Here is a 57671-nt window from a genome sequence, read left to right as displayed (position 1 = left end):
CGGGCGACGCCCTGCTGCGCTCGGTCGCGGCCCGGCTGGACGCCCTCGTCCCCCCGTCCGGGCTGCTGGCGCGGCTCGGCGGTGACGAGTTCGCCGTGCTCGTGCTGTCCGACGAGGACGACGCCGCCGCGCTCGCGGCGCGTCTGGCCGAGGCGGTCCGCGACGTCGTCGAGATCGCCGGCCACCCGGTGCACTGCAGCGCGAGCATCGGCGTCGCCGCCGGCAGCCCCGGCGTCGACGGCGGCGAGCTGCTGCGCCGCGCGGACACCGCGATGTACGGCGCCAAGTCGACCGGGGGCGGCGTCGCCCGGTACGACCAGGGGATCGACCGGGCGGCCCGCGAGAGCGCCCGGCGCCTGGAGGAGCTTCGCTCCGAGCTCGAGCCCGGTCCCCGCCGGGGCCGGCGCATCGTCGTGCACTACCAGCCGCAGGTGGACCTGGCGACCGGGGACGTCGCGGGCGTCGAGGCGCTGGTCCGCTGGCGGCACCCCCGCCACGGGCTGCTCGCTCCCGGGGAGTTCCTGGACCTCGTCGAGGAGCACGGGCTCATGCCGCACCTGACCTCGTTGGTGCTGTGGACCGCCGCGCGCCTGGCCGCCGGGTGGCAGGCGGCGGGGCGCCGGTGGCGGGTCTCGGTCAACCTGTCCACGAGCGTGCTGACGCACCCGGACCTGCTGCCGCTGCTGGACGAGGTGCTGCAGGTCACCGGCGTCGACCCGGCGCTGCTGGTGCTGGAGGTCACCGAGACCACGCTCATGGCCGACGCCGCCGGCGGGCTGCGGGCCGCGCACGCGGTCGCGGCCCGGGGGGTGGGGCTGAGCATCGACGACTACGGCACCGGGCACTCGTCGCTCGCGTACCTCAACGACCTGCCGGCGAGCGAGCTCAAGCTCGACCGGGCGTTCGTGTCCCGGCTGCTGCGCGACGAGCGCACCGCCGCGATCGTCGCCGGCACGGTCGACCTCGCGCACCGCCTCGGGCTGCGGCTGGTCGCCGAGGGCGTGGAGGACGAGGGGACGCTCGACGCGCTGCGCCGGCTGGGCTGCGACGAGAGCCAGGGCTACGTGCACGCCCGCCCGGCGCCGGTCGAGGCGCTCGACCGGTGGCACCGGTCGCGCGGCCCCGAGCGCCTCGACCGCGTCCCGACGCCGAGCACCCCCGGGGGGTGACCGGCGGCGGGTCGCGCGTCAGGCTGACGGCACCCGGGCATCCTGCTCGGCGCGCAGCCGGTCCACCAGACGCCCCTCGGGCAGCACGACGTCGTCGTAGGTGAGGACCGCGTCCTGCGGCACGTCGCGCACCAGGGTGCAGCCCTCGGCGACACCGATCGGCAGCAGGCGCTGGGTCGCGGTGACGTCGGCCCGCTCGGCCTGGCCGTAGGTGTGGTACCCGCCGAGCCCGTCCAGCACGGTCCCCGCCGCGAGCGGCGTCTTGGCGGTCGTCAGCACCTCCACGCTCGGTCGGCCGGACAGCGGCCGGATCGTCGCGTCGCCCAGCAGCGCGGCGCGCGCGATGGTGGTGGGCACCTCGAAGTGGCACAGGTGGTAGGGCGTGTAGAAGCTGTACAGCGGCCCGGTGCCGAGCTTGTAGAGCTCGAGGTAGTGCCGCTGCCTGGGGTCGTCGTGAGTGCCGAGCACGTAGACGCCGGGTCCCGGCTGGGCGCCGACCACGTAGTCCACCGCTCCACCGAGGCTGCGCAGCTCGTCGACGTCGTAGTGGTCCACGAGCGTGTCGACGTGCTCGTGGTGGTCACGGCCGAGCATGCCCCGCCGGTGCACGCTCATCCCGGTCGCGTTCGCGACGACCGCCTGCTCCATGCTGATCTTGGTGCCGTCGGCGAAGCTCGTCACCATGTGCGGGTCCTGGCCCCACCGCCGGGCGAAGCCCTCCTGCGTGGTCGGGTTGCGGTACGGGTCCTGCAGGCCCTTGATGTTGCCGGCGACCAGGGGCTCCAGGCCGAGGCCGCGCACGAACCGCACGAGGTTCATCTGCACGCCCGGCTGGTCGCCGTCGCAGCCGGTGTACACGACGCCGGCCGCGTCGGCCCGTCGGGCGAGCTCGGGCCCGACCGTCGCGTCCACCTCGGCGTTCATCAGCACCAGGTGCTTGCCGTGCTCGAAGCAGGCCAGGGCGACGTGCGCGCCGAGCTCGACGGCGCCGGTCACGTCCACGACGACGTCCACGCCGTCGGCGGCCACGACCGCTCGCCAGTCCGGGGTCACCACGGGCGTGCCCGCCCGGACGGCGCGGTCCACGGCGGTGACGTCGTCCGCCGTCGCGACGTGCGCGGCGCCGGCCTCGGTGAAGGCGCGCACCCCCTGCTCGGGGCGGCGGGCGGCGATGGCGACCACGTCCATGCCGGGCGTCGCGTTGACGATCTGGTTGACCAGTCCGCGACCCATGAACCCGGCGCCGACGAGGGCGACTCGCACCGGCCGCCCGTTCCGCTGCCGCTCGGCGAGCAGGCTGTCGACGACGATCACCGGTCCACCCGCTCGGCGAGCAGCGGCCAGCCGGCGTCCTTGGCGGAGATGGTCGAGACGGGCAGCGGCCAGGCGATGGCGAGGTCCGGGTCGTCGTGCCGGTAGCCCTCCTCGCCGCCCGGCGCGTACGGCCCGCTGACCTGGTACATCACCTCGGTGTCGGCCACGAGCGTCTGGTAGCCGTGGGCCACGTACGGCGGGACGAACAGCGCGCGCCGGTTGGCGGCGGTGAGCTCGACCATGACGTGCCGGCCGTAGGTCGCCGACCCGGGCCGCACGTCGGCGGCGACGTCCACGATCCCGCCGGCGATGCACCGCACGAGCTTGCCCTCCGCGTGCGGCGGGACCTGCCGGTGCAGCCCACGCACGGTGCCGGCGTGGTGGTTGAACGACAGGTTGGCCTGCACCACCGCGGCGTCCAGGCCGTGCGCGGCGAACTCCTCGGCGTCGAAGGACCGGGCGAACATCCCCCGGTCGTCGCTGTGCGGCTCGAGGTCGACGATCCAGGCGCCGTCGACGGCGGTCGGGGTGAACCTCATGCGGGCACCGTCCAGAAGAGCTGGTCATCCACCTGGCGGGTCCGCATCAGGTGCTCGATCTGCTTCAGGCGCGTGTGACCGCGTCCGGTGAACGTCGCGGCGTCGAGGTCGATGCGCTCGAACACCTCGCGCAGCTGGGCCGCACCGGTGCGGGCGTCCCAGGCGCACTCGTAGCCGGGCAGCACGGAGCGGATCTTGTCGAACGCGACCCGGTAGCTGCGGTTGTCGGCGCTGGGGGCCCCGAAGGAGACCTCGCAGCCGGGGAACTCCGCGGCCACGATCTCGGCGATCTGGCGCACGGTGTAGTTCTGCTCGGCGCTGCCGACGTTGAGCACCTGCCCGTGCACGTCCTCGCGCGGGGCGGCGAGCACCGCCCGGATGGCGGCGGCGATGTCCAGGCCGTGCACGAGCGGACGCCACGGCGTGCCGTCGCTGGTCATCGCGATGCGACCCTCGGTCCAGGCGAGCCCGGCGAGGTTGTTCAGCACGATGTCGAACCGCATCCGCGGCGAGGCGCCGAACGCGGTGGCGTTGCGCAGGAAGGTGGGCGAGAAGTCGTCGTCGGCCATCGGCAGGACGTCGCGCTCGACCAGCGCCTTGCACCGGGCGTACGCGGTCTGCGGGTTGACCGGGCTCGTCTCGTCCACGGTGCCGTCGGCGACGCCGTAGACGCTGCACGAGGACATGTACACGAACCGGCTCACGCCGGCGGCCTTGGCCAGCCCGGCCAGCCGCACGGACCCGTGGTGGTTGATGTCGTACGTGACGTCCCCGATGAGGTCGCCGATCGGGTCGTTGCTGAGCTCGGCCATGTGCACGACGGCGTCGACGCCCTCGAGGTCGCCGACCTCCAGGTGCCGGATGTCCGTGACGAGCGTCTGAGGGGTGCGGGGCGAGCCGTTGTACAGCCAGCCCTCCTTGTACAGGCCGGTGTCGACCCCGAGCACGTCGTGGCCCTCGGCGAGCAGGGTCGGGGCGAGCAGGGACCCGAGGTAGCCCTCGGTCCCGGTGACGAGCACGCGCACGGTGTCAGTCCTCCCACTTCTTCCACGGCGCGGTGCCGCGGTCCCACAGGGTGTTGAGCTCGGTCCAGTCCCGGAAGGTGTCCATGCCCATCCAGAACCCCTCGTGCTCGAAGACCGACAGCTGGCGGTCCCGGGCCAGGGCCTGCAGGGGCGCCGTCTCGAGCATCACGTCGGCGTCCTCGGGCACGTACTTCTCGACGAACTCGCGTTCGAAGAGGAAGAACCCGCCGTTGACCCAGCCCTCGGCGAGGGTCGGCTTCTCGTTGAACTCCACGACGGTGTCGCCCTCGACCCGCATCTCGCCGTAGCGGCTGCCCGGGTGCACGCCGGTGAGCGTCCCGACCACGCCGGCCCGCTCGTGGTGCTCGAGCAGCCGGGTCACGTCCACGTCGCCGATGCCGTCGCCGTAGGTGAGCGCGAACCGTGGCGCGTCCAGGTGCTCGGCCACGCGCCGGATCCGCGCGGCGGTGCCGGTGGTCAGGCCGGTCTCGACGAAGGTGATCTCCCAGTCGACGTCGCCGGCGGAGTTGTGGAACACCGGCTCGTGGTCCCCGCCCAGGCGCAGCGTGAAGTCCGACGTCAGGTGCCGGTAGTCGAGGAAGTACTGCTTGATCAGGTCGGACTTGTAGCCCAGGGCCAGCACGAAGCGCCGGAACCCGTGCGCCTCGTAGGTCTTCATGATGTGCCACAGGATCGGGCGGCCGCCGATGTCGACCAGCGGCTTGGGCAGCTTCTCGCTGGCCTCGCGCAGGCGGGTCCCCATCCCGCCGCAGAGGATCACGACGGGGATGTCACGGGGGTGGGGTGCGGGCATGGGCGGTCTCCGGGGCAGGACGGCGGGTCGGCCGCGACGGGCGGCCGTCGGTCAGGACGGGCAGGGGCGATGGGGGCGGGTCAGCGCGACCCGGGCGGCGGGACGACGAGCGACCGGTCCAGGTCCGCGGGCGTGCTCGCGCCGGCGAGCGCCATGACGTGGGCGAGGTCGTCACGCACCGCGGCGAGCGCCGCGGCGACACCGTCGGCGCCGTCCGCGGCGAGCCCCCACACCACCGGCCGGCCCACCAGCACGCCCTGCGCGCCGAGCGCGAGCGCGACCAGGGCGTCCAGACCCGACCGCACGCCGCCGTCGACCAGCACCGGTCCGCGGCCGGCGGCCGCGTCGACCACGCCGGCCAGCGCCAGGGCTGCGGGCAGCGACCGGTCCAGCTGGCGCCCCCCGTGGTTGGAGACCACGACGCCGGCCGCGCCGGCGTCGAGGCAGGCCGCCGCGTCGTCGGGACGCAGGACGCCCTTGACCAGCACCGGCAGAACGCTCAGCTCGCGCAGCCAGCCGATGGCGTCGAGCGTCGCGGTCGGGTCCTGCTCGGCGGCGGCGCGCGGGGCGAGGGCGTCGCCCGGGGACAGGTGCCGGGCCAGGTTCACCAGGAAGCTGTCGTCCGGGATGTCGATGCGGGCCGCGCCGACCCGGCGCTTGATGCCGACGACGGGGGTGTCGCCGGTGAGCACCAGGGCGCGCGCCCCCGCGGCGACCGCCCGCTCCACCAGCCCCCGGGTCAGGCCACGGTCGCGCATCATGTACACCTGGAACCACCACGGACCGCCGACGGCGGCCGCGACCTCCTCCAGCGGCCGCGAGGCCCGGGTCGAGACGACGTAGAGGCTCCCCGACCGTCGGGCGCCGTCGGCGACGGCGACCTCGGCCTCGTCGCGGACCAGGCCCGCGTAGCCGGCCGGGGCGATCCCGACCGGGGAGGCGAAGGCGTCGCCGAGCAGCTCGGTGGTCAGGTCCACCACACCGACGTCGCGCAGCACGCGCGGCAGCAGCCGGAAGGACGACCACGCCGCGGCGGACTCCGCCAGCGTCACCTCGTCGCCGGCGCCGGACGCCATGAACTCGTGGACGGCGGCGGGCAGCGCCGCCCGCGCACGCTCGGCGTGCGCGGTCAGGACGGGCAGCGTCACCGGACCCGCACGTCCCCGAGCGTGCGGGCGGCGGCGCCCGACGGGCCGGCCGGGCGCGCGCCACGACCGGGCCGGACCTCACCGCGGGCGAGGTCCACCCCGGTGCGGGCGACGTTGCGCGCCAGGTGCGGCGCGTGCTGCCCGCCCCACCGGACCATCTGCGCCAGGCACCGGGACCGGTCGGCCGGGCTCAGCGGCGCCGACAGGACCGCCTCGACGTAGCCACGGCCCAGGCGCCACTCGGGGAACACCGGGCGGCCGACGAGGTCGGGGTTGAACCAGGCGGTGCGCGACCGCGCGGACGGGTACTCCCGCACCGAGCGCCCGGCGTGCTGGCGGCGGTGGAACAGGACCTGCGGCACGTCGACGAGGCGGCCGCGCAGGGACAGCTCGGCCAGCAGCACCCGGTCGGACTCGGGGTAGCGGCCCAGCCCGTGGGTCGCGGCCAGCAGGTCGGCCCGGACCAGGCCGAAGATGCTGAAGCACTCGTGGTTGCGCTGGGACAGGCTCGCGAACCGGACCGCCACGTCCGGATCGTCCGCGCGCAGTCCCTGGTCGTCCCATCCGCGCAGGTGCAGGCCGTGCTCGTCGATGTCGTCGGTCGCGGTGTGCGCGACCGCCACCGAGGGGTCGCTGCGCAGCACGTCCAGCACGGCGGCCAGGTAGCCCGGCTCGTGGACGTCGTCGGCCGCCGCCCACTTGAAGTAGAGGGCGTCCGGGTGGCGCAGGTCGAACACCGCGGCGAAGTTCGCGGCGCCGCCGCGGTTGACCGGCTGGCGGACGTAGCGCAGGCGGGGGTCGCGTGCGGCGATCTCCCGGCAGAGCCGCTCGGTGGCGTCGGTGGAGCCGTTGTCGGAGACGACGACCTCCAGATCGGTCACGGTCTGCGCGAGCAGGCTCTCGATCGCGGGGACGATGAATGCCTCGGCGTTGTACGCCGGCATCCCGATCGAGACCAGGGGTGCGCCGGGGGCGCGGTTCGCGTGCACGGCCCCATCCTGGGGGTCGGCGGACGTGAAGATGCCCTCGGCAACCGTTTTTCACCCGGCGGCTCCTCCGTCCTGGTGAGCCGGGGTACCGGCGGGGGCGGGACGGTCAGCCGGTGCGCCGTCGTCCACCGGTCCGCCCGGCCCTACATCCTTCGCTACAGCCCGGAGATCTCCCGCTCGAGGTCGTCCAGGCCGAGTGACCCGAGCGAGAGCGCCGCGGTGTGCCAGGCGCGCAGGTCGAAGGTGCGTCCGTCCGCCTCGGCGCGTGCGCGGGCCGCCGCACGCCCCGCGAGCCACGCCCGCTCGCCGAGCTTGTAGCTGATCGCCTGCCCGGGCCAGCCGAGGTAGCGCACCACCTCGCTCGCGACGAAGTCGGCGGGCGAGCCGCTCCGGTCGGCCAGGAACCGCCGCCCGAGCTCGGCCGTCCAGGTCTCACCGGGCTGGAAGGACGACCCGGCCGGGATGCGCAGCGACAGGTGCATGCCGATGTCGATCACCACCCGCACGGCGCGCATCCGCTGGCCGTCGAGGTACCCGAGGCGGGTGCCGGGATCGGTGAGGTGGCCCAGCTCGTCCATGAGCCGCTCGGCGTACAGCGCCCAGCCCTCGGTGGTCGCGGAGACAGAACCCACGCTCACCTGGAACCGGGACAGCTCCCGCGCGCGGTGCGCCCACTGGCCGAGCTGCAGGTGGTGACCCGGCACGCCCTCGTGGTACCAGGTGCTGATCAGGTCCCAGGTGGGGAAGCGGGTGCGGCCCAGCGTGGGCAGCCAGGTGCGTCCCGGCCGACGGAAGTCCAGCGACGGGCGGGTGTAGTACGGCGCCGCCGCGGCACCGGGCGGCGCGATCATCGCCTCCACCCGGCGGACCGGCTCGGCGATGTCGACCACCGTGCCGTCCAGCTCGCCGATCGCCCGGTCCATCAACGTCTGCAGGTACCGGCGCACCTCCTCCACGCCCTCGACCGCCTCACCGGCGACGTCCAGGTGGCGGAAGGCCTCGGCGACGCCAGCGCCGGGAAGCACCCGCTCGGCCTCGACCGCCATCTCCGCCTCGATCCGGCCCAGCTCGTCCCAGCCCCAGGCGTACGCCTCCTCGGGGTCGACGTCCGCCCCCAGGCTCGTGCGGGCACCGAGCCGGTAGCGGTCGCGCCCGACGCCGTCCGGCACGTCGGCGACGGCGGGCAGGTAGGTGCCCTCGATCCAGTCCCGCAGGGCCGCGACGCCTTCCGCCGCCACCGCCGCCGAGCGGGCGAGGTCGCCGCTCAGCGCGTCCGGGCCACCCGCGACGAAGCCGGCGAACCAGCCGGGGTCCCGCGGCCCCGGCAGCCACGCGGTGAGCTGGTCGACGACGGCCTGCGCCTGCCGCGCCGCGCTGACCTGCCCGGTGGCCAGGCCCTGGGCGAGGGACTGCCGCAGCGACTCGGCGGCCCCCGGCACCTGCGCCATCCGCCGGGCGACGACGTCCCAGTCGCCGTCGTCGGCGGTGGGCATCATGAGGAAGATCGACTGCAGCGACTGCACCGGCGAGCCGATCGGTCGCAGCGACGCCAGGTGCTCGCCGGCGTCGTGCACGGCGAGCTGGGTGCCCAGGCGCTCGCGCAGCAGGGCGGCGCACCGGCGGTCGTCGTCGTCGAGGACCCGGGCGCCGGCCAGCTCGTCGAGGGCGGCTCGGGCGGCTGCCGCCCGTTCGGCGTGCGCCTCGGGTGAGCCGTCCGGCATGCGGGTGTCGCCGGGTCGGATGCCCAGCGCGGTACCCACGCCCGGGTCGAGGTCGGCGAGGGTCTCGACCCAGCGGTCGGCGACGGCGCGGGCGGTGGGTGCGTCGGTGGTCACGACGGCACGCTACGCGTGCACGTTCAGCGGTGCCGGTGGTCCTCGACCGACAGCCGCGGTCCCCGACGTGGCGCGCGCGCCATGCCGGTGAGCAGCAGGTGGCGCACGGCGCGGTACCGGTGCGGCCGGTAGGGCGCCAGCAGCCGCAGCATCCCCGCGTCGTCGACCCGCTCGCCGGCGAGCGCCCAGCCGATCTGGCCGGGCAGGTGGAAGTCCCCCACGGAGACGGCGTCGGCGTCCCCGAGCGCCCGCTGGGTGGTCTCCGCGGCCGTCCACGGGCCCACGCCGGGGACCAGGAGCAGGCGCCGGGTGGTCTCCGCCGGACCCTCGGTGGCCGCGTCCTCGAGCCGGTGCGCGAGCCGTGCCGCCGCGACCACGGCGCGGGCCCGGCGCGGGTCGACGCCGGCGCGGTGGAAGTCCCACACCGGCACCGACGCCCAGGCCTGCGCCGACGGCGGGACGCGCATGCCGGCCGGTGCCGGCCCGGGGGCCGGGGCGCCGTGCCGCTCGAGCAGCCAGCGCCAGGCGTCGTACGCGGTCCGGGTGATCACCCGCTGCTCGAGGATCGCCGGCACGAGCGCCTCGAGCACGCGACCGCTGCGCGGCAGCCGGACCGTCGACGACCGGCGGTAGGCGTCCCGCACCGGGCCGGGCGGCGGGTCGAAGCCCGTCACGTCGTCGAGCTCGCCGACCAGGGCGGGCGCGGCGGCGAGCGCCTCGGCCGCGCCGGCGCCCCACGCCGTGACCTCGACGTCGGTGGGTCCGGTCTGCAGCAGCCGCACGGTGGCCGCGCCGGACACCATCGCCGTGGCCCGCCAGACCGCGCCGTCGGTGGTCACCTGGTACGCCGGGTCGCGGTGCCCGCGCCGCAGGCTGGCGAGCGTCCGGCGCACGTCCACCGGGACCGCCGTCCGGACCACGGTCTGCTCGGCACCCACCCCACCATCATCGCGCCCCGGCGCGACCCCCCGGTGCGACCCCCGGTGCGGCGCCGAGGTGCGGGCCGGCTGCGGTCGGCAGCAGGATCGTGCGCATGAGCACCGTCGAGCAGGTCACGGACCCGATCGCCTTCCACGCCGAGGGCCCGGTGTGGTCACCGCAGTGGGGTGGTCTGCGCTGGGTGGACATGCTGGCGGGAGACCTGCTGACCCTGCGCGCCGACGGGTCGGTGGACCGGCTGCACGTCGGCGACGTGGCGGCGTTCGTGCGCCCGCGCACGCGGGGCGGCTACGTCGTCGCGGTCGAGCGGGGGCTGGCGCTCGCCGACGGTCCCGACGACGTCCCGGTGCCGCTCGACCCGCTGTGGTCCGACGCCGGCATCCGGATGAACGAGGGCGGGTGCGACCCGGCCGGCCGGCTGTACGCCGGGTCGATGGCCTACGACCAGTCCCCCGGCGCCGCGACCCTCTACCGGGTCGACGCCGACGGAGCGGTCACCCGGGTGCTCGAGGGCGTGACGATCTCCAACGGCCTGGACTTCAGTCCCGACGGCAGCCACGCCTACTACGACGACTCGCGCGCCGGCGGCACCGACGTGTTCGACGTCGTCGACGGCGAGCTGACCGGCCGCCGTCGCTTCCACAGCGTGGACGACGGCGTCCCGGACGGCCTGACCGTGGACTCGGCCGGCAACGTCTGGGTGGCGCTCAACGGCGCGGGGCGGGTGCGGTGCCTCTCCCCCGACGGGTCGGTCCTGACCGAGCTGACCGTGCCGGCGCAGGGGGTCACCGCGTGCACGCTGGGCGGGCACGACCTGCGTGACCTCTACATCACGACCTCGCGGGAGGGGCTGGACGACCCCGAGCCGGGGGCCGGTGCCGTGTTCCGCGCCCGGGTCGACACCCCGGGACGCCCGGTGCTGCCCTACGCGGGCTGACGACGCCGGCCCCGGACCCCTCGCGCCTCACGCCACGGGTGCTCGCAACCGGCGCAGCGGGACGTCGCCCAGGGGCTCGGTGCACCAGTTCCCGGCCAGGGCCCCGTCGCGCGTGCAGGCGATCTCGAGCCGGTGGGGCGTCTCGCGGAACAGCACGTCGACGCGCAGGTGGTCCGGTCCGGTCCAGCCCCCGCTGACCGCCACCGGGACCGTCCCGCCGTCCGGCAGCAGGGCGGAGCCCACGGCCCAGCCGCGGTCGTCGGCGCCGGTCCCGCCATCGGGTCCAGCCAGGGTCACGCTCAGCGGCGCGTCGGTGTCCGCGGGGTGCGACCCGGTGACCGTCACCTCCCACCGCCCGCCGGCGTCGGTGACGGCCAGCCGCCGCACGGGGCCGTCGGAGCTCGTCGCGACCAGGCCGTCCCATCCCTCGGCGCCCGCGTCGGGCGGCGCGGGGCTCCCCCCGACCGGCGGCACGACGGCGGCCGCGAGCCGGGCCGCGAGCGCCTCGTCGGCGCGCACGGCGCCGTCGTCGTGCGTGCCGTCGTCGTGCGTGTCGTCGTCGGAATCGGTGTGCGCGTCCTGCCCGGGCACGGGCCCGAAGGCAGGCAGCAGGTGCGTCCACGCGGCGTCGAGCACGCCCTGCAGGTCCGGCGTCGCGGCGGTCATCGCGAGCACCACCTCGTGCTCGGGCAGCACGAGGCAGAACTGGCCGTACGCCCCGTCGCCGCGGTAGCCGTGCTGGGACCGCCAGAACTGGAAGCCGTACCCCTGCGCCCAGTCGGGGCTGTCGTTCGCGTCGGCGTTGGCGACCTGGAACGACGACGCCTCCCGGACCCAGGCCTCGTCGAGCACCGGCTCGCCGTCCCACACCCCGCGCTGCAGGTGCAGCAGGCCGAGCCGGGCGATGGCGTCGGTCGTCGCGTGCAGGCCCGAGTAGCCGAGCTGGGTGCCGGTGCGGTCGCGCTGCCACGCGACGTCCCCGATCCCGACCGGGTCGAGCAGCCGCGGCCGCAGGAAGTCGGTCAGCGACTGCCCCGACCGGCGCGACACGATCGCCCCGACCGTGTACGTGCAGGGCTGGTTGTACGCGAACACGCTGCCGGGCTCGCGGTCGGGCGGGGTGAGCAGGAACCCCCGGACGAGGTTCTCGGGGTCCGCGGCGTGCGCGCGGTCCAGCGTCTCGGTCAGGTGGCCGCTGGCCATGGACGCGACGTGCCGCACGAGCATGCGGCGGGTGCGGGGATCGGTGACCTCGTCGTCGAGCTCGGGGAAGTGGCTGAGCACCGTGTCGTCCAGGCCGACCAGGCCCTCGGCGACCGCCAGCCCGAGGGCGGTGGCGGTGAAGCTCTTGCTCAGCGAGTACAGCAGCTGCAGACCGTCCGGCCGGTACGGGCGCCACCAGCCCTGCGCCACCACGTGCCCGTGCCGTAGCAGCATGAGGCTGTGCGGCTCGATGCCCGGCGCGGCCTCGAGCGCGTCGACGAACGCGAGCACGCCGCGGGCGTCGACCCCTTGCTCGCGCGGGGTGCTGTGCGGCAACGGCCGCGGCGACGGCTCCGGCGCCGATGGGGCCGCGGGCTGGGACTGCTGCTGGTGATCGGCGTCGGTGGCGGCGGTCATCAACGGCCGCCGGTCAGCTTGCGGTGCCGCTGCTGGACGCCGGCCGCCCCGTACGGGTAGTCGTCGACCCGCGGCGCGCTGGCTGCGCCCAGCCGGGCCAGCTCGTCGTCGGTCAGCACCAGGTCGGCGGCGCCGAGGTTGTCGATGAGCTGCTCCACGGTGCGGGCGCCGAGGATGACCGAGGTGACCGCGGGCTGCGCCGCGAGCCAGGCCAGGGCGACCTGCGACGACGACACGCCGTGCGCGTCGGCCACCGTGCGCACCGCGGCCAGGACCTGCCAGGTCCGCTCGTCGTCGTTGCGGGCCTGCCACGCCTCCATGCCGCGGGTCGGGTCCTCCCCCAGTCGGGTGGCACCGGACGGGTCGACGTCGCGCTCGTACTTGCCGGTCAGCCAGCCGCCGGCCAGCGGCGACCACGGCAGCAGGCCGATCCCCGCGTCGAGCGCGGCCGGCACCACCTCGTGCTCGATGGCCCGGACCAGCAGGTTGTACTGCGGCTGGAGGGTCACCGGGGCCGCCCAGCCGTGCGCCGCCGCGACGTGCACCGCCTTGGTCAGCTGCCAGCCGAGGTAGTTGGAGAACCCGTAGCCGAGGATCTTGCCGGCGCCGACGGCGTCGTCCAGGAACCGAAGGGTCTCGTCCAGCGGCGTCAGGGCGTCCCAGGCGTGCACCTGGTACAGGTCGACGTGGTCGACACCGAGCCGGCGCAGCGAGGCGTCGAGCGCGTCGCGCAGGTGGCGGCGGGAGAGCCCGTGGTCGTTGGGGCCGGACCCCATCGGGAACCGGCCCTTGGTCGCGAGCACGACCTGGGCCGCGTCGGTCGGATGCTGTGCGAGCCACCGCCCCACGATGCTCTCCGACGTGCCGGCACCGTAGACGTCGGCGGTGTCGACGAAGGTCCCGCCGGACTCGACGAACGTCGTCATGAGCCGGCCCGAGGTCTCCTCGTCGGCCTCCGCGCCGAACGTCATGGTGCCCAGGCACTGGGTCGACACGACGGTGCCGCTGCGGCCGAGGGTGCGGTACTGCATGGGTCCTCCGGTGGGACGAGTGGGTGTGATGACGGCGTTCAGCGGGGCCGGGACGGCGTCAGTGCCAGTGTCAGTGCCGCAGCGCGTCGGCGCCCAAGGGCGTCGGCGCCGCGGCGAGCCCCGAGGTGTACGTGTGCTCCTCGCCGCTCGCCCACTGTGCCACCACGAGCGTGGCGTCGTCCTGCAGGACGCCCTTCTGGTGGTCCAGCACGTCGTGGCTGAGCCGGCGCAACATCTCGGGGGCGGGCAGATCGGCCGCGGCGGACCGTTCGAGGTGACCGATGAGCCGGTCGATGCCGAAGAACGTCCCCGTGTCGTCGCGCGCCTCGGTGATGCCGTCGGTGTAGAGCACCACGCAGTCCCCCGGCTCGAGCTGCTCCTCGGCGACGGCGACCTCCTCGTGGCCCAGACCCATCAGCACGCGGCGCCCGCCGGTGAGCTGCTTGACGACCTTGCCGCGCCGCATCAGCAGCGGCGCCAGGTGCCCGGCGTTCGCATACCGCAGCCGTCCGGTCGGCAGGTCCAGGGTCGCCACGACGGCCGTCACGAAGATCTGCCCCCGGCCCTGCTCCGTCGCGTAGCGGTCCATCACCCGCACGGTCGTCTCCAGGTCGCGGCCCTCGCGTCGGCTGTTGCGCAGCGCGGCGAGCGTGACCGCCGCCGAGACGGTGCCCCGCAGGTCGTGACCGGTCGCGTCCAGCACGGCGAGGTGGGCGACGTCGTCGACCACGCTGTAGTCGAAGGCGTCGGCGGCCACGTCGTAGCACGGCTCCAGGATCGCCGAGACGACCAGCCCCTCGCAGCCGAAGGTGAGCGGCGGCAGCAGGTCCCACAGCAGCTCGGACGCGACGGACCGCTCCCGGGTGCGCGACGCCCGCGACACCGCGTCGCCGTACGGCCGCTTGGCGGCCACCAGGTGACCGGCCAGGTGCGCGAGCATCCGGTAGGCGTCCTCGACCGTCGGGTCGGCCAGGTCGGTCCCGACCGGCACCGCGATCCGCAGCACGCCGAGCCGGTGGGTGCCGTCGACCAGCGGGACCCAGACGGCGGGCTCGCCACCGTGGACGACGACCGGCTGCACCAGCTTGAACGCCCGGCCGGCCAGCGTGCCCTCGACGGACTGCGGGTCGGCGTGCGGGGCGCGCGTCGCGGAGAACTGCAGGAGCTGACGCTGCTCGTCGTCCACGAGGTAGATCGCCGTGGTCCACCCCAGCTCCGCGGCCGCCGCCGCGACGACGTCGGGCACCTGCCCGGGCGTCGCGAGGTGGACCCGGTCGAGCATGGTGCGCAGCACGGCGAGCAGACGGTCGTCGCGCACGGGGGCCATGCCTCGAACCTTAGGGTTGCGGGCACCCGCGGGCGACGGCCGCGAGGTCGGCACACGACGGAAACGCCGCCGTCACAGACCGCTGCCAGGCTCGGGCGCGTGAGCACCCACCTGCGGCCGCGGTCCGCTCTGCTGACTCTCGAGCTCGACGCCGACGCGCAGCCGGCGACGTCGGACCTCGTCCTGGCGACCCGCGACGGCGAGCTGGTCTGGCGTGGCCAGGCGTGCGCCGACGCCTGGCGCGCAGGGCTGCGGCTGCGCGCCCGGTGGCAGGGCGGCTGGGGTGACGCCCTGTGGGCGATGACGCTCGCGGTGCTGGACGTCGAGCTGGCGACCCACGGTCTGCGCCGGGAGGGGCTCCGGCCGGTCGACGTCGTTCCGCAGGCCGCGGGCGCGCTGACCAGGCTGCAGGTCCGGGCACCGGTCGTCCCGGCACCGGTGGGGCGAGCGGTCCGCGTGCCCGCGGCTACAGTGGCAGGCTCGACGGCGCGACCGGGCGCACCGGTCACGGGGGGCTGACGGACCCGATCCGACCTGATCCGACCCGATCCGATCCGATCCGGCCTGTCCTGACCGGACCTGACCTGCGGAGGTGGCATGCCCGGCTGGGTGCAGCACGCGATGTGGTGGCACGTGTACCCGCTGGGGTTCGTGGGCGCCGAACCCGAGGCGCTCGACGCCGGGGCGCCACCCGGGCACCGGTTCGAGCACCTGACCGCCTGGCTGGACTACGTGGTGGACCTCGGCCTGTCCGGGATCGCGCTCGGCCCGGTCTTCGCCTCGCACACGCACGGGTACGACACCGTCGACCACCTGCGGATCGACCCGCGGCTGGGCACCGAGCAGGACTTCGACGACTTCCTCGCCGCCGCCCACGCGCGCGGGCTGCGGGTCACCGTGGACGGTGTGTTCAACCACGTCGGGCGCGGGTTCGAGGCGTTCGCCGAGACCCTGCGGCACGGTCCCGGAGCCCCGCGGGAGAGCTGGTTCCGCCTCACCTGGCCCGAGGGCGCGGGACCCGGGACGGAGCCCGGCTACGCCGACTTCGAGGGCCACCACGCGCTGGTCGCGCTGAACCACGACGAGCCCGCGGTCGCGGCGCACGTCGCCGAGGTGATGAACCACTGGCTGGACCGCGGCGTGGACGGCTGGCGGCTGGACGCCGCGTACGCCGTCCCGACGTCGTTCTGGCGCCGCGTCCTGCCGGCCGTCCGCGCCAGGCACCCCGAGGCGTACGTGTTCGGCGAGGTGCTGCACGGGGACCTCGGCGCCGTGGTCACCGAGGCGGGCTTCGACGCGGTGACCCAGTACGAGCTGTGGAAGGCCATCTGGAGCTCGCTCAACGACGGCAACTTCTTCGAGCTGGCGTGGGCGCTGACCCGCCACGACACCTTCCTGGACACGTTCGTCCCCCTCACCTTCGTCGGCAACCACGACGTCACCCGGTTGGCCAGCAGGATCACCGACCGCCGCCACCTTCTGCACGCCGTCGCGCTGCTGTTCGGCCTCGGCGGCACGCCGACGGTCTACGCGGGAGACGAGCAGGGCATGACCGGGGTGAAGGAGGACCGGGCCGGCGGGGACGACGCCGTGCGGCCGACCTTCCCGCCGACGCCGGGCGAGCTCGCGCCGGGCGGCGCGTCCGTGCTCGACGCGCACCGGGCGCTGATCGCGCTGCGCCGCCGGCACCCGTGGCTGCACACCGCGCGCTCGGAGTCCGTGCTGTGCACCAACCGCACCCTCGTGCTGCGCCAGCACGCCGGCGACGACGCCCTGCTCCTCGCCCTGAGCCTCGAGGACTCCGCGACCACGCTCACCGCACCCGGCGCGACATCCGTCCTGGCCGGTGACGGCCGGGTGGACGGCGCCGGACCCGCCACGCAGGTCGTGCTGCCGGCGCACGGGTGGGCGGTCCTGGGCACGGGCTGACCTCGGCCGCAGGCTCGCAGGCGACGGGTCGCCACGCGGCCCGTCGCCACGCGGCGCGTCGCCAGGCGGCGCGTCAGTCGGCGGGCCAGGGCCGGCGCACCGGCGTCGGCCACGCGTGGTCCTCCCACCGCTGCCACCACCCGTGCGCACCGGCGGGCAGCTGTGCCGGGTCCTTCGCGGCGACGGCGTCGCGCAGCTGCCGCTTGAGCAGGGCGAGTGCGGCGTCGTCCGCGGCGGTGGGGCGGCGGTGCGCCGTGGGCGCGTCCGACACGGCAGCGGCACCCGTGCCGCCGCCCGTGCCGCCGCCCGGGCCGCCGCCCGCGCCGCGGACGATCGGCACGCCGGCGTGGGCGTGCTCCGCCTGCCAGATGTCGCGGCGCAGCGTGACGATCCGCGCGGTGAGGCGGCACTCGTCCGCATCGGCCCCGCGCACGACGTCGCCCGCCCGCAGCCAGCCGTGGTCGATGTCGATCGCGGTCAGGCCCGGGTCGACGCCGAGGCTGTCGTGGACGTCGACCTCCGGCTGGATCAGCGTGACGCGGGCCGAGGTCCGCGCGAGCTCGACCTCGTCGCGCAGCACCTCGTCCCACATGATGTCGGTGTACGCCCGGGACGCGATGGCCAGGATGTTCTTGCCCGCGAAGTCGGTGTCCGGTGGGCTGCCGGTCGCCGACGCGACCACCGCCCAGCACCGGGTGCCGCCCAGGTGGCGCGCAGCCATCTCGATCGGGACCACCTCGCGCACCCCGCCGTCCACGTAGTGCTCCCCGTCGAGCCGCACGGGCGGGAAGACGACCGGGATGGCCGACGACGCCCGGACGGCGTCGGTGATCGCGATCGTGGCCCCGCCGGGGACCGGACGGTTGCTGCGATCGACGAGCCGGCCGGCCTCCGTGACGTACCGCAGCTCCCCGGACTCCAGGCCCACGACGGCGATCCGCAGCTGCACCCCCGAGCCGGGCACCCGGCCGGGGTCGAAGACCGCCGGGTCCTGCACCTGGCGGGTCAGGCGGCCGGGGGCGAAGAGTCCCTGCGCGGTCTCCGCCGCCGACAGCACGTGCTCCAGGTCCCGGCCGGTACGGCCCAGCGCCCGCATCGCGAGCAGCGCGTCCACCGTCCGGAAGGGGCTCCACATCGGCGCCTCGGCCGGGTCGCCGAGCACGTGCCCGACGCGGCGTCGTCGCTGGAAGACCTCGAGCCACTCGGGGGCGATGGTGCGCAGCGACGTGAACCAGGGCGTCTCCTCGAACAGGTCCGACGACGTCCTCATGCCTCGCCACAGCGTCTCCAGCCCGGCCAGGGCGGCGCGCTGCTCGTGCGGGTCCCGGCTCTGGGCGAGCACGGCCGCCACCAGCGAGCCGGCGGAGGTGCCGGTGATGATGCTCGGCGAGACACCGACGACGTCGTACAGGTAGCGCAGGGCACCGATCTCGAAGCCTGCGCGCGAGCCGCCACCACTGAGCGCCAGGGCCTCCCGCACGCGTGTCGGGCCGGTGCGCCGACCGGCCGCACGCAGCTGGCGGCGCAGTACACCGACCGCTCTCATGGGTCTCCTCTCTCGCGCCGTCCGCGCGGCGCCGCACGACCACTCGTGCGCACCCGCGACTGCGACTGCGACTGGACCGGGACTGCGACTGCGACTGCGACTGCGACTGTCGCACGTCGGCGCCCGGAGCATCCGGGGCGCCGTCGACGCACTCGGGTTAGATTCGTCATCCATCGGGCTCGACGCCGGGTGCTCCCCGTGCTGGCTGAGCAGCCCCGCCCCGTCTCCCGTTCCGCCGATCGACCGCCCGCCGATCGCACCGCCCGGCCCTGAGGACCTCCGCGTGACCGCTGCTGCACCCCTGTCCCTGAACCATGTCGTCGACTGCGCCGATGAGCCGATCCGCATCCCGGGGTCCGTCCAGGCCCACGGCGCGCTGCTCGTCGCGGACGAGGGCGACCACACCATCCTGATGGCCTCGGCGAACGCCGCCGAGCACCTGGGCCGGCCGGCCGAGGAGCTGCTCGGGCTACGGCTGGCCGACGTCCTGGGTGCCGAGCATCTGTCCGCGCTCGCGCCCGGCGACGAGGGTGGCGAGCCCCGGCGGGTGCAGCTGAACGGCCCGGACGGCGTTCGGCGCACGGTCGACCTGCTGGCGCACCGCACCGACGGGCTGCTCGTCGTGGAGCTCGAACCGCGGGGGGACGCGCTGCCGGAGTCCGCGCCGCGCACGCGGCTCGCGCTGCGCGCACTGCAGGGCGCCGGCACCCAGACGGAGCTGACCCGGATGCTCGCCCACGAGGTGCGCCGGGTGACCGGGTTCGACCGTGTCATGGTCTACCGGTTCGACGAGGAGTGGAACGGCGAGGTCGTCGCCGAGGCGGCACGCGAGGACCTCGAGCCGTTCCTCGGTCTGCACTACCCCGCCTCGGACATCCCCGAGCAGGCGCGCGCGCTCTACACGACGCAGTGGCTGCGCTCCATCCCGGACGCCCGCTACACCGCCAGCCCGCTCGTGCCGCCGCTGAACCCTCGCAGCGGGCTCCCGCTGGACCTCTCCGGCGCCGCCCTGCGCAGTGTCTCCCCCGTGCACCTGCAGTACCTGGCAAACATGGGTGTGCGCGCCTCGATGTCGGTGTCCCTGCTGTCGCACGGCCGACTCTGGGGCCTGATCGCGTGCCACCACTACGACGGCCCGCACTACCCGAGCGCTGCGACCCGCAACCTCGCCGAGTTCCTGGGCCGGACGGCCTCGCTGCTGCTGCAGGGCAAGGAGGACGAGGCCCGGTACGTCGACGCCCTGTCGATCACCGCGACGGCGGCGGACCTGACCCGGGCGCTCGCCGCCAACATCCGGGAGCCGTTGACCACCCTCACGGAGCACGGCGGAGTCCTGGACCTGATCGACGGCGCCGCGGGCGCGGCCGTCCGGGTGCACGGCGAGGTCCGGCTGCTCGGTCAGACGCCATCGGCCGAGGAGGTGGACGAGCTCGCCCGGCTGTGGTGGTCGAGCAGCCGGGAGCCGGTGGTGTCCGACAGCCTGACCCGCGACTTCCCGACAACCGACCTGCCGCAGCGGATCGCCGCGACGGCGAGCGGTGTGCTGGCCGTGCCGCTGATGTCGGGTGGCCGCAACGACTTCCTGATGTGGTTCCGCCCCGAGGTGCTCGCGGAGGTGCACTGGGCGGGGAACCCGCACGCGCAGCACGTCGAAGTGACTGACGCCGGGCTCCGGCTCACCCCTCGGGCGTCGTTCGCCGCATGGGTCGAGCAGGTCCGGGGGCGGTCCGAGCCGTGGAGCGCATCGGAGGCCGCCGCCGCGAAGCGACTGGGCCAGGACGTCGACGAGCTGCTCGCACGGCGAACGGCCGAGGACGGTCGGATCGCGGCGGCCCTCCAGCGCATCGTCGTCACCGAGCGCCCCGCCATCCCGGCCGGGTTCTCCCTCGCCACGCGGTACCTGCCGAGCGGCCGGGACATCATCGGCGGGGACTGGTACGACGTGACCGTGCTGCCCGACGGGCGCGTCGTGGTCATGGTCGGCGACGTCGCCGGGCACGGCATGGGTGTGGCCGCGATCACCGCCCAGATGCGGCACGCGCTGCGCGCGTACCTCGTCAACGAGGGCAGCGCGTCGGTCGCGTTGCGCCAGCTCAGCACGCTGATCGGCGCACTCCTGCCGGGCAAGCTGGCGACCGTCGTCGCTGCCGAGCTCGATCCGGCGACCGGCACCGTGCGGGTGACCAGTGCCGGACACCTGCCGATCCTGCACGTGTCCGGCGACGACGCCCGGCTGGTCCGCGAGGCGACCGGTCCAGCGCTCGGCGTGGACGTCGCCACGCCGTCGGACGAGGCGACGATCCAGCTCGCCCCGGGTGACGCGCTGGTGCTGTACTCCGACGGTCTCGTCGAGGAGCGCGGCGTGCACCTCCTGGAGAGCCTCGAGGACCTGCGGGTGCGGGCCGCCGCCGCGAGCCGAGACCCCGACGAGCTGTGCGAGCAGCTCGTCTCGGGTGCGCCCGCCACCAACGACGACGTGACGGTGCTGGCCATCCGGCGGTACTGACGAACCTTCGTGGCCGGCGGTCGCCAGCTCTCCTGGTCCTCTCTCAGGGCCGTCTCGATCCCGCACCCCGGTGCCGAATCGCGCTGCGTTCGAACGGACCACAGATGCGCCCGGAATCGCCGCTCACCGCCGTCGTCGGACAGGCCCGAATAACGACCTCGTCCCGTTTCGGTCCCGGTCGGGGTCGAGCTGACTTCCGTGGACGTCGTGGAATGTCCAGTGTTTCCCGTGCCGGTGGATCTGTATTCCGCGGCGGTGGATGAGGCCGTGGTGGTAGGTGCACAGGAGTATTCCGTTGTCGACCTTGGTGGCGCCGTGGTCGCGGGCCCAGTGCTGGACGTGGTGGGCTTCGCACACCGGTGGTGGTGCGGTGCAGGTGGGGTATTGGCAGTGCTTGTCGCGGGCGGTGATCGCGGCGCGTAGATGTCGGGTGAAGGTGCGTTCGGCGCGTCCGACATCGAGGACTTCGGCGTGGGGTCCGAAGATGATGCGGTTGATCTGGCTGTCGCACGCGATCCGGTCCAGCAACGCGCGGGGGACGGGGGTGCGGTCCTCGTACTGCGGCCCACCGGCCACCGCCTGACCGGTGAGCATCGCCGCCGTCAGCGCTGGCGGAGCGCTGGGAGCGGTGTCGTGGCCGTCGGTGGGGGCAGCCAACGTGCCCTGCTTCTGCGCGGGCGGCGTGCCGTGCGGGGGTCGGGCCAGGGCGGCTTGGGCGCGGGCGCGGAAGGTCGGCTCGTCGACCAGGACCGTGACCCGCGGGCGCACCGCCCGGCCGGTCCCGACCAGGCCGTGGTCGAGGGTGATCGCGGCCAGGTCCGCCAGCGCGTGGGCGCGGCGTTGGGTGGGGGTGCGGTCGTCGTCGACCGCCGGCACCGGCGTGACGGCGGCCAGGGCGGCTTTCAGGGTCTGCCCGTGCTCGATGGTGAGCTGCCCTTCCAGGTGGTATCCGTCGCCCATGCGTGAGAGCTCGAGGTGTTCGCGGTCGCCGGACTCGACGTAGCCGCGGTCGTCGGCGTCGGGGTCGGCGTAGGCGGCCCACTGCCGGGCCAGCACCCGCGTCTCGTCCACCGACAACCGCGCCGCCTGGTCGAGCAGGAACGCCTCGTTGCACTCATGCGCCGGGTCCGCCAGCACCTGGCGCCGCTGCGCCGTGGTGGGCGTCAACGTGGCCAGCAGCTGGGCCTGCTCGACGGTGATCGCCCCGGTCGCGGCGGCGTCAGAGGTGGCGGGCAGGTGGTCGCGCAGGGCCCGGCCCAGGCGCACCTGGGCCCGGGCGGTCTGCACCGACACCTGGTGCTCGTGGGACACCCACACCGGGAACGACCGGGCACCACTGAGCGCCCACAGCCCGTCGGTGTCGATCACCGGCAGCAGCCGCACCCGGGCCACCACCGCCCGACTGACCACCACCGCCAACCGGCGCGCCACCACCGCCGCCGCCGGCCCGTCCACCACCGCCACGTCCAGACCGGCCAGCACGTCGACCGCGGCCTCCATCGCCGACAACGCCGCACCCACCTGGGAAGAAACGCACGACGGGCCACCCGAAGCGGCGTCCCCCGACGGCGCCGGAACGGGATTGTCGACACTCATCGCCCGCCCCTTTCCGCCCCGTCCGGCCATGCCTCGATCAAAGCGATACCCACACTCTACGGTCAGCCACTGACATCCCCGCCGTGGCCATCAGCGTTTGTGGACGGCGTTTCACCCGAGCGGGCTGTGGACCGGTTTGCTCGAGTTCACGGCGCCTTCAGCGGTCGACTGCCTCGGCCGTCAAGAGCGCTGTTGTCGCGTCGCGATGAAAGAAGTGCAGCGGGACCGCGAATCGGCGCAGCCGTCCGCGCGGCTCGCTTGCGCCGGGGCGCCCATCGCGCCTCCCGGATCCCGGCGCGGCGCGTGAAGTGCGCCGTTCGACGCCTGCGGCGGCGCTCCACCCCAGCCGTTCGCTGCCCGCCCCACACCGCCCCCCTACCGCCGTCCGCGGGTCCACCAACATCACCGCCGTCCTGCGTCCACCACTGTCCGGCGCCCGATGGCGACGCCTCCCCGCCCGCACCACCGCGGCGGCGCACCGCGCGGGGCTCCGCACGGCCGCCACCCCGACCGACCGACGAACACCGACCACCGACCACCGACACAGGCCGTACCCAGCCGGCCCCGCGACCGCACCCGCGGCGCCTGCGGCACCCGCGGCACCTGACACCGCACACCGAGCCGACGCCGTCGTCGGCGCGTCGCCACGACGACCCCCGCCTCCAGCCGCCGCCGCGACGGCGCCCCGCGTCAGGACAGGTACACCGCCCCCAGGTCCGCGAACACCTCGGCGTTCAGCCGGAACGCCACCCCCGCCTCCTCCGCGACGCGGGCCCGCTCGCCGTCGTCGAACGGAAGGGCGTCCAGCCGCGCCCGGTAGAGGTCCTTGAAGAGCTTGGGCTTGGCGATGCCGGGGAACGTGTAGAAGTGGAGCGCGTCGTCACCGAGCCCGTACTCGCGGCGCAGCACCGACCGGATGGCCAGTCCCCCGGACAGGTCGCCGAGGTAGCGCGTGTAGGCGTGCGCCACGTACCCGCCCACCCACGTCCCCGCGACGGCGAGCAGCCGGTCGACGTAGCGGTCCGTGGCCGGCAGGGTGCGCCCGTGCTGCCGCCAGGACGGCCCGCGCAGCACCGCCAGGTCGTGCTCGATCGCGGCGCTCCGAGACAGCACGTCGAACAGCATCGTCGCCCCCGCCGTGTCAACGCGGACGAACGGCTCGGCCGCCTCGAGGGCGCCGTAGATCGCGTGGTGCTGCGTGAGCAGGTCGACGTAGGCCTCGACCGGCACCCGGCCGGCCATCAGCTCTCCCACGAACGGCATCGCCTCCGCCTGCTCGTGCTGGGTCCGGGTCGCGGTGCGCAGGTCCGCGACGAGTTGCGTGTCCACGGCACCAGGATCCCAGGCCGTGGCGTGCCCGACGACGCCCGTCCATCACCGGGCAGCCCCGTCCCCGACCACTTCCACCCTCCGACGACGTCGGCCCGACCCCCGCTCCGCCCCCCGGCGGAGGTCCCTCGGCGAAGGTCCCTCGGCGCAGGTCCCCCGCTCCGCCCCCCCGGCGCAGGTCCCCCGCTCCGTCCCCCGGCGTCCGTCCCCCGGCGCAGGTCCGCCGGCGGTGCGGGGCCCTCAGCCGCGCGGCTTGAGCCGCTGGTGCGGCATGGGCGGCGCCGGCAGGGGTGGGTGCGGGTGGCCGGTCACCGTCCCGAAACGACCGCCCGACGGCGCCCCGGCGGCCGGGTCGAGGACGGCGTCGGGGGGCACGCCGTCCGGTCCGCCGAGATCGGCCCGGGTGGTGTCACCGCCGGACGGGTCCCCTTCGGCGGCGATCTCGGCGTCGTCGGCGCCGATCTGCGCCTGCCACTGCCGGCGCGCCCGGGTCACCTCGTCGTGGTCGCGGCCGATGAAGTTCCACCACATGACGATGCGCTCCCCCAGCGGCTCACCGCCGATGAGGACGAGCCGGACGTCGCCGTCGGAGGCCCGCACGGTGAGCGACGTCGTCCCCGCCGGCACGTACAGCAGCTCCCCGGCCCGCCCCTGCACACCGTGCGCCCCGCCCGAGCCGTCCTCGCCCCGAAGGACGTCCCCCGCACCGACCTCCACCGTGCCGGTGTCCACCAGGACGCCGTGCTCGAACGTCGGGTCGACCGCGAACGTGTGCGCGTACCCGCCGCCGAGAACGACCTCGGCGCCGAGCAGCGGCGAGAAGGTCGGCACCGGCGACGTCGAGCCCGCGAGCGAGCCGAGGAAGACCCGCACGGCGCCGTCGTCGAGCCCGGTCACCGGCGGGACGTGGTGGTCGAAGGCCGGCGCCGTCCCCCGGTGTCGCTCGGGCAGGACCGTCCACAGCTGGACGCCGTGCAGCACCGTGGTCGCCGGCGTGGAGTCCTCGGAGTGGCTGATGCCGTAACCGGCGGTCATGAGGTTGAGCTCCCCCGGGCGCACGACGGCGTGCGTACCGAGGCTGTCGCGGTGCTCCACCTCCCCGGAGAACAGCCAGCTGACCGTCTGCAGCCCGGTGTGCGGGTGCGGGGGCACCCGCATCCCGCCGGTGACCGCGACGTCGTCCGGCCCGTAGTGGTCGAGGAAGCACCACGCACCGATGAAGGATCGGGCACGCTGCGGCAGGGTCCGGCGGACCGTCATGGCCCGGACCCCGCCGAGCGGGACGTCGCGCGGCGTGAGCACCTCCACGCTCGTGGAGCCGGCACCCCGAGGGGCGTCGTCGCAGGTCACCGCGTCAGGCCGCGTGTCGAGGTTCGTCATCGGTGCTCCCGTGGTCACGCGGCCGCCCGGCTCGACGCGCCGGCCGCCGGCTGTCCTGTCGGCACCATTGTCCGCCGCGCGCGCACCCGGGGGGGTATCGGCGCCGCCCGCGCGGCGGCGCCCACGCCCGCGGTACCGCTCGAGGGGCGCCGCCTCAGGCCCGCTCGGTCGACGACGCCACCCCGGCCGGTACGGCGGACGCCGGCGCCTCGACGTCGCCGCTCACGACCGGGGCCGCAGCCGCGGCGACCGCACCCGCGCCGCCGGGGACGGAGGCGGGTGCCGGGGCGGGCACGACCGGCGCCGCCGCGAACGCGTCGCCGTCGGCGATGGCCCAGGCCTCCTCGGTGACCGCGCGCGGCCAGACCGCCGCCGCGACGAGGTAGGCCAGCAGCGAGGCGAGTGCCCCGTACATCGTCGGCCAGCCGTCGAACGACGCCGGCACCAGGTCGTTGGGGAGGTAGGCGACGTCGTTGGGCACCCCGTACATCGTGGGCGTGAGCACGAACAGCGTGATGCGGACGACGAGCCCGGTCACCATCGCCGCGACCGCGGCGCGGGTCCCGCCGCGCTTCCAGAACAGGCCGAGCAGGAACGGCACGACCAGGCAGGCCAGCATGAGGTCGAAGGCCAGCGTGAGCAGGATGCCGGTCTGCGCGACCTGCAGCGCCACGGTGACGCCGAGCAGCACCACGGGCACCATCGCCAGCCGCGTCCAGCGCAGCAGCGGGTCGGCGGTGCCGGGCTCGGTGGCGACCCGACGCACCCCGAAGATGTTGCGCACCGCGACGGCGGAGGTCGCCAGGATGGCCCCGGACGCCGTCGAGAACGACGCGGCGACGATTCCCGACAGCACCAGGATGGTCAGGGCCGGTGGCGCGTAGCTGTCCAGCAGCGTGAACAGCACCGGCCCGTCGGCCATGTCCAGCCCCAGCGCCGAGACCGCCGCGAGCGACACGAGCGCGTAGGCGACGCCGATCACGGCGGTCCCGGCGGCGCCGGTGAAGCACGAGCGTCGCGCGACCTCGGGGCTGCGGGCGGAGAAGATCCGCTGCATGAAGTCGATGGCGACGATGTCGCCGATCCCGAGCGACAGCAGCGTCGCCCAGTTGATCGGGGCGCCGGCATCGGTGGACGTCAGCTGGGCGAGGTCGAACGGTCCCATGCCCTCGGGGATCGCGAAGCCGATGGTCGACCCGACCCACCACAGCAGGGCGACGGTCGCCACCAGCGTGATGACGATCTGGATCGCGGCGGTGTACGCGTCGGAGAACATCCCGCCGCCGATCGTGTACACCAGCACGAGCGCGACCGCGATGAGCACGCCGACCGTGTAGTCGAGCCCGAGGAAGCGCTCGAGCAGGAAGCCGCACGCCACCAGGTTGCCCGCCATGAGGATCGCGAAGGCGAAGATCATCAGCACGGACGACCCCACCTCGACCCCGCGCCCGTACCGCAGCCGGTAGAAGTCGGCCAGGGTGAACAAGCCCATCCGGTTCATCGGCCGGGCCAGGAACAGCCCCGTGAGCAGCAGGCACAGCGCCAGGCCGAGCGCGAGCGAGGCCCCGGACCAGAAGCCGAACGCGGACGTGAGGTCGGTGTTGCCGACCGTCGCGTTGGAGTCCACGGCGGCGGCCATGAGGGACGCCGCGACCAGCGGGACACCCAGGCGCCGTCCGGCGACGAGGAAGTTGGCGCTGTCACCGTCCACCTTGCGGGCGACGAGGATGCCGACCAGGACGACGGCGAGAACGCTCAGACCGACACCAGCGATGATCACGGCAGCTCCAGGGGGCTTGGGCTCCGCGCGGTGCGGAGGCGGTCGGGGACCGCGGACCGATGCCGCCGACTTCCTGTCGAGCGACAGGTTCATTGACCACCGGGGCCGTGTCCGGCTCGCTGCCGCCGTGAAACGGACGTGTTAAATCTGCCGGCCCGAGCTCGCGGGCCGCCCGCGACACCCGCGTCCCGGGTCCGGACGCGGTCGGGTCAGCCCGACGCGGGGAGGCCCGCGCCCAGCGCCAGGCCCTGCGCGCGCACCTCGGCGATCCGCTCGTGCGGCAGGCCGAGGATGCGCTGGACGGCGTCGGCCACCCGCGGTGCGACGTCCTGCGCGCGCAGCGCCGGCTCCCCGCGGCGGAGCAGGATGACGCTCTCGACCAGCCCGAGCACGAGGGCGGCGAGGTCCGGGGCCTCCTCCGGCGCCACCCCGGGGAACCCGGCGACGAGGCGCTCGTACCCGGTGCGCAGGTCCGCGTGCAGCCGGCGGAACTCCGCGAAGCGGTCGTCGGCGACCTCGGGCAGGAGGTACAGGGCCCCCAGGTTGTCCCGGCCCGCGCACAGGAGGGTCACGTCGGCGTGGCACAGCGCCCACAGCCGCGCCGGGATCGGGGCATCACCGCCCGCGAGCGCATCCACGTTGGCGAGCGAGGGACGCACCGTGCCGAGCAGCAGCTCGAGCAGGATCGCGTGCTTGCCGGCGAAGTGGTGGTAGATCGAGGCCTGCCGGACGCCGGCGCGCTCGGCGATGGCGTAGGTGCTGGTGGAGGTGTACCCCACGGTGCAGAACAGCGCCGCGGCCGCGTCGAGGATGTCCTGCGCGGTCCCCCGCCCCGTGTCAGGCCCGGCGCTCGCGCGCGGTCGTCCCGGTCTGCGTGCCATCTCGCGGCCGAACCTATCACCGCGTTACAGCCCGTTTACCTCGCGGTGACCACTGCGGAACAGCGGCACCGCACCCTGTTCCTGTCGATCAACAGATTAACGAGCGGGGAGCCACATGACCGGCAGCAACGGCACGAGCACCACCGCAGGGGCCCGCGAGCACGCCCGCGCCCAGGAGGCGGCCGCCGTCGGGCAGGTGACGGCGATGCCCACCCTGCCCGCGAGCGCGTGGCCGAGCCCGCCGGACGGGGTGCGGCCCGCCGACCTCGTCTGGGCCGAGACGGTGGCCGGCGGCGGGTACACCCATGCGGTGGTCGACCGCGGGACGGCGATCCGTCTCACCGACCTGACCGGCGACGCGTGCGCGCACGTGCTGCTGCTCAACGCCGACGAGCCGTGGGAACGCCTCAGCGTCGCCGACACCGTCAAGGTGCAGTGGCAGGTCCACCTCACCGCGGGCCACGCGCTGCTGTCCGGGCAGGGCCGCGTCCTGGCGAGCGTCCTCGACGACACGTCCGGGCACCACGACGCACTGTTCGGCACCACGACCCGGCGACGCAACGACGAGCGCTACGGCGACGGCTCGGCCCACGGTCCGGCCCCGGCCGGCCGCGAGCTGTTCACCCTGGCCGCCGCCAAGCACGGCCTCGGCCGGCGCGACCTCCCGCCGAGCATCTCCTTCTTCCACGGGGTCACGGTGGACGCCGACGGGCGAGCGCACAGCAGCGGGTCGGCCGGTGCGGGCACGCACGTGACGCTGCTCGCCGAGATGCGGCTGCTCGTGCTGGTCGCGAACACCGCGCACCCGCTCGACCCCCGGCCGCACTTCACCAGCGGGCCGCTCGAGGTCCTGGGCTGGCGCAGCGCGCCGACGACGCCGTCCGACCCGCGGTGGACCGCGACCCCCGAGGGGCGGCGCGCGCTGGACGCGACCGCCGCCTACCTGACCACGAGAGGGATCCGATGAGCACCGACACGTACCCCACCTCCCGGCCGACCGTGCTGCTCGACGAGGTCGTGCCCGCCCGCGCGCCGTGGTCGACCGTGCTGCCGGCCGGCGCGGAGCTCTCGATCGTCGACCTCGAGGGCAACCAGGCGGTCGACTTCCTCGCCTACGACGCCCACGACACCTCCCGGCGCTACAGCGCCCCGGACACCATCGCGGCGCAGGGGTCGATCTTCCTCACCACCGGCAGCGTCCTGCTCGACAGCGAGCACGACCCGCTGCTGACCGTCGTCGCCGACGACTGCGGCCGGCACGACACCCTCGGTGGGGCGTGCTCGAAGGAGTCCAACGCGCTGCGCTACGGCCGGCACACCGCGGGCCAGCACGCGTGCGCGGAGAACTTCCTGCTCGAGGGCAGCCGCTGGGGCCTGACCGCCCGCGACCTGGTGTCGAACGTGAACTGGTACATGAACGTGCCGGTGGACCCCGACGGCGCCCTGGGCATCGTGGACGGCATCTCCGCGCCCGGGCTCACCGTCACGCTGCGGGCGGAGAAGGACACCCTCGTCATCTTGTCCAACTGCCCCCAGGTCAACAACCCGTGCAACGGCTTCGACCCCACTCCCGTGCGGATGGTCGTCACGACGCCCGCGGCCGACGACGCCGACCCCACCCGGGGCCGCAGCACCACCGCCACCACCACCACCGCGGGACAGGACCGCTGACATGAGCTTCGACACCCTGCTCGTAGCCAACCGCGGCGAGATCGCCGTCCGCATCCTGCGCACGGCGCGCGCGCTGGGCCTGCGGACGGTCGCGGTCCACTCCGCGGCCGACGCGGGCGCCCCGCACGTCCGGCTCGCCGACCGCTCGTTGCTGCTCGGCCCCGCACCCGCGACGCAGAGCTACCTGCGCGCCGACCGGATCATCGAGGCCGCCGTCGACGCCGGCGCCGGCGCCATCCACCCCGGCTACGGGTTCCTGTCCGAGAACGCGGCCTTCGCCCGGGCCGCCGAGGCGGCCGGCATCGCGTTCGTCGGCCCGGCCCCGGAGCACCTCGAGCTGTTCGGCTCCAAGCACACCGCGCGGGACGCCGCCCGGGCGGTCGGGGTGCCGATGCTCGCCGGCACCGGGCTGCTGGGCTCCCTCGACGAGGCGCTCGTGGCGGCCGACGGGATCGGCTACCCCGTGATGCTCAAGGCGACCGCCGGCGGAGGCGGGATCGGGATGCGCGCGTGCCGGTCCGCCGCGGAGCTGACGGCCGCGTGGGAGTCGGTGCGGCGCACCGCCGGAGCGAGCTTCGGGACCGCGGGGGTCTTCCTGGAGCGGCTGATCACCGCCGCCCGGCACGTCGAGGTGCAGGTCTTCGGCGACGGCGCCGGCACCGTGGTGACGCTCGGCGACCGCGACTGCTCCCTGCAGCGCCGCCACCAGAAGGTCTGCGAGGAGGCACCCGCGCCCGGCCTGCCCGACGCCGTCCGGGCCGGCATCGCGGACGCCGCCCGGGACCTGTGCGCCTCGGTCGCCTACCGCTCAGCCGGCACGGTCGAGTACGTCTACGACGCCGAGCGCGAGGAGGCCGCCTTCCTCGAGGTGAACACCCGGCTGCAGGTCGAGCACCCGGTCACCGAGGCCGTGTACGGCGTCGACCTCGTGGAGTGGATGCTGCGCCTGGCGCAGGGCGACACCTCGGTCGTGCGGACCGAGCTGACCCCGCGCGGGCACGCCGTCGAGGCGCGCGTGTACGCCGAGAACCCCGATCGCGACCACCTGCCCAGCGCCGGCACGGTGACCGCGCTGCGGATGCCCGACGACGCCCGGGTCGACACCTGGGTCGAGGCCGGCACCGAGGTCACCACCCACTACGACCCGCTGCTGGCCAAGGTCATCACCGCCGGGGACGACCGCGACGCGGCATGGGGCGCGCTGGCGACCGCGCTGGACTCGGCCCGGGTCGACGGCATCGCGACCAACCTCGGACTGCTGCGGTCGATCGCGCGCACGCCCGTCGTGCTCGACGCGGCGCACCACACCGGCACGGTCGCCCACGTCGAGGACGCCGACCCGCGGGTCGAGGTGGTGCGGCCCGGCATGCTCACGACCGTCCAGGACTGGCCCGGCCGGACCGGCCTGTGGCACGTGGGCATCCCGCCGTCGGGGCCGATGGACGACCTGTCGTTCCGGCTGGGCAACCGCGCGCTGGGCAACGACGAGGGCGCGGCCGGGCTGGAGTGCACGCTGGCCGGCCCGGCGCTGCGGTTCCGCACCGCGGCCACCGTCATGGTCACCGGCGCCCCGGCGCCAGTCACCGTCGACGGGACGCGCGCGCCACAGTGGCAGCCGGTCCACGTCCCGGCGGGCGGCGTCCTGGACATCGGCGCACCGACCGCAGGCATGCGCACGTACCTGCTCGTCCGCGGCGGCCTGGACGTCACGCCGGTGCTCGGCTCGGCGGCGACCTTCGACCTCGGCCGGATCGGCGGCACCACCGGTGGACCGCTGCGCGCCGGCGACGGGCTGCCGCTGCCCCGCACCGAGCCGGTCGGCACGCCGGCAGCGACCGCCGTCCCGCCGGCCGAGCGCCCCGTGCTCACCGACACCTGGGAGATCGGCGCCCTGGAGGGCCCGCACGCCGCACCGGAGTTCTTCACGCCGGGCGACGTGGCGGAGTTCTACGCCGCCCGCTGGTCCGTGCACTTCAACTCCGCGCGCACCGGCGTGCGGCTCGTCGGCCCCAAGCCCACCTGGGCGCGGCCGGACGGCGGCGAGGCGGGGCTGCACCCGTCCAACATCCACGACACCCCGTACGCGGTCGGCGCCGTCGACTACACCGGCGACCTGCCCATCCTGCTGGGCCCCGACGGTCCCAGCCTGGGCGGCTTCACCTGCCCCGCGACGGTCGCCGTCGGGCAGATGTGGAAGCTGGGCCAGCTGCGCCCGGGCGACACGGTCCGCTTCGTGCCCGTCGACGAGGCGCAGGCAGCGACCCTGCGGACGACGCCGCAGACCCGACCGGTGCCGTCCCGCCCCGCGCACGACGACGGCGGCGTCCTGGGCCGGGCCCCCGCCGAGGCCCACCACCCCGAGGTGACCTACCGCCGGTCGGGGGACGACAACCTGCTGGTCGAGTACGGCCCCATGCAGCTCGACCTGGCCTCCCGGATGCGGGTGCACGCGCTCGCCGAGGCGGTCCGCGAGCGCCTGGTCGCCGACGGCGGCCGGGCCGCCCGCGGGCTGGTCGACCTCACCCCGGGCATCCGGTCCCTGCAGCTGCACCTGGACCCCGACGTCCTGCCGCTGCGGACCGCGCTGGACCTGGTGCGTGCGGTCGAGCACGAGCTGCCCGCGACCAGCGACCTCGTGGTGCCGAGCCGGACCGTGCACCTGCCGCTGTCCTGGGACGACCCGGCGACCCGGGAGGCGATCGAGCGCTACATGGCCGGCGTGCGCGACGACGCCCCCTGGTGCCCATGGAACATCGAGTTCATCCGCCGCATCAACGGCCTGGGCTCGGTCGACGACGTGTACCGGACCGTGTTCGACGCCGACTACCTCGTCATGGGCCTGGGCGACGTCTACCTCGGCGCCCCGGTCGCGACCCCGCTGGACCCGCGCCACCGGCTGGTGACGACGAAGTACAACCCGGCGCGCACCTGGACGCCGGAGAACGCGGTCGGCATCGGCGGCGCCTACCTGTGCATCTACGGCATGGAGGGCCCCGGGGGCTACCAGTTCGTCGGTCGCACCGTGCCGGTGTGGTCGACGCACACCCAGCGCGGCGCCTTCGAGCCGGGGACGCCGTGGCTGCTGCGGTTCTTCGACGTCATCAAGTGGTACCCGGTAGGCGCCGACGAGCTGCTCGACCTGCGGGCGGACGCCCGTGCGGGCGGCCTGGACCTGCGGATCGAGCCCGGGCAGTTCGCCCTGGCCGACCACGAGCGGTTCCTCGCCGACCACGCGGGGTCGATCGCCGACTTCCAGCGCCGGCAGGCGGCGGCGTTCTCCACCGAGCGCGACGCGTGGGAGGCGGCCGGCGAGTTCGACCGCCGCGCGGAGCCCGAGCTCGCCGCCCCCGTGCCCGACGGCGTCGAGGTGCCGGACGGCTCCGACGGCGTCGGCGCGCCCTTCGTGGGCACGGTGTTCCGGATCGACGTCCGCCCCGGTGACGTCGTGGTCGAAGGGCAGGTTCTGCTCGCGCTGGAGGCGATGAAGATGGAGGCCCCCGTGGTCGCGACCGTGTCCGGCACCGTCACCGCGGTGTCGGTGACCCCCGGCGACCAGGTCTCCCCCGGCCAGGTCCTGGTCGTCGTCGAGCAGCAGGTCGCGGCGTGAGCGGGGCGAGCGGCGCGACGGCGACCGAGCGGGTCCGCGCGGCGCTGGCGCGGATCGCGCAGGTCGACCGACCCGAGGTGTTCATCGACCTGCGACCGGACGACGACCTCCTGGCGGACGCCGCCCGGGTGGACGAGCGCGTCGCGGCCGGCGAGCACCTGCCGCTCGCCGGGCTGGTGGCGGCGGTCAAGGGCAACATCGCGGTGGCGGGGCTGCCGACCACCGCCGGGTGCCCCTCGTTCGCCGACGGTCCGGCGCCCGCCGACGCGACCGCCGTGGCGCGGCTGCGGGACGCCGGCGCGGTGGTGCTCGGCACGACGAACCTCGACCAGTTCGCCACCGGCCTGGTCGGCACCCGCAGCCCGTACGGCGCCGTCCGGCACGCGACCGCACCCGACCGCATCTCCGGCGGGTCCAGCAGCGGCTCGGCCGTCGCGGTCGCGCTGGGGATCGCCGACCTCGCCCTCGGCACCGACACCGCGGGATCCGGGCGGGTACCGGCGGCGCTGCACGGCCTGGTCGGCGTCAAGCCGACCCGCGGCCTGGTGCCGGTCACCGGCGTCGTGCCCGCGTGCCGCACGCTGGACTGCGTCTCGGTGTTCGCGGACACCGTCGCGCTCGCCGAACGGGTGCTCGGCGTGCTCGCCGGACCCGACGGCACGGACCCGCTGGCCCGGACCGGCGCTGCGGTCGCGGTGACCACCGGTCCCGGCGTGGTCGGCGTGCCCGACACCGCGGCGCTCGGCGCGCTCGCACCCGGCTGGGCCACGGCGTTCGAGCGCGCGGCCACCGACCTGCGGGCGGCGGGCGTGCGGACCGTGCCGGTCGACATCGACCCGCTGCTCGCCGCGGCCCGGCTGCTGTACGACGGCGCCTTCGTGGCCGAGCGGTACGCCGCGGTCGGCACGTTCGTCAGCACGCACCCGGACGCGGTCGACCCCGTCGTCGGTGGCATCATCCGGGCGGCGGGCGAGCTGCCGGCCCACCGGTACTTCACGGACCTCGAGACGCTCGACGAGCTGCGCCTGGCGGCGGCCCGTAGGCTCGCCGGTCTGGACGCGGTGCTGCTGCCCACCACGACGCAGCACCCGACCCTGGCCGCGGTGCGGGCCGACCCCGTGCGGGTCAACAGCGACCTGGGCCGGTTCACGAACTTCGCCAACCTGCTCGACCTGGCCGCCGTCGCCGTCCCGGCCGGGGAGGTCGACGGGCTGCCGTTCGGCGTCCAGCTCTGCGGCCCCGCGTTCTCGGACGCGCGGCTGGCCGGCCTGGGGCGGCTGCTCACGGGCGAGCCCGCCGGTGACCGGCCGGTCCGAGGCACGGGCGCAGCGACCGTCCCGCTGGCCGTGGTCGGCGCCCACCTGCGCGGGCAGCCCCTCAACGGCGAGCTCACCGGGCGCGGTGGCACGTTCGTGGGGACGACCACCACCGCGCCGGAGTACCGGCTGCACGCGCTGTCCACGACGCCGGCCAAGCCGGGGCTCGAGCGGGTCGAGCAGGGCGGGTCCCGCATCGAGGTCGAGGTGTGGGCGCTGCCGCCGGCGGGCTTCGCCGAGCTGGTCGCGGCCCTCCCGCACCCCATGGCGATCGGCCCGGTCCGGCTCGCCGACGGCGCGACCGTGAGCGGGTTCCTGTGCGAGCCTCTCGCACTCCACGATGCCCGGGACATCACCACGACCGGCGGCTGGCGCCGGCACCTCGCCGGGCTCGCCGGCGCCGACCCCGCTGGCGCGGCGTGACGGCGACCGGTGCCGCACGGAGGGATGCGACGTCCCGGAACGTGCTCGCGAGCGCGTTCTCGCCGGAGACGAGCAGGAGACGAGCAGGACCCGAGCAGAGGGGAGCTGTCGCGGGCCCTCACACCGCCAGGGCCGGCTCGAGAGGGTTCTCCCGTGGGCTCGACGGACGCTCCGTCGAGTCCCCGCCGGGGTGGGACCAGAGCGAGACGCCGAGCCAGATGAGCGCCAGCCCCATGGGGACGGCAGCGATGCGATCGAGCGGGTGGGCGAGCAGCGCACCGGCGACGGGCGTCACGGCGGCGGCGGCGATCAGCAGGATGCCGGCCCCGCGGGACAGGACTCGGGCCCGGACGATGGCGATGCCGAGCACGATCGCTCCGACGACGTAGAGCGCACCTCCCAGCTGCGGGACCACGGCGAGCAGCCCGAGATCGGTCATTGCCGGGTCCTGCCCGAAGAGGCCGACGAAGTCCACGGCGAGCTGGCGGGAGCTCACCGCGATCAGCGGGGCGATGAGGGCTTCGGCGAAGTTGAAGGCAGACTGCAGCACGAAGAAGAAAGCGAACAGGACGTACCCGACGAGACCGAGCACCCCGAGGCGTCGGACCTGGCGGAGGTAGACCCCGGTGACGCCGACCAGGGCGAGGACGGCTTCGGCGAAGCTGAGGAGGTGCACGCCCGTCCAGGCCTGCGTCGCGAGCGAGGCGACGTCGTCGGCAGGGTGGATGAGCTGGATGGTGATGTAGGCGAGCCCGGCGACGACGGCCGCCAGGGCGGCCGCACGAGCAAGGGTGGTGGGGGTGATGGTCATGGCGATCTCCTCGGGTGGGTCGACGCCTCCGCGACGGGCGACGCCTGGTCGACGGTGCTGACGGGGCTGGGAGGGCCAGCCGTCCGGTCCGGTCAGACCGCCGGCACGGGGGGTACGGCCGGCGCCGCGATCGGCGCTCCCGTCGGCGACGGCGTGGCGTCGTCGGACGGCGACCAGCCCGGGTCGGTGCCGCCCTGGTCGAGCCGGAAGGGCGGGTAGGCGTCCGTCATCAGCGCCGCGTAGGCCACCACGCGCAGCGCCCACCGGTTCACCCCGACGATGAACGGGTACAGCGAGGCCAGGTAGCGGCCGGTGAACAGCAGGGCGACCCCGACGATCAGGACGAGCAGCCCGATCAGGCTGACGGCCGTCCGGCCGGCGTCGGACCCGGCGGCGTCGGACCAGTCCCGCGTCCCGAGCCAGGCCCCTCCCCCGATGAGGACCGACAGGATGAGGTAGTGCGGGAGGGCGAGCAGCCACCACTTCAGCAGGACCAGGCCACGGGACAGCCGCTCCGGGTAGGGCACGACGACGTGCGCGGGGTAGTCCTCGACGTCGCGCAGGGTGAACGGGGGGTACCGGTCGGTGGCCAGCGCCCGGTAGCCGTAGTAGTCCACCCGCCAGCCCCACCGCAGCACGCCGAGGTTGAACTCGAAGAGCGGCCGTGGGTAGCGCCCGGTGAACAGGATCGCGAAGAACGCGATGACGCTCACGACGAGGAACGCGACCCACAGGAACGCGAGCACGACGTAGTGCGGGATGAGCAGCAGCCACTTGACCAGCCACAGCCCGCGGGACAGGGACGGGTCGAGCGATGCGTCGACGCGCACGGGATAGGACGTTCCGTTCTCGTTCATGGGGTGCTCCTCACTGCCCGGTCGGACCGGCCCCGGGACGGGTCGGTCCCTGTCACCGTTCCCGGACGGGGCGAACGGTCTGGTGAGCCGCAGGTGCGCGGCGTGCGACGTGCCCGCCACCGATCCGGACGGGGACGTCGACTCAGTCGGTGAGCCGGCTGCCGGTGCGTAGCGACGCGACGACGTCGAGGACGGCTCGGGCGGTGGCGGCCGAGTCGTCGTGGTCGGCGATGAGCGACTGGTGGGTGGCGCCGTCGATGACGCGGTGCACGCCGTCGGTCGACATGGAGGCCAGGCGCACGTGCGCCGCGGCGTCGGCGGGGTCGCCGCCGGCGCCCGCGGTCAGCACGACCAGGGGCTTGTCGGCGAAGTCGGTGAAGCCCGCGGCCTCCTGCGCGGAGGCGTTGCCCTGGGCGAACTCGTCGACGAAGCTGGCGAAGTTGTCGGCCGTCGAGGTGCTGGCGCGCACCTCGCCCGCCGGCCGCGCAGGCAGCGTGCCGGGCACGAGCTGGCTGTACAGCCGGGCCACGCCGAGTCGGGCGGCGGCCGCGGCCAGCGCCGACACGCGCGCCACCGCGTCGTCGGAGCCGCGCCCGCCCGGCGCCGCGACCGCCGGACCCGGTTGCGATGCCGGTGGCGTGGTGTCGATCAGCACCATCCCGGCGACATCGTCCGGGTAGCGGGCGGCGTAGGTGAGCACGTAGCGGCCACCGAAGGAGTGGCCGGCCAGCACGTAGGGCGCCTGGACGCCCGCCCGTCCCAGCAGCGTGTGCAGCTCGGTCGCGATCTGGGTGGCGTCCTCGGCGGTGTCGGACGGCTCGCTCCACCCGCGACCGGCCCGGTCGTAGACGCACACACGGGTCTGCCGGGCCACCGCCGGCGCGATCCATCCCATGGTGGACGACATCTCACCGAGGCCCGGCTGCAGGACCACGGTGGGGCTGCCAGTGCCGGTGCAGCTCAGGTGCAGGCGGTGCCCGCCGACGTCGACCAGCTGCCCAGGCATCGGGAACTCCCGGGCGTCCGATGCGACGGCCACGGTCTGGTAGCCGCCGCCCAGCCCGGCCAGCGCCAGCGCGGCGATCACCGGGTAGAGAACCCACCGCCTGCTGGGGCTGCGCAGCCGTCGGTGCGCCACGGCGAGCATCCAGGTCGCCAGCACCAGCACGACCGGCGGCCAGACCCAGTCGAGCACGTCCCGGGCCGGCCGCCCGAACCCCAGCAGGACGAGCCCGCCCACGCCCATGACCAGCGCCGGGACGCCGGCCCACCGCTGGGGCTGATCGGTGGACCGCACCGACAGCACGGCCAGCAGGGCCCACCCCACGGCGAAGCCGCACAGGATCGCGCCGGTGACGGCACTCTCCCGTGCCGGGACGAACGGTGCCGCGGCGAGCAGCGCGGCCGCGAGGAGTCCCGCGGCCAGCGATCCGGTCACGACCCGGCCGATGTGTCCCCTCGGCCCCGGAGCGGCGCCGGACCCACGCTCGGGGCCGCTGGGCGGGGAGGGGCGGACGTCGGTGGGGGTCCGGCTCGCGGCCACGATGACTCGATTCGCACGCACTGCTGGCGTCGCGCGAGTGCAGAGAGCTGCACTGTGGGCACGTGCCGTCATCTCGACGGTAGCCCTGTTCGGGCCGTCCGGACCCTGGCGCGCGGGTCGAATATCGCGGGTCGACGGTGCGGGGCGCCGTCCGCCTGCGGCGCTCGGCGCGTGCGGCGCCTGCGGCGATCGCCGCAGGCGGCGCTAGGTTGGTCGAGCAGCACCCGAGCAGCACCCGAGCGCACCGACGCGCACGCGGGGCCGGCCCCGAGGGGTCAGCAGTGAGCCGAGCACGTCGCCCGGCCCGGGCACCGGTCCCGGCGTCGACCCGGACGGAGGGACCTCGGTGACCGAGCTGCTCACGCTGGGGTCCTGGGGACCTCGCACAAGCCCGACGAGCGCCGGGTCGCCCTGCACCCGCGCCACCTCGAACGGGTCGACGCCGATCTGCGCGGACGGCTGGTCCTGGAGGAGGGGTCCGGCAGCCACGTCGTCGCCGACCGCGCCCGGGTGCCGCTCGCGCCCTTCCTCGCCCGTGACGACGTCGTGGTCAACTGCACCCTGCAGGACCCGCAGGCACCGCACATGTACCTGCGCACGCAGGACCTGGCGGCGTTCAGCCCGGGCAGCCTCGTGGTGGACGTCTCCTGCGACGAGGGCATGGGGTTCGAGTGGGCCCGGCCCACGTCATTCGCGGAGCCGATGCGTGAGGTCGGCGACCACATCCGGCTACTACGCCGTCGACCACAGCCCGTCCCTGCTGTGGGACTCCGCGAGCTGGGAGATCAGCGAGGCACTGCTGCCGTTCCTGCGGACCGTGATGGGAGGACCCGCGTCGTGGGAGGCCAACGCCACGATTCGGCGGGCGATCCCGATCAGCGACGGGCACGTCCTCGACCCGGCGGTCCTCGCCTTCCAAGAGCGGTCCGCCCAGCACCCTCACGACCAGCAAGGGCCGGTAGCGGCCGCAGGCTGACAGGACGCGGGACTGCGGGCAACACCGGGCACCGACCCCTACGCAACCACCACGCCCGACGCCGGCATCGACCGACGACGTCCTCGCCACCCGCCTGCCTCAGGAGCCTGAGCTCGAGCGCGCGTCTGCCGATGTGCGGGTGGCTCAGGCGTCGCCCGCAGGTCGGCGACAGAGAGCAGTCGACTGTTGAACGCCACAGCCCAATGGCCGCTCGCGTCGAGCAATCCTATGAGTCCTCGTAGTCCTCGGGCTCCACCATGGTGATGAGGTCACCTTCGCGCCCAGCAGGAAGGGGCTCATCGGAGCGACGAACCAGTATGCGAGGCGATTCCGAAAGAAGGCGGATCAGCTGGCGCAGATCCTCACCGACCGCGTCCATGTCGTCCTTGATGCTGGCAATGTCGCGTTCTGCTACGGTGACTCCGACACCCAGGTCTCGCTCCAACTGTGCCTGCTGGTTTCGCACCTTCCCCAGCCGATCGAGCAGATCCGGCAAACCCTCTCGTGCCTCGATCCTTGCTCCGAGGTGAGCGATCTGGGCGGCATTGTGCTTCAAACCAGGTCGCCGACGCCCCCGATTCTCGAGCGCTCTCAGGTCTCGGCGCGATGGCACAGCAAGAGGATCGGCCGTCATGACGTCTTTGATGACCTCAATTTGCTTGATGTAGCCGTCAGCAGACGCACCCAGCATGTCGAGTCGAATCTTCTGAGTCTCCGCCTTGACTTTCTCCCGCTGCACTGAACCCGCTCGAGCGTTTTGAATCTCCCGCAAGACGGAGACTACAAGAAGCAGGCCAAAGAGCACCCAGCCAAGCCATCCGGGCGCGTTAGAGGGTAGGTCCAGCATTCACGCACCATACACCGGACAATAGGTTGCCGTCTCCTATCGACGACTACAGGGCGCCCGCCGGCCACCTCGAGCACGGTGTCGACGAGCGCGTGATTCTGCGCCAAGGTGATCATGGATCGCACGGCTCACCCGGTCAGCCCGAGTGCGCGCCTGCCTGCCACGACATACTGTTCTTCGGCCCCACGGACCTCTACCTTTCGTTGCTCCTCGGGTGTGGCGGCATGCCACCAGTGCTCGTAATACCGCTTCAGCCAGGTGCCTGCCGCCTCGTAGAGTTCGGCGCCGGCCAACAGCTGCAGCTCCGCCAATGCCTGCTCGGGACCGGGCTGGTGGACGTCCCACGGCTCCGGATCGCCGGGTCCCGAGCCGTAGGTGTATCCAAGGTCCATTTGGAACCCCTCCGCTCGGTCTACAACCTTGCGCATCTCCGTGGCGAAGCGCAGGTACACCGCTCTTACGTCGTCGTACCGCTTCTCGCTCATCTCGTGCTCACGCTGCTCGGCCGCGAGCAGACGTTCGTGGCTGAGGCGGCGCCGGTCCCTGAGCCACTCGGCCGCCACTCCGATCAGCGCCACGACCGCCGAGCAGGACACCCTGCAACTGCTCATCCATGCGAAGCATGATGCCGCTTCTCCGGCCAAGGGGTGCGATCGCCCATCGGCCAGGCGCTGGCAGAACGCGTCGACTGCTCGGCTCTCGTCTCGTCGCATGCCGTCAACGATCCGCCGCCGGTTCCGGCTCGGCCAGGGGGGCAGGCAGCCCTGCCCCGGTGCCCGCCGACATCCGCCCATGGCTCCCTTCTGTTGCGCGCGGTGTCAACCCGTCGTGATGGGGACCTGTCGGGCGGCAGCCGGCGTGGCGGGCGACCGAGAGCGGACACGATGGCGCGCAGGCTGTCACCGGGCCGCAAGGCCGCGGGAGACCTCCTCCCGCTCGACCAGCGACAGTGCCGGGCCGAGCGACTCGCTGGGCGGGGTGCCGACACCACCGGTCACGGCGAAGTGCCGACGGGCCTACTGGACGGGGACGCCGAGGTCGTGAGCGACAGAGCGCACTGATTGCTCGGTGCGCCACTTTTCCCAGGCGCGGTCCTGCTGCTCGTGGGACAGCTGGGGTCGGGGCACGGGCACCTCCACGGGTCGTGATCATCGTGGTGATGTGTTGACCCTTGAGCCCGCCAACGTTTTGGCACACACAAGAGGGCAACATGCTGGACGACACCACGGTCGCTGAGCCGCCCACCCCGCCACGTCTGGCGTGCCTCATCGGGGACGTCGCGCCGGGGCCTCGTCCGCACTGGCTGCACTGGCTGCACTCGCTCAGTGAACTCGTGCGCGAAGAACCGCTTCCCTAGGAATCACCCCCGACCTGTCCACAGGAACTCCTACACTCACAACCGGCCCGTTTCACCCCCGCGTTGGTCGCTTCGAGCACCAGATCCGGCAAGCCTGCGGACAAGTGGCACTCGGGAGCAACCACTGCGGTCCGTCCCAGCCTCTCAGGACGTTCACGCGATGGCTCGAAAGAAGCGCAAAGCCCGACCGCAGAAGCGGCGCGACCTTCCACCGTCCCCGAGGTTGGCCGACGAAGCGCGTCGACCCCGGCCGAGCGCCCCGCGTCCCGCACCGCCTCCCGTCGCTCGGACCCGCTGGCGGCGGCTTGCGCCCATCGGCATCTTCACAGGCTTTGTGGCAGCGTCACTCGCCGCTGCCGCGACCGGGCTTGCGCAGCCGACGACACCCAGCGACCCGCTCCCTGTCCCGGCGAATCCGGGCAGCCTCACGACCAACATTGACCCGCGCCTCTTCCGTGAGTCCGTGGACGGACCTCCTCCAACGGGATCCAAAGTCCAGGCAATCGCCAGCAGCACCGACGGGCTGACTTACCTCGCGCTCGGAAGCGACCAGGGCGAAAGCGAGGTGTGGTACGTCGATCCGCAGAATCGGTCGGCGCGGCGCCTGCCCATGAATCAAGAAGTGGGAGCGATCACCTCGATGGAGGCGCTCAATGTCCAACCCGACCAGGGCGATTTTTCCCGTGCTGTCAGCGTCTCTGCGGCAGATCCAGGTCGTGCGCTCTGGCTCGGGTCCTCGACCGGCCTGTACCAGGCAGGCGTGACGTTGCCTCTCGGTCCAGGAGCAGAAGGCTCTCTCAGCGTCACCAAGGCAACCCTGCCGGACGACGCCTCGGCGACTCTCGGACCGATCGAGGACTTCGCGGAAGGCAGCGATTCGACGCTGTTCATGTCGGGGCCGCTCGGCAAGTCCACGCTTTCGGCCGTACGTCCGGTGACCTCCGGCGGCGTCGTGTCCGGCTCCAACTTCGAGCCGAGCGTTCTTCCGGACGCCATCGGTCTGGCCGACGCGGCGGGCGCCCGCATTATTTCATCCGGCCGCCCCGTGGCCCTCGACGGTGTGCTCAAGATCGCGGCCTCGCACGCAGGGGAACTCGCGCTGCTCGACCAGTCGGGCCGCCGGATCGTCGCGGTCGACGGGCAGACGACCAGCGTGCTGTATGAGGTGCTGCCGGAGGACGAGTCGATCCGGGACTTGGAGTACGACGAACTTGGAAACCTTTACTGGACGACCGTGGACGGCGTCCACCGGATGGATCCGATGGGGGCGGTGGACCACATCGTCCCGAGCCGCGCTCCCTCCGTCGAGAAGGCGGGCGATTACCACATCCCCGACCCTGGTGTGCTGGAGATTGCGTCGGACGGAGCTCTCCTGGTGGCCGCTGACGGCGACCTCTCCGTGACGTCCGTCAGATCTGTCACCAACCTGGAGTCTTCGGCGACCCGCGAGCTCAACTTCAGGTCCTGGATCTCCGAAAGGCCCGTGTCGCTCGACGTCGTTGCCTTCTGTTCGTGCCAGAGCACCGTGGCCGACGACCGGAGCTTCTTCAAGATCAAGCTTGGACTGGACGCCTCCGGTGCGACGGCGCCGGCCGACCTCGACCCCGAACGCTTCTATCTCATGGGCCTAGTGGCAGGCGGTGCGACTCTTGAGTACGAGATCCCGGCGCAATCGGACGACGGAGGTATCGTCGGCGAGCTCTGGTCCGGCCGCGAACTTGTCGTCGCTGAGGCGACCCAGGCGGTCGTGCTGGACTCGATGCAGACGGTGACCGTCAACGGCACGCCGTACGGGCTGTATGCGTTCCCGGCGAACCCTCGTGACGTCGTCGTCGTCGCTCCGGACGAGTCGACCATGAGCTTCGCGACCGAGTTGCCCGAGGCTTCTATTGCGCCCGGCAGCCGCTTCTATGACGAGCGCAAAGGCTACGGCTCACTGGTGTTCGACGTCCCACGGACTGGCGCCTCCGGCGCGCGTATCCGCGTGATACCGGTTGCCATCGGATATGCGGACGATGACCGGTGGCGAGCGTTCAGCGAACTGACGGACTGGGGCGCGCCCGACATCCCGTGGAACTTCTAGAACGAGTGGAGGCCAGCATGTGGTGGTTCGTGGCTGCGGCGGGATTCTTGCTGGCCGGCGGTGTGTGGGGCACGTATGCGAGCGCGCGCACCCGCGAGGAGCGATTACGTGCCAGCGTGGAACTGGTGTCCCTCGCGGCACTGGTGGCCATCAGCGTCGGCCTGCTGCGATATTACGGCAACACCGAGTGGGCAAGCGGAGTGGCGACCGGCTTCCTGTCGGTTGTGGTCTACGACCTCACGCGCAAGTTCCCCGAGTTTCTGCGGTCCGGGGGTGCGGCGGGTCCCGCCTCTAGGCCCTCGCCGCCGACATAGCGGCCTCCCGCCCGTTGGCCGTGACAACCGACCTTTGTGCTGCCTAACCCACACGCGCGACCGCGGCCCGGAGGCCGTTCCTATGGGCCCCCGGGCCCCGCCGGGCCTCCCTAGGTCTTCTCCGGCGCACAACCTTCGCCTGCTGCCACCGAGAGTTGGCACCTTCGTCCGGCGAACGGCCGCGACGCAACGGGCGCTCATGCCACGGCGCGGTGGACGCCGGCGTCCGCACATGCCGCCGTCCGTGCGCGCCCCGGAGCCGCCTGCGGCGCGCTCCTGCCGATGAGCGCGCGACTCGTGCCAGCCCGGCACGCCGCCGGGCCTGGCGGCCACCCTGCTGGTGAGCGCGGATCTGCGTGGGCGTCAGCTCGATGTCGGCCGGTCAGCTGCCGCGGTACTCGTCGTCCGTGACGTGGCCGAGCCATGTCACCATCTGACCGTGGTCGTCTGCCTCCTGGAGCGCGACATGGGCCATGAACCGGTCTGCGGTGGCCCCGTGCCAGTGCTCTTCGCCGGGCTCGATGTAGACGACATCGCCGGGGCGGATCTCCCGCACCTCTCCTCCGCGCTTGGCGACCAGGCCGATGCCGTCGGTGACGTAGAGGGTCTGTCCGTAGGGGTGGGTGTGCCAGGCGGTTCGCGCCCCCGGGGTGAACCGCACGTGGGCGCAGCCGATCACCGACTGGTCGTCAGGGTCGCGGATGCCGTCGATCAACACCGTGCCTGTGAACCAGTCGGCTGGCCCGGCAGCGGTCCGGCCGCCACTTTGCGTGAGCTTCATGGGTCTCTCCTTCGTCGCGTTTCTTGGCCGGTTCAGACAGTGAGCAGCACCTTGGTGGCGCGTCGCTCATCCATGGCCTTATAGCCGTCGGCGGCCTGCTCCAGGGGCAGAGTGAGGTCGAGAACCTTCCCGGGCTCGATCTGGCGGTCCCAGATGAGCTGGATGAGCTCGGGCAGGAAGCGGCGGACGGGGGCGGGCCCGCCGAGGATCTGAACCTGGGAGAGGAACAGCAGCTGGCCGGGCAGCTGCACGTCGTGCGTGACGCCGACGAAGCCGACGTTGCCGCCTGGTCGGGTAGAACCGATGGCCTGGACCATCGACTCCTGGGTGCCGACGGCCTCGATCACCGAGTGAGCGCCGAACCCGTCGGTGAGTTCCTTGATCCGCGCGATGCCCGCGTCGCCGCGCTCTTCGATGATGTCGGTGGCTCCGAAGTGCCGCGCGAGGTCCTGGCGGCCGGAGTGGCGTGACATCGCGACGATGCGCTCGGCGCCGAGCTGCTTCGCGGCGAGGATACCCATGAGGCCCACCGCGCCGTCCCCGACGACCGCGACCGTCTTGCCTGGGCCGGCTTGTGCGGCGACGGCGGCGAACCAGCCGGTGCCCAGGACGTCGGAGGCCGCCAGCAGGTGCGGGATGAGGTCGGGGCCGGGCTGACCTGGGGTGGCGACGAGGGTGCCGTCGGCGTAGGGGATCCGGGCCTTGTCGGCTTGGGTACCGATCGCGCCGTCGACGAAGATGCGGTGCACGCAGCTGGACGGGTAACCAGAGCGGCAGATCTCGCAGGTGCCGTCGGAGATGACGAACGACCCCACAACGAAGTCACCGGGCTTGATCGTGGTGACCTGGGCGCCGACCTCCTCGACGACGCCGACGTACTCGTGGCCCATCTTCGCGTGGTCCACCTGGTCGGCGCCGCGGTACGGCCACAGGTCCGACCCGCAGATGCAGGTCGCGGCCAAACGGATGACCGCGTCGGTCGGGTCGACGATCGTGGGGTCGTCGCGCTCCTCGACGCGGACATCGCCGGGGCCGTACATGATCACGCCACGCATGAGGGTTCTCCTTCTGGTCGGTGCCTCCACCCTCCCCCTGCGCCCGCCGGGGTGGGAGTGCCTGTCGTGGGGTGTACCCGCAGTGCACCCCACGGCGTGGACTCCCTCGTGGACGTCGTCCGGCCTACGGTCGAGACCATGGACAACCGAGCGGACGTGCGCGAGTTCCTGATGTCGCGGCGCGCGAAGGTGACCCCGGACGCCGCCGGCGTCGTCGGCGCGGCCAACCGCCGGGTGCCGGGCCTGCGCCGCAGCGAGGTCGCGGCATTGGCCGGAGTCAGCGTGGAGTACTACGCCAAGCTCGAGCGCGGCGCGATCGGGGGGGCCTCGGCGTCCGTCCTGGACTCTGTGGCGCGCGCCCTGCAGCTCGACGACACCGAACGCGCGCACCTGCTCGACCTGGCCCGCACCGCAGACGGCATCCCCCCGTCGGGCAGGCTGCGCCGACGCGCCACGCGCTCCCCCTCACCCCGGCCCAGCCTGCAGTGGGCGCTGTCCGCCATCACCGACGGTGTCGCGTTCGTCCGCGACCAACACCAGGACGTCCTGGCGACCAACGCGCTCGGCCGCGCGTTCTACTCCCCCGTCATCGGGAACGGCGGCCGTACACCGAACCTCGCGCGGTTCCAGTTCTTAGATCCGGCCTCACGCGACTTCTACCCCGACTGGGACCTGTTCGCCGAGATGTGCGTGGCGATCATGCGGACCGAGGCCGGACGCGACCCGCACGACAAGGGCCTGCAGGACCTCGTCGGAGAGCTGTCCACGCACAGCGAGACGTTCCGCCGGCTCTGGGGCGCCCACGACGTGCGAACGCACGGCGCCGGCACCAAGCGGTTCCACCACCCGGTCGCCGGCGAGCTGACCCTGGCGTACGAAGAGCTCGCCATCACCGCGGAGCCCGGCCAGGTGCTCATGGTCTACACCGCCGAGCCTGGCTCCGGGTCGGCCGAACGGCTGCGGCTGCTCGCCTCTTGGGCAGCCGACCCGGGGCACGCCGGACGGCACATGGTGGCCGGCTGTGCTGCTCCCTCAGTTGACCCCGAGCGACAGGAGCGGTGATGGACCTGCACGACTTTCTCGACCACGTGCGGCGTGGGGCCGTCATCGAGGGCGGCTCCGAGCAGCACGCCTTCATGCACCACGCAGCCCAAGACGCGCTTCGCATCGCCGCGGAGCTGAACACCAGGTACCGCTCCCCCGAGGAGACGCGCGTCCTGCTGTCGCAACTGACCGGACGGACGGTGGACGACTCTGTGACGGTCTTCCCACCGTTCTACTGCGAGTTCGGCAAGAGCCTTACGTTCGGGAAGGACGTCTTTATCAACATGGGCTGTCGCTTCCAAGACACCGGCGGCATCACCATCGGGGACGGGACGCTCATCGGGCACGGCAGCACCCTGGTCACCTTGAACCACGCGGTCGACCCCGCCCGCCGCGCCGACATCGTCCCCGCACCCATCGTGATCGGCCGCCAAGTCTGGCTCGGCGCCGCAGTGACGGTCGTCCCCGGTGTGACGATCGGCCACGGTGCGATTGTCGGCGCCGGCGCGGTCGTCACCAAAGACGTGCCGGCCAACACGATCGTCGCCGGCGTTCCGGCCAGGCCGATCCGCGCAACCGGCTTCGACGTCCAAGGACCCTGACGGCTCAGCACGAGGCGCTGGGAACCCGACCCACGGCGCGGACCGGACGAGCGGTGGTGCGTCAGACCAGGGCGGGGCCCCCTCTACTCCGGCTGAAGTCGAAGCGCAGTCGCACGGTCATGCGCTGTCCGGTGCGCCCGCCGACGTTCGGTTATGCAGCCGAACGGGACCTCTAGTCCGCCACCTCGACCCTGTTGGGCAACAGGGCCTGGGACGGACGTCGTCGTATCGTCACTTCATAAGCTTGTTCCACGTCGACGTCACCAACGACGACCGTGTCGACGCGCTCGAGCATGCCTGCGCCGTCGAGGTGCTGACGTGCGCACCGTCGCGAATGGAAGCGACAGTCTTGTTGCGCCAGCGCGGCTCCAGCGCAGTGCGCTCCCGCGAGCTCAAGGTGATGAGGGCCGGTCACCCCGACGCAATCGGTCAGCCGCTGCCCACGGCGCAGCCCGGTGAGGTCTGGGCCAGAACCGTCTACGTAGCTGGACCTTGGCAGCAGCGGTAGCTCAGGCAACTCGCGCGCGATCGATGGGTCGACGTCCTAGCCGCCACCGCTGGGAGACGAACGATCACGCCGCGCGTCTGACGCGGTACCGACGTCCGCTCATGCCGCCGTCCGCTCGGCGCTCGAGCGTGAGCGCGCCATCCGGCTGCTCTCCGCCGGAGCCGGCGAAGTACGGCTTCGAGTTCTCCCACCGGAGGCGGGGTTTCCAAGGCATCGAGAGCAGCAGCCCCGCAGGCGGAGTCGACTCCCTGCGAGTGACACGACAGGCGACAGCCGCGACGTCGCGTCGACGATCTACTGTGCCCGCATGGGAGTGCGTATTGAGGACTTGCAGCTCGTGTGGCCGAGGGATCTGTTCGCCAGCGAGTTGCGGGACATCACGTCAGCGCGCCCTGTACCTGGTTCCTTCAACCCCCTCGGACCTGGCCCGTCGCTGGTTCGCGGGGTCACCAACGAGGACAGTGTTCGGCTGCTGTTCGAGGAGGCCTTCTACGCCGATACGGGTGTTCAGTGGCTCAACACGGCGCTGGCCGACGGGACGGTCGACGCCCTGACGGCGCAGATCGCCGCCGATCCGTTGCGAGTGCCGGTGTATGCGCGTCCGCTCCTGTACCGGGACCGTGTGGCCGGCGTGACGACCCGCGAGAGGCCCAACCTCACCGATACAGCACTTGTCGAGGCGACGAGCAAGCTGATCACTGAGCTCGACCAAGCGGGCTACTTCGACCTCGCGTTTGGCGAAGACTGCGTGGACACGGAGAACGACCATGCTGGACGTGGCCGAGAGGCACTTTCCGACCTGATGGCTTCGAACGAGCAGTGGCCCCCGGAGCTCGACGCGTACGGCCTGGGCGAGCACCTGGACCACGCCTACACAGTGATTGAAGCGGCACATCACTTCGTGGCGCGCCCTCGGAAGCGGTCGTACCACTCATACGGTGGCGAATGGCATTACGACGACTTCGACCGTCGCGCTGGGCAGGGAGTCTTCCGGTGGCGGATGAACGGGTTGCTCGAGCGGTCGAACTCGCTGTTGCGTTTAGACTCGAGCGGCGTGTTAAAGGAGACGACGGGCGATCCCCGAGATGAGCTCGTGGAGAGCCTGGTTCATGATGCGGAGGCGCCCTCTCCGGACGCGCTCTCGCACGCGATTGAGCAGTTCCGTCGACGCGGGGCGACCCGTGTCGAGAAGCGGACGGCCGTCGTTGCGCTGGCTGGCATCCTCGAGGAACACCGCGACCTGCTGAAGGAAGAGATGCTGCAGGGCGATGAGGGGGCGCTGTTCCAGATCGCCAACAAGTTCGCCATCAGACATCAGCGGGCTGACCAGCAGCCGAACTACGCCGACGCCTACCTCGACTGGGTCTTTTGGTGGTATCTCGCCACGGTTGACCTGCTCAGGCAGCTTCTAGCAAGGAGTAGTGCGGCGCATGGGTCGTGATGGGCCGGCGGCTCAGAACGGCAGGGCGACGTCGTGCGGACGCACTTCGGGGCGGTAGCGCCTGTTGGCGGAGCGAACGCCGGAACGACCTCCCTGAACAGGCAACGATGGCCGTTACCTCGATTGCAATGGGCTCTTCCAGCGTGAGATTGACAGGGTCGTTGGTGCCAGCAAGTCAGCCATGCGCAGCATCCTCCCCCACGCCGCCCGACGCTTGCCCTCACGGGGACTGGACGGAATCACCAAGCGTCCGGACATGCCGCGGTGAGAGCGGCTGCGCTCGCCCGGATCTGCCGCCGACCGGACCGCCTGCCGAGGAAATCGAGAGCGCTCGGCCTTGGCTCAAGAGTCCTCGGGGCGGATGCCGAGCCGCTCGCGTTCTGCGTGTGCCTGCTCAGGAGCGACCCATTCGATCTGGTATCACGGCCAGGATGAAACGGCCTGAGTGGCGTCCGGGGGTTCAGGGACGTACGCACGGACGCAGAACTCGGTACCCGATGCCCGCCGACCCCGCTCGGGTCGGTCCCCTGGCATAGCCCCCGGACCGCGGGGCAGACGCACGGGAGCGACGCCGGACGGGTGTCCGGCGTCGCTCCCGTGGTCGGTACGGGTCGATCGTCAGGCGCGACCGTCCGCCCGGCGGCGCGACAGCACGAGGGCCGCCGCACCCGTCAGCACCAGCAGCGCGCTGAGGCCGACCAGGGGTCCGGCCGTCGAGCCCGTGCTGGCCAGGCGGGTGCCCGGGACCAGCGCGGACGACGTCGCCCGGGGAGCCGCGGCCGAGGCGACCGGCTCGGTGACCGGCGCCGAGGGCTCCGGCGCGGGGTCTGCCGTGGTCGGCGGGGCCACGGGGCCCGGGACATCGGTCGGGACGCCCACGGTGACCGGGATCTCGGCCACGCGCTGCGAGGTGCCGCCGATGGCCTGCACCAGATGGTCACCCAGTGCCGTGCCCGCGGGCAGCGAGGCGACGGTGAGGACCGCCCGGCCGTCCTCGCCGGCGACCGCGGTGCCCAGGATGACCGGGTCCGAGTGCAGGACGAAGACGACCGTCTCGCCGGGCTGGAAGCCCTCGGCCGTGATGGTGACCGAGCTCGACGGGTTCAGCGACGCGTCGGAGACGCCGACCGCGACGGGGCCGCCGGTGACGACCTCGGGGTGCGCCGGGATGCCCGCGACGGTGAGCCGGAGAGTCGTCTCGCTGGGCGCGTACCGCCCGTCGCCCGCGTACCGGACGGTGAGCGTGTGCTCCCCGGCCGCCAGCGCGCGGTCGAGCTGGACGGTGCCGTGACCCGCGTCGAGCCGGCCGAGGCCGACCTGCGTGTCGCCGGCCCAGACCGTGACGTCGGCCGCCGCGGGCGCGGGGGCGGTGCCCCCGGCCAGGTCGACCTCGAGCGCGGCGGGCGTGCCCACTGTCGTGGCCGCGTCGCGGACCGTGAGCGCCGTGGCGGCGGCGGTCACGGCGACCGTGAGGCTCCGCTCCGCGGGCAGGTAGTACGCGTCGCCCGGGAAGGTCGCGGTGACGGTGTGCGTCCCCGGGGCCCATCCGCGGATGACGCCGTCGGTGACGGTGCCCCCGTCGGTGGTGACCGTGGCGGCACCCGGCGTCGCGGCGCCGGGGTGCGGGACCCCGAGCACCCGCGCGGTCACGGCCGTCGCGCTGCCGTACGACGGCGCGGCGTCCGCGACGGCGAGGTCGAGCTGGACCGGCGCCTTCGCGACCGTCACGAGCACCGGGGCGCTCGCGCCCGGCAAGTAGGACCCGTCGCCCGCGTACGACGCGGTGACCGCGTACTCGCCGGGGGCGAGCAGCGACAGGTCGACGGGCTGGCCGGCGACCGCGTCGAACGGCGCGACTGCGTGGTCCGCGCCCTCGACGAGGATCCGCACGCCGCCGGTCGGGGCGTCCGCACCCTCGACCCCGGGCGTGGCGGCGACGAACGCCGCCGGCGAGCCGTAGGTCCAGGTGGTCGGGCCGTCGACCGTCACACCGGCGGAGCCGGTCGCGACCCGGGTCGTCCCGTACGCCTCGGACCCGGCGAAGCGGGGCGAGCCGAGGTACCGCGCGGAGACGGCGATCTCGCGGGCCGTGCCGGTCGGCACGGGCACGGAGACGGTGCCGTCGGGGCGCACCCCGAGCGTGGAGGTCGACGAGCCGATCGACACCTCGACCGTGCCCTCGGTGACGGGGGCGCCGTTGTCGGCGCGGACGACCGTGACGGTCGCGTCCGCGGACGCTCCGAGGGCGAGGCCCGCGGCGACGTCGATGGTCGACGTCGTCGCGACGGCGTCGACGGCGACCGGGTGGTCCCCGGCCGCGGAGCCGGCGTACCGGGCGTCGCCCGAGTACGTCGCGGTGACCGCGTGGTCACCGGGCAGGAGCTCGCCGAGGTCCAGCGTCGCGACGCCGTCGGCGGACACGACGACCGGCTCGCGGACGACGCCGTCGACCACGAAGGTCGCGGTGCCGGTGGGTGCGGCGGCGCCGGAGGCGCGCGTCACCGTGGCGGTGACCGCCGCGGGCTGGCCCCACGTCCACGACGCGGGGACGTCGAGCGCGAGCGAGGTCGCGGACCGCGTCACCTCGACGGTGCGGGTGGCGGTGCCAGGCAGGTAGTACGGGTCACCCGGGTAGGTGGCCGTGACGATGTAGATGCCCGGCGCCCAGTCCATCGACCCGTCGGGGCCGACGACGGCGCCGCCGTCCGCGGACAGGACGGCCGGCCCGGGGCGGGCGGCGTCCGGGGCGTCCACGCCGGTCACCGTCGCGGAGACGGTGGACGGGCGGCCGTAGGCCCAGGTGGCGGGGCCGTCGAGCGCGGTGGAGACCGCGGCGGGGGCGCGGTGGACGGTGACCTGGAACGGGTCGGTCGCGACCGAGGAGTACGTCGCGTCGCCGCTGTAGAAGGCGGTGACCGTGTACGTCCCGGGCGCGAGGTTGCCGAGCGTCGTGGTGGCGCCGTCGGTGCCCAGCTCGACCACGGGACCCTGCCCGAGGCCGTCGATCACGAGGCTCACGGTGCCGGTCGGCCGGTCGGCGCCTGCGACGCCGTCCGCCGTGGCGGAGAGGGTGCCGGGGGCGCCGTACGTCCAGGACGTCTCGCCGCTGAGCTTCAGGCCGGCGTCGCCGGGGGCGACGTAGCTGCCGGCGGAGCCGAGGCTCGCCGCGTGGATGGGCGAGCCGAGGTACTCGGCGGTGACCGTGACGTCGCCGACGCGGTGCGTCGGGAGCTGGACGGAGAGGGTGCCGTCGGTGCCGACGGCGCTCGTGGTCACGGTGCGGCTGGCGAAGAACGGGCTGCCGGACGGCGCGTCGACGATGACCTCGACCTTGCCGGTCGTGACCGGTGCGTCGGAGTCGGCGCGCGTGACCGTGACGGTCGCGGTGGAGGCCGAGCCCAGGCCCGTGACCCAGGTCGGCTTGATCTGCACGGACGTGCGGGTCTCGACCGCGGACACGGAGACGCCGTAGCGCTCCCAGGCCGACCCGGCGTACCGGTCGCTGCCGGAGTAGGTCGCGTCGACGTCGTGCTGCCCGGGGAGCAGGCCGCTGACGTCGAGCGCCGCGGACCCGTCCTCGAGGGGCACGGGCGCGCCCGTGACGCCGTCGACCGTGAACGTCACGGAGCCCGTGGGCACGCCCTGGCCGACGCGCGGGGTGACCCGCGCGCGCAGCGTCGCGGCGTCGCCGGCGACGATCCAGGGGTTGCCCTCGACGACCGTGTCGGTGACGGCCGGGGTCACGGTGACGGTCAGCTGCCGCTCGGCGGGCGTGTAGACGGCGTCGCCGGGGTAGCGGGCGGTGATCGTGTGGGTGCCCGGCTGCAGGTCGGCGAGGTCGGTCCCGGTGAGCTGCTCGCCGTCGTCGACCGTGAGCAGGACCGCGCCGGTCGGCGGCACGGCGGTGGGCGTGACGCCGAAGGCCATGGTGTGCAGCGCGGCCGGCTCGCCGAGCGCCCAGGTGGTGCGGCCATCGAGCGTGCCGAGCTCGACCGACGGCGTCGCCTTGGCGACCTCGACGACCAGCGGGTCGCTGTCCGCCGCCACGTAGTTGGCGTCGCCGATGAAGCCGACGGTCACCTCATGGCGCCCGGGGGTCAGGTGGGACAGGTCGATCCGGCCCGTCCCGGTCGGCACGGAGGACCACGGGTCGGTGCCGACGTAGCCGGTCCACTGGCCGTCGATCCGGTACTCGAGGCTGCCGAGCGGGGCGGCGGCGTTCGCGACGCCGGCGACGGCGGCGAGGGCCTCGGCCGGCTCGCCGTACGTCCACGCCGTCCGGCCCTCGACGGTGACGGTGGGGGTGCCCTGCCGAACCTCCACCACGCCGTCGCGCTGGCTGCGGGCCCACACGTCGGCGCCGAGGTACTCGGCGCGGACGGGGAAGGCGCCGGCGACCGGCGTCGGGACGTCCCAGCGCGCCGAGCCGTCAGGCCCGACGGGGACGGTGCCCGCATACACGCCGCTGGTGAAGTGGACCGCGCCGGACGTCACGGGCGAGCGGTCGTCCGTGCGGGCCACGGTGGCGACGGCGGTCGTCGGGGCGCCGAGGAGGGGCGTCGGGCCGTCGAGGAACTCGAGCGTCGTCGTGGTGTCGTAGGCCGTGACCACGACGGTGTCGGTGAGGTACTCCTCGACCGGCTCGTGGTTCGCGTCGCCGCTGTAGGTCACGCTGACGCTGTACTTGTCCGCGGCGTAACCGGACAGGTCCAGGACGGCGCGGCCGTCGGGGCCGACGGCCACGGGCACGACGGTGTGCGGACCGGGGGTCCACGGCTCGACGTCGAACGTCACCGTGCCCGTGGGGGTCGGCAGCCAGTCGGCCACGCCGGCCGGGCGGGTCACCGTGGCGACCGCGGAGGCGGGCTGGCCCGTGACCGTGGTGGCCGGGACCGTGAGCTCGAGGACGGAGGGCGCCTTCGTCAGGTCGAACCACTCCGACGCGTCAGAGGCGGAGAGCCGGCGAGCGACGCCCGGGAAGGTCGCGCCGACGTAGCCGCCGGCTGAGCGGAGCTGCTCGGGGTCGAGCTCGAGGGTCGCCTCGTAGACGGAGGCGTCGCCCGTGGGCCTCAGCGGGGCGGTGGCCGTCTCGCTGCCGAAGCTGAACGTGACCGGCGGCAGGGCGGCGTCGACCCACGCGTCCGGGTTGTCGCTGCGAACCGTGGCCGTCACCGTCGCAGGCTGCCCGGGCAGCAGGCTGCTGGGGTTGATCGCCAGGTCGGTGGTGGTGATGGACTCCGTCACGCCCTCGGTGACGGCGAGCGTTCCCGGGAACCTGTAGGCGACGGCCCACGACGCGTCGTAGCACTGGATGGTGAAGTCCCCGTTCCCCGTCACCTCGGGGATGTAGTCGGTCTCGAAGCCGCCGGGGACCGACGGCACGTCCCTGGAGCCCACGGTCTGCCCGAACAGGTTGAACAGGTCGGAGGCCACGCTGTCGGGCGGGCAGTTCCACGTGAGGTGCACCCACTCGCCGACGGGGGCCGGCGTCCGGCTCTGCGTGAAGTTGGTCGAGAACAGGGCGGACGCCGGTGCGGCGAGCGTGGTCAGACCGGCCCCGGCGAGCACGAGGCTCACCGTGGCGGCCGCGACCCGACGCAGACCTGATGTCGCGGGTGGTCGTGGGGAGACGGACATGGTGGGCCTCTCGGGCGGTCTGAAGGAGGCGGCCGGCGGTGCGGGCCGGCTCGGGGAAAGGGGTCACCGCCCGGTGGCATCTGACGACCACCGGGCGTCCTGCCCCTGCACCCGCATAGATCGGCGCCCTGGGCAACGATGTGATGGTTTGGGGGGCCCGATGCCGAGCCATCGCGGGACGTGCAGGGGGCCGCATCACCGCAGCGTCTCGGCAGCGGCGTGCGTGCGACCGGTGCGGCCGAGAAGGACGTCGGCGACCCGGCGAAGTGCGTGGAGCGCCCTGTCGAGAATCTTGCTTCCCGTCACAGGATGTCTCGACCGACATCGCTCACGACGCACGTCGATGGCCGGTCGCGTGTGGTGGTCGCTCCCACCTGGCCGAGCCGTTGGATCTCGGAGCCTCGAGGAGTTGCTGCGACAGATCCGTCGCGCCTGGGTGTACCCCAACGCAACGTCCGGACGCCGGGCGGCGCACGGTCCTGCTTGATGTCCGGACGACTCGCCAAGCGCGGCCATCGCGGCAGGGACGGGATGTAGGCCACAAGCGCACGACTCAGACAGCGACTATTTCAACCTTGCCCGCCGACACTCCTTTTCGCGGGCTAAGAGCGCTACCAGCGCCGTTGTGCTGGGATGACCGTCATCCGCTGATGTTCTCCGAAGTCCACGACGAAATGTTCGAGTTCCTGGGTGAGAACACGATCCGAAACGTCTGCGATGGCGCCGCCGCGTCGTGCGGCAGGTTTATGCGGGTGCGACCCAGCCGCGATGCCGGTCGCCTGTCGACGGTCTGCCAGGTCCCGTCGGCGCTCCGGCGCTGCACGCGCACGCTGCCCGGGAGCGCGGTCTGGAGGATAAGGCGGGACGTCCCCTCGTGGCGCAGTGACGTCTTGCCGGCGCGTTGAAGGTCCTTACGGCTAACCGCACCGATGGGTGCGGCGACGGCAGCAGAGGGGCGCACCGAGGCGGCCATGCTTGCTCGTTCAGGAAGATGCCTCATCGAACCTCCACGGCAGTTCGGGCCAGTCACCAGTCTACTCAAGGGGCCACAGGAGACGTCGGAACTTTGCTGCAACATCGCGGGGCCGTTCCGCCGCCGAGCGAGCAGCGCATCAACTCATTGGGCACGCCGCTGTTCGGTCGCGCACGGGCTTCCGCTCATTCCGCCGTCCGAGCGTGAGTCCGGTCGGACCCGGGTCAGCCCTCCAGGTCGGCGTGCTGGGTGTCGATCGTTCCGTCGTACAGCAGCACATCCACGCGTTCGTCGCTCAGTGGCCCGTAGACGAACCACGGCGTGTCGATCTGCCACCTCATGGCGTATCGCCCCTTACGCAGGGCGAGAGTCGTGAGCGTTGGATCGAGTTCCTCGACATGCCTGTAGTGCACCCACAGAGGCTCTGAGTCGTCGTCCTCATGGCCGGACACATACATCCACCCACCGCTGGCGAAGTGGAAGACACGAGTCACGGGGAGCCGCTCGCTCAAGACTTCCTCGCTCGTCATGACGGCGAAGTCTTGCGCCGGACGTCGATCGAACAGCACCTAGCCACCTTCCTTCGGCGGCAGAGCCCGCCTGGCATCCCCCTCCGGCCGGCGGGGCTTCGTCGCCCTCATCGTCCAACGCCTCCGTGCGCTGAGCTGGCGAGCCCGGGCGCACGGTCATGCCGCCCTGCGGCGCGTGCCTCGCGCTCCCTCAAATTGCCAGAGCCCCGGCAACTCGGCGAGGATCCGGCCGTGGTGCGCGGTCACCTCAGAGCTCGGTCACGGTGATGCGGGCGCCTGCGTCTCCTTCTGTGCCAGCAGGGCGCTTGGATGCCGTGATGCGGTCAACCCGTACGTCATCCGCTTCGGCGCGGAGGCCGGTGCCTGTGCGCGCACCGAGGACGCCGTCGAGGGCGTCAATCGTCGTCTTGATCAGGTTGTCGAGGTCGGGCTCTTTCCGCCCCTGCTGGTCCGGGCCAAGCAGGAACTCAAGGTCCACTTGGACGCGACAGTCGGCCGCGAGTGCGCAGTCGGAGAAGACCGCCCGGACGGCCGCCTTCCAGCGTTGCTCGTTGGCTCCGGCTGCGTACCCGGTGGGCCTGCCGTGTACGGTCCTCTCGAAGCGGACGGCTGCTGGCACTTCAGCGCTACGGCTGCGGCGTTCAGGTTGCTGTGGTCGGTGCTGTGGCGGGGGCGGCGCGATGATGTAGCCGTCCTCGACATCTCCGTAGACGCGCAGTTCGCTTGGCCGGTGCGCCCACAGCCATGCCAAGTGGGCGCAGACGATTGCATCCAGCTCGTCCTCGACGCAGTTAAGGTCGCCAGGTCGAGGCGCGGAAAGCGTTCGCTTAAGTTGAGCCCATCGAGGACTACGGGTGAGGCCCAACTGCGGGATCGACTCGAGGTGCTGCACAAGTAGGCGAAATCCCGGCGCGCGTCTTTGGTCGTTGCCCTTCTTGTAGTCCAGCCGGTACGGGAGTCGGAAGAGTCCCACAAGCGCTGGGTGCGGGTACACCTCGATGCAGACGGTGACGTCGCGACCCGTAGGCGTCCGGGGATCGACTTCCCATCCGAAGCGCTGAGCCAACTTCATGGCCCGTGTGTCGCCGCCGAAGCGGGTGCGATTCGAGGTGTGAGCCGACGCACCGAAGCCGCCGAACGCCTGGCCGATCAGCCGCTCCGCGACGCGTTGACCAGTCTCGTTGGGCACGATGAGAGGCGCGTCTAGGGCAGCGACAACGACTCGACCGGGTTGCGCCGCGATCCAGTCAGCGATCTCATCGTCGGTCTTGACGCGCCCAGATGCCGTCAGACGGCCCGAGTCGTCGACTGCGGCCAGTCCCGTCGCACCGGTTGACCAGCCCAGGTCAACACCGAGGAAGAGCGACGTGCTGTGTACCGCGTCTGAACCGGTCATCTTCCCAGTCTGCCTAAGACGGCGCTCTGGCGGTCCGGAGCGCGCACGGTCATGCCGCGGATGGTGCGCGCCGCTCCACCCGCCGGCGGAGCTGTTGCGCCGGGGAGCGCGAGGACTCCCTGTGACAGATCCCTCGCTAGGGGGGAGCCCAACGCAACGCCACCGCCGCCGCGGAAGGGCGTGCTGCCGGGTCTGCTGCACGGATAGGTGACACCTGACCTGTGGTGCCGAGGGGCACCGCTGGGAGGATGTGCACCGTGCCCAA

Annotated in this window: 42 protein-coding genes and 1 pseudogene (1 of these 43 running past the window's edge); 16 read left to right on the top strand and 27 right to left on the bottom strand. The window is 73.3% G+C overall.

The genetic code is table 11. The features are described from left to right. Nucleotides 1-1169, top strand: partial view of a bifunctional diguanylate cyclase/phosphodiesterase gene (locus Q0840_RS12410; RefSeq protein ID WP_298459856.1) — the 3' end only. Its footprint begins 1189 nt before the window's first position; 1169 of the gene's 2358 nt are visible here — the last part of the coding sequence; its start codon lies off the left edge, out of view; its stop codon occupies nucleotides 1167-1169. Nucleotides 1170-1187: 18 nt separating this feature from the next. Here the strand turns inward: Q0840_RS12410 and Q0840_RS12405 are convergent, their stop codons facing one another. From Q0840_RS12405 to Q0840_RS12370, 8 genes are all read right to left on the bottom strand, one after another. Continuing rightward, entirely contained in the window at nucleotides 1188-2483 is a 1296-nt protein-coding gene (locus Q0840_RS12405; RefSeq protein ID WP_298459854.1) for an NAD(P)H-dependent oxidoreductase, read from the bottom strand. Beyond that, nucleotides 2480-3022 carry a dTDP-4-dehydrorhamnose 3,5-epimerase family protein gene (locus Q0840_RS12400; RefSeq protein WP_298459853.1) on the bottom strand — a complete coding sequence of 181 codons (543 nt, stop codon included), beginning with the start codon at nucleotides 3020-3022 and terminating at the stop codon, nucleotides 2480-2482. Before Q0840_RS12400 ends, Q0840_RS12405 begins: the two co-directional genes overlap by 4 nt. Further along, nucleotides 3019-4047 carry an NAD(P)-dependent oxidoreductase gene (locus Q0840_RS12395; protein WP_298459852.1) on the bottom strand — a complete coding sequence of 343 codons (1029 nt, stop codon included), beginning with the start codon at nucleotides 4045-4047 and terminating at the stop codon, nucleotides 3019-3021. The genes Q0840_RS12400 and Q0840_RS12395 overlap by 4 nt, the downstream gene beginning before the upstream one ends. Before the next feature lie 4 nt (nucleotides 4048-4051). Next, complete coding sequence (locus tag Q0840_RS12390; RefSeq protein ID WP_298459851.1) at nucleotides 4052-4861, bottom strand: sugar phosphate nucleotidyltransferase; 810 nt, start codon at nucleotides 4859-4861, stop codon at nucleotides 4052-4054. An 80-nt stretch (nucleotides 4862-4941) separates the two neighbouring features. Next, nucleotides 4942-6009: an alpha-hydroxy acid oxidase gene (locus Q0840_RS12385; RefSeq protein WP_298459850.1), complete on the bottom strand. Its 1068-nt coding sequence runs from the start codon at nucleotides 6007-6009 to the stop codon at nucleotides 4942-4944. Then, nucleotides 6006-6998, bottom strand: a complete 993-nt coding sequence (locus Q0840_RS12380; protein ID WP_298459849.1) for a glycosyltransferase — start codon at nucleotides 6996-6998, stop codon at nucleotides 6006-6008. The genes Q0840_RS12385 and Q0840_RS12380 overlap by 4 nt, the downstream gene beginning before the upstream one ends. A gap of 155 nt (nucleotides 6999-7153) precedes the next feature. Further along, nucleotides 7154-8833, bottom strand: coding sequence for a DUF885 domain-containing protein (locus Q0840_RS12375; protein WP_298459848.1), 1680 nt, complete (start codon nucleotides 8831-8833; stop codon nucleotides 7154-7156). 23 nt (nucleotides 8834-8856) lie between these two features. Then, nucleotides 8857-9771, bottom strand: a complete 915-nt coding sequence (locus tag Q0840_RS12370; RefSeq protein ID WP_298459847.1) for a DNA-3-methyladenine glycosylase — start codon at nucleotides 9769-9771, stop codon at nucleotides 8857-8859. 95 nt (nucleotides 9772-9866) lie between these two features. Between Q0840_RS12370 and Q0840_RS12365 the strand changes: the two genes are divergently transcribed. Continuing rightward, nucleotides 9867-10709 (top strand): SMP-30/gluconolactonase/LRE family protein, encoded by an 843-nt coding sequence (locus Q0840_RS12365; protein WP_298459845.1) that lies wholly within the window; start codon nucleotides 9867-9869, stop codon nucleotides 10707-10709. A 27-nt stretch (nucleotides 10710-10736) separates the two neighbouring features. On the opposite strand, the gene Q0840_RS12360 is transcribed toward Q0840_RS12365, so the two are convergent. The 3 genes from Q0840_RS12360 to Q0840_RS12350 form a co-directional block, all read right to left on the bottom strand. After that, the gene (locus Q0840_RS12360; protein ID WP_298459844.1) at nucleotides 10737-12329 is read right to left on the bottom strand and encodes a serine hydrolase; all 1593 of its coding nucleotides are present in this window, start codon (nucleotides 12327-12329) and stop codon (nucleotides 10737-10739) included. Continuing rightward, complete coding sequence (locus Q0840_RS12355) at nucleotides 12329-13360, bottom strand: aldo/keto reductase (protein WP_298459843.1); 1032 nt, start codon at nucleotides 13358-13360, stop codon at nucleotides 12329-12331. The genes Q0840_RS12360 and Q0840_RS12355 overlap by 1 nt, the downstream gene beginning before the upstream one ends. A 70-nt stretch (nucleotides 13361-13430) precedes the next feature. Further along, nucleotides 13431-14687 carry a PP2C family protein-serine/threonine phosphatase gene (locus Q0840_RS12350; protein WP_298459842.1) on the bottom strand — a complete coding sequence of 419 codons (1257 nt, stop codon included), beginning with the start codon at nucleotides 14685-14687 and terminating at the stop codon, nucleotides 13431-13433. Nucleotides 14688-14786: 99 nt separating this feature from the next. On the opposite strand from Q0840_RS12350, the gene Q0840_RS12345 reads away from it, so the two are divergent. Next, nucleotides 14787-15206, top strand: coding sequence for a hypothetical protein (locus tag Q0840_RS12345; RefSeq protein WP_298459841.1), 420 nt, complete (start codon nucleotides 14787-14789; stop codon nucleotides 15204-15206). Between the two features lie 78 nt (nucleotides 15207-15284). Continuing rightward, nucleotides 15285-16616, top strand: a complete 1332-nt coding sequence (locus Q0840_RS12340; protein WP_298459840.1) for an alpha-amylase family protein — start codon at nucleotides 15285-15287, stop codon at nucleotides 16614-16616. Nucleotides 16617-16689: 73 nt separating this feature from the next. Here the strand turns inward: Q0840_RS12340 and Q0840_RS12335 are convergent, their stop codons facing one another. Beyond that, nucleotides 16690-18162: a patatin-like phospholipase family protein gene (locus Q0840_RS12335; RefSeq protein WP_298459839.1), complete on the bottom strand. Its 1473-nt coding sequence runs from the start codon at nucleotides 18160-18162 to the stop codon at nucleotides 16690-16692. Nucleotides 18163-18445: 283 nt separating this feature from the next. Here Q0840_RS12335 and Q0840_RS12330 point away from each other — a divergent pair, with 283 nt between their 5' ends. After that, the gene (locus tag Q0840_RS12330) at nucleotides 18446-20668 is read left to right on the top strand and encodes a SpoIIE family protein phosphatase (RefSeq protein ID WP_298459837.1); all 2223 of its coding nucleotides are present in this window, start codon (nucleotides 18446-18448) and stop codon (nucleotides 20666-20668) included. 123 nt (nucleotides 20669-20791) lie between these two features. On the opposite strand, the gene Q0840_RS12325 is transcribed toward Q0840_RS12330, so the two are convergent. The 5 genes from Q0840_RS12325 to Q0840_RS12305 all read right to left on the bottom strand — a co-directional run bounded on the left by Q0840_RS12325 (nucleotide 20792) and on the right by Q0840_RS12305 (nucleotide 27634). After that, the gene (locus Q0840_RS12325) at nucleotides 20792-22168 is read right to left on the bottom strand and encodes an HNH endonuclease signature motif containing protein (protein ID WP_298459951.1); all 1377 of its coding nucleotides are present in this window, start codon (nucleotides 22166-22168) and stop codon (nucleotides 20792-20794) included. Between the two features lie 786 nt (nucleotides 22169-22954). Then, entirely contained in the window at nucleotides 22955-23593 is a 639-nt protein-coding gene (locus Q0840_RS12320) for a heme oxygenase (biliverdin-producing) (RefSeq protein ID WP_298459835.1), read from the bottom strand. A gap of 240 nt (nucleotides 23594-23833) precedes the next feature. Then, on the bottom strand, nucleotides 23834-24973 hold the full coding sequence (locus tag Q0840_RS12315) for a pirin family protein (protein ID WP_298459834.1): 1140 nt from the start codon (nucleotides 24971-24973) through the stop codon (nucleotides 23834-23836). Nucleotides 24974-25127: 154 nt separating this feature from the next. Continuing rightward, entirely contained in the window at nucleotides 25128-26753 is a 1626-nt protein-coding gene (locus Q0840_RS12310; protein ID WP_298459833.1) for a sodium:solute symporter family protein, read from the bottom strand. Nucleotides 26754-26962: 209 nt separating this feature from the next. Continuing rightward, the gene (locus Q0840_RS12305) at nucleotides 26963-27634 is read right to left on the bottom strand and encodes a TetR/AcrR family transcriptional regulator (protein ID WP_298459832.1); all 672 of its coding nucleotides are present in this window, start codon (nucleotides 27632-27634) and stop codon (nucleotides 26963-26965) included. A 115-nt stretch (nucleotides 27635-27749) separates the two neighbouring features. Between Q0840_RS12305 and Q0840_RS12300 the strand changes: the two genes are divergently transcribed. From Q0840_RS12300 to atzF, 4 genes are read left to right on the top strand one after another with little or no spacing between them, the layout of a single operon-like run. Then, nucleotides 27750-28601: an urea amidolyase associated protein UAAP1 gene (locus tag Q0840_RS12300; RefSeq protein WP_298459831.1), complete on the top strand. Its 852-nt coding sequence runs from the start codon at nucleotides 27750-27752 to the stop codon at nucleotides 28599-28601. Beyond that, complete coding sequence (locus Q0840_RS12295) at nucleotides 28598-29305, top strand: urea amidolyase associated protein UAAP2 (protein ID WP_298459830.1); 708 nt, start codon at nucleotides 28598-28600, stop codon at nucleotides 29303-29305. The genes Q0840_RS12300 and Q0840_RS12295 overlap by 4 nt, the downstream gene beginning before the upstream one ends. 1 nt (nucleotide 29306) lies before the next feature. Continuing rightward, the gene (uca, locus tag Q0840_RS12290) at nucleotides 29307-32912 is read left to right on the top strand and encodes an urea carboxylase (RefSeq protein ID WP_298459829.1); all 3606 of its coding nucleotides are present in this window, start codon (nucleotides 29307-29309) and stop codon (nucleotides 32910-32912) included. Then, entirely contained in the window at nucleotides 32909-34651 is a 1743-nt protein-coding gene (atzF, locus tag Q0840_RS12285) for an allophanate hydrolase (RefSeq protein ID WP_298459828.1), read from the top strand. The genes uca and atzF overlap by 4 nt, the downstream gene beginning before the upstream one ends. A 118-nt stretch (nucleotides 34652-34769) precedes the next feature. On the opposite strand, the gene Q0840_RS12280 is transcribed toward atzF, so the two are convergent. The 3 genes from Q0840_RS12280 to Q0840_RS12270 form a co-directional block, all read right to left on the bottom strand. Further along, on the bottom strand, nucleotides 34770-35462 hold the full coding sequence (locus Q0840_RS12280; protein WP_298459827.1) for a hypothetical protein: 693 nt from the start codon (nucleotides 35460-35462) through the stop codon (nucleotides 34770-34772). Nucleotides 35463-35554: 92 nt separating this feature from the next. Further along, nucleotides 35555-36319 carry a DUF4389 domain-containing protein gene (locus Q0840_RS12275; RefSeq protein ID WP_298459826.1) on the bottom strand — a complete coding sequence of 255 codons (765 nt, stop codon included), beginning with the start codon at nucleotides 36317-36319 and terminating at the stop codon, nucleotides 35555-35557. Between the two features lie 142 nt (nucleotides 36320-36461). After that, the gene (locus Q0840_RS12270; RefSeq protein WP_298459824.1) at nucleotides 36462-37757 is read right to left on the bottom strand and encodes an alpha/beta fold hydrolase; all 1296 of its coding nucleotides are present in this window, start codon (nucleotides 37755-37757) and stop codon (nucleotides 36462-36464) included. Between the two features lie 588 nt (nucleotides 37758-38345). On the opposite strand from Q0840_RS12270, the pseudogene Q0840_RS12265 reads away from it, so the two are divergent. Then, nucleotides 38346-38838, top strand: a pseudogene (locus Q0840_RS12265) (alanine dehydrogenase); the annotation flags it as partial. Nucleotides 38839-39064: 226 nt separating this feature from the next. On the opposite strand, the gene Q0840_RS12260 reads toward Q0840_RS12265, so the two are convergent. Then, nucleotides 39065-39685, bottom strand: coding sequence for a hypothetical protein (locus Q0840_RS12260; protein WP_298459823.1), 621 nt, complete (start codon nucleotides 39683-39685; stop codon nucleotides 39065-39067). 128 nt (nucleotides 39686-39813) lie between these two features. Continuing rightward, entirely contained in the window at nucleotides 39814-40263 is a 450-nt protein-coding gene (locus tag Q0840_RS12255) for a hypothetical protein (RefSeq protein ID WP_298459822.1), read from the bottom strand. A 1113-nt stretch (nucleotides 40264-41376) separates the two neighbouring features. Between Q0840_RS12255 and Q0840_RS12250 the strand changes: the two genes are divergently transcribed. Both Q0840_RS12250 and Q0840_RS12245 read left to right on the top strand, forming a co-directional pair. Beyond that, nucleotides 41377-43125: a hypothetical protein gene (locus Q0840_RS12250; RefSeq protein WP_298459821.1), complete on the top strand. Its 1749-nt coding sequence runs from the start codon at nucleotides 41377-41379 to the stop codon at nucleotides 43123-43125. 17 nt (nucleotides 43126-43142) lie between these two features. Next, nucleotides 43143-43439 carry a hypothetical protein gene (locus Q0840_RS12245; protein WP_298459820.1) on the top strand — a complete coding sequence of 99 codons (297 nt, stop codon included), beginning with the start codon at nucleotides 43143-43145 and terminating at the stop codon, nucleotides 43437-43439. A 382-nt stretch (nucleotides 43440-43821) separates the two neighbouring features. On the opposite strand, the gene Q0840_RS12240 is transcribed toward Q0840_RS12245, so the two are convergent. Both Q0840_RS12240 and Q0840_RS12235 read right to left on the bottom strand, forming a co-directional pair. Then, on the bottom strand, nucleotides 43822-44220 hold the full coding sequence (locus tag Q0840_RS12240; RefSeq protein ID WP_298459819.1) for a cupin domain-containing protein: 399 nt from the start codon (nucleotides 44218-44220) through the stop codon (nucleotides 43822-43824). 32 nt (nucleotides 44221-44252) lie between these two features. After that, nucleotides 44253-45275, bottom strand: a complete 1023-nt coding sequence (locus Q0840_RS12235) for a zinc-dependent alcohol dehydrogenase family protein (RefSeq protein ID WP_298459818.1) — start codon at nucleotides 45273-45275, stop codon at nucleotides 44253-44255. A 138-nt stretch (nucleotides 45276-45413) separates the two neighbouring features. On the opposite strand from Q0840_RS12235, the gene Q0840_RS12230 reads away from it, so the two are divergent. The 4 genes from Q0840_RS12230 (at nucleotide 45414) to Q0840_RS12215 (ending at nucleotide 48870) form a co-directional block, all read left to right on the top strand. Further along, nucleotides 45414-46337 (top strand): helix-turn-helix transcriptional regulator, encoded by a 924-nt coding sequence (locus tag Q0840_RS12230; RefSeq protein ID WP_298459817.1) that lies wholly within the window; start codon nucleotides 45414-45416, stop codon nucleotides 46335-46337. Next, on the top strand, nucleotides 46337-46921 hold the full coding sequence (locus Q0840_RS12225; protein ID WP_298459816.1) for a sugar O-acetyltransferase: 585 nt from the start codon (nucleotides 46337-46339) through the stop codon (nucleotides 46919-46921). Before Q0840_RS12230 ends, Q0840_RS12225 begins: the two co-directional genes overlap by 1 nt. Before the next feature lie 244 nt (nucleotides 46922-47165). Next, nucleotides 47166-47429 (top strand): hypothetical protein, encoded by a 264-nt coding sequence (locus Q0840_RS12220; protein WP_298459814.1) that lies wholly within the window; start codon nucleotides 47166-47168, stop codon nucleotides 47427-47429. A 307-nt stretch (nucleotides 47430-47736) separates the two neighbouring features. Next, entirely contained in the window at nucleotides 47737-48870 is a 1134-nt protein-coding gene (locus Q0840_RS12215; RefSeq protein WP_298459812.1) for a hypothetical protein, read from the top strand. Nucleotides 48871-49488: 618 nt separating this feature from the next. Here Q0840_RS12215 and Q0840_RS12210 read toward each other — a convergent pair. The 3 genes from Q0840_RS12210 to Q0840_RS12200 all read right to left on the bottom strand — a co-directional run bounded on the left by Q0840_RS12210 (nucleotide 49489) and on the right by Q0840_RS12200 (nucleotide 57406). Next, complete coding sequence (locus Q0840_RS12210; protein ID WP_298459810.1) at nucleotides 49489-54507, bottom strand: Ig-like domain-containing protein; 5019 nt, start codon at nucleotides 54505-54507, stop codon at nucleotides 49489-49491. Between the two features lie 1197 nt (nucleotides 54508-55704). Then, on the bottom strand, nucleotides 55705-56049 hold the full coding sequence (locus Q0840_RS12205) for a hypothetical protein (RefSeq protein ID WP_298459808.1): 345 nt from the start codon (nucleotides 56047-56049) through the stop codon (nucleotides 55705-55707). 208 nt (nucleotides 56050-56257) lie between these two features. Continuing rightward, nucleotides 56258-57406 (bottom strand): DUF429 domain-containing protein, encoded by a 1149-nt coding sequence (locus Q0840_RS12200; RefSeq protein WP_298459806.1) that lies wholly within the window; start codon nucleotides 57404-57406, stop codon nucleotides 56258-56260. Nucleotides 57407-57671: the final 265 nt, after the last annotated feature.

The sequence above is a fragment of the uncultured Cellulomonas sp. genome (assembly GCF_947494015.1).
Lineage (GTDB): Bacteria > Actinomycetota > Actinomycetes > Actinomycetales > Cellulomonadaceae > Pengzhenrongella.
This window is presented reverse-complemented; position numbering and strand designations above follow the sequence as displayed.

Coding starts and splice junctions, on each gene's coding strand:
- Q0840_RS12260 (WP_298459823.1), bottom strand. CDS start 39,685: ATGCTGGACCTACCCTCTAACGCGCCCGGATGGCTTGGCTGGGTGCTC.
- Q0840_RS12215 (WP_298459812.1), top strand. CDS start 47,737: ATGGGAGTGCGTATTGAGGACTTGCAGCTCGTGTGGCCGAGGGATCTG.
- Q0840_RS12280 (WP_298459827.1), bottom strand. CDS start 35,462: ATGACCATCACCCCCACCACCCTTGCTCGTGCGGCCGCCCTGGCGGCC.
- Q0840_RS12225 (WP_298459816.1), top strand. CDS start 46,337: ATGGACCTGCACGACTTTCTCGACCACGTGCGGCGTGGGGCCGTCATC.
- Q0840_RS12400 (WP_298459853.1), bottom strand. CDS start 3,022: ATGAGGTTCACCCCGACCGCCGTCGACGGCGCCTGGATCGTCGACCTC.
- Q0840_RS12360 (WP_298459844.1), bottom strand. CDS start 12,329: ATGACCGCCGCCACCGACGCCGATCACCAGCAGCAGTCCCAGCCCGCG.
- Q0840_RS12275 (WP_298459826.1), bottom strand. CDS start 36,319: ATGAACGAGAACGGAACGTCCTATCCCGTGCGCGTCGACGCATCGCTC.
- Q0840_RS12340 (WP_298459840.1), top strand. CDS start 15,285: ATGCCCGGCTGGGTGCAGCACGCGATGTGGTGGCACGTGTACCCGCTG.
- Q0840_RS12350 (WP_298459842.1), bottom strand. CDS start 14,687: ATGGCCCCCGTGCGCGACGACCGTCTGCTCGCCGTGCTGCGCACCATG.
- Q0840_RS12390 (WP_298459851.1), bottom strand. CDS start 4,861: ATGCCCGCACCCCACCCCCGTGACATCCCCGTCGTGATCCTCTGCGGC.
- Q0840_RS12300 (WP_298459831.1), top strand. CDS start 27,750: ATGACCGGCAGCAACGGCACGAGCACCACCGCAGGGGCCCGCGAGCAC.
- Q0840_RS12245 (WP_298459820.1), top strand. CDS start 43,143: ATGTGGTGGTTCGTGGCTGCGGCGGGATTCTTGCTGGCCGGCGGTGTG.
- Q0840_RS12365 (WP_298459845.1), top strand. CDS start 9,867: ATGAGCACCGTCGAGCAGGTCACGGACCCGATCGCCTTCCACGCCGAG.
- Q0840_RS12335 (WP_298459839.1), bottom strand. CDS start 18,162: ATGAGAGCGGTCGGTGTACTGCGCCGCCAGCTGCGTGCGGCCGGTCGG.
- Q0840_RS12325 (WP_298459951.1), bottom strand. CDS start 22,168: ATGGAGGCCGCGGTCGACGTGCTGGCCGGTCTGGACGTGGCGGTGGTG.
- Q0840_RS12210 (WP_298459810.1), bottom strand. CDS start 54,507: ATGTCCGTCTCCCCACGACCACCCGCGACATCAGGTCTGCGTCGGGTC.
- uca (WP_298459829.1), top strand. CDS start 29,307: ATGAGCTTCGACACCCTGCTCGTAGCCAACCGCGGCGAGATCGCCGTC.
- Q0840_RS12200 (WP_298459806.1), bottom strand. CDS start 57,406: ATGACCGGTTCAGACGCGGTACACAGCACGTCGCTCTTCCTCGGTGTT.
- Q0840_RS12230 (WP_298459817.1), top strand. CDS start 45,414: ATGGACAACCGAGCGGACGTGCGCGAGTTCCTGATGTCGCGGCGCGCG.
- Q0840_RS12355 (WP_298459843.1), bottom strand. CDS start 13,360: ATGCAGTACCGCACCCTCGGCCGCAGCGGCACCGTCGTGTCGACCCAG.
- Q0840_RS12305 (WP_298459832.1), bottom strand. CDS start 27,634: ATGGCACGCAGACCGGGACGACCGCGCGCGAGCGCCGGGCCTGACACG.
- Q0840_RS12235 (WP_298459818.1), bottom strand. CDS start 45,275: ATGCGTGGCGTGATCATGTACGGCCCCGGCGATGTCCGCGTCGAGGAG.
- Q0840_RS12315 (WP_298459834.1), bottom strand. CDS start 24,973: ATGACGAACCTCGACACGCGGCCTGACGCGGTGACCTGCGACGACGCC.
- Q0840_RS12295 (WP_298459830.1), top strand. CDS start 28,598: ATGAGCACCGACACGTACCCCACCTCCCGGCCGACCGTGCTGCTCGAC.
- Q0840_RS12240 (WP_298459819.1), bottom strand. CDS start 44,220: ATGAAGCTCACGCAAAGTGGCGGCCGGACCGCTGCCGGGCCAGCCGAC.